This is a genomic window from Spirosoma pomorum, assembly GCF_054776615.1.
On sequence record NZ_BAAHBP010000024.1, the window covers coordinates 57672 to 115342 of the forward strand.

At 52.6% G+C, this 57671-nt stretch carries 43 protein-coding genes (2 of these 43 cut by a window edge); 21 read left to right on the top strand and 22 right to left on the bottom strand.

Annotated features, from left to right (window positions below; genetic code table 11):
* The 3 genes from ACYVAD_RS13805 to ACYVAD_RS13815 form a co-directional block, all read right to left on the bottom strand.
* Positions 1–142, bottom strand: partial view of an RluA family pseudouridine synthase gene (locus tag ACYVAD_RS13805; protein ID WP_461140086.1) — the beginning only. Its footprint begins 578 nt before the window's first position; 142 of the gene's 720 nt are visible here — the first part of the coding sequence; it begins with the start codon at positions 140–142; the stop codon falls past the left edge of the window.
* A gap of 70 nt (positions 143–212) precedes the next feature.
* Positions 213–452 carry a 50S ribosomal protein L28 gene (gene rpmB / locus ACYVAD_RS13810; RefSeq protein ID WP_176564922.1) on the bottom strand — a complete coding sequence of 80 codons (240 nt, stop codon included), beginning with the start codon at positions 450–452 and terminating at the stop codon, positions 213–215.
* 59 nt (positions 453–511) lie between these two features.
* Positions 512–697, bottom strand: coding sequence for a DUF5522 domain-containing protein (locus ACYVAD_RS13815; protein ID WP_461140087.1), 186 nt, complete (start codon positions 695–697; stop codon positions 512–514).
* 113 nt (positions 698–810) lie between these two features.
* Here ACYVAD_RS13815 and rocD point away from each other — a divergent pair, with 113 nt between their 5' ends.
* Positions 811–2058, top strand: a complete 1248-nt coding sequence (rocD, locus tag ACYVAD_RS13820; protein ID WP_461140088.1) for an ornithine--oxo-acid transaminase — start codon at positions 811–813, stop codon at positions 2056–2058.
* A 105-nt stretch (positions 2059–2163) separates the two neighbouring features.
* On the opposite strand, the gene ACYVAD_RS13825 is transcribed toward rocD, so the two are convergent.
* The 6 genes from ACYVAD_RS13825 to ACYVAD_RS13850 all read right to left on the bottom strand — a co-directional run bounded on the left by ACYVAD_RS13825 (position 2164) and on the right by ACYVAD_RS13850 (position 6891).
* Positions 2164–2652 (bottom strand): GtrA family protein, encoded by a 489-nt coding sequence (locus ACYVAD_RS13825; RefSeq protein WP_461140089.1) that lies wholly within the window; start codon positions 2650–2652, stop codon positions 2164–2166.
* A gap of 91 nt (positions 2653–2743) precedes the next feature.
* Positions 2744–3835 (bottom strand): M48 family metalloprotease, encoded by a 1092-nt coding sequence (locus ACYVAD_RS13830; RefSeq protein ID WP_461140090.1) that lies wholly within the window; start codon positions 3833–3835, stop codon positions 2744–2746.
* A 61-nt stretch (positions 3836–3896) separates the two neighbouring features.
* Complete coding sequence (locus ACYVAD_RS13835; RefSeq protein ID WP_461140091.1) at positions 3897–4871, bottom strand: WD40/YVTN/BNR-like repeat-containing protein; 975 nt, start codon at positions 4869–4871, stop codon at positions 3897–3899.
* A gap of 47 nt (positions 4872–4918) precedes the next feature.
* The gene (locus ACYVAD_RS13840) at positions 4919–5443 is read right to left on the bottom strand and encodes a hypothetical protein (protein ID WP_461140092.1); all 525 of its coding nucleotides are present in this window, start codon (positions 5441–5443) and stop codon (positions 4919–4921) included.
* Between the two features lie 14 nt (positions 5444–5457).
* Entirely contained in the window at positions 5458–5913 is a 456-nt protein-coding gene (locus ACYVAD_RS13845; protein WP_461140093.1) for a sigma-70 RNA polymerase sigma factor region 4 domain-containing protein, read from the bottom strand.
* Positions 5914–6093: 180 nt separating this feature from the next.
* Entirely contained in the window at positions 6094–6891 is a 798-nt protein-coding gene (locus ACYVAD_RS13850) for a Rossmann-like and DUF2520 domain-containing protein (protein WP_461140094.1), read from the bottom strand.
* 213 nt (positions 6892–7104) lie between these two features.
* Between ACYVAD_RS13850 and ACYVAD_RS13855 the strand changes: the two genes are divergently transcribed.
* On the top strand, positions 7105–8586 hold the full coding sequence (locus tag ACYVAD_RS13855) for a cellulose synthase family protein (RefSeq protein WP_461140095.1): 1482 nt from the start codon (positions 7105–7107) through the stop codon (positions 8584–8586).
* 57 nt (positions 8587–8643) lie between these two features.
* On the opposite strand, the gene ACYVAD_RS13860 is transcribed toward ACYVAD_RS13855, so the two are convergent.
* Positions 8644–10257, bottom strand: a complete 1614-nt coding sequence (locus tag ACYVAD_RS13860) for a carboxylesterase/lipase family protein (protein ID WP_461140096.1) — start codon at positions 10255–10257, stop codon at positions 8644–8646.
* A gap of 150 nt (positions 10258–10407) precedes the next feature.
* Between ACYVAD_RS13860 and ACYVAD_RS13865 the strand changes: the two genes are divergently transcribed.
* On the top strand, positions 10408–11139 hold the full coding sequence (locus ACYVAD_RS13865; RefSeq protein ID WP_461140097.1) for an NUDIX hydrolase: 732 nt from the start codon (positions 10408–10410) through the stop codon (positions 11137–11139).
* 4 nt (positions 11140–11143) lie between these two features.
* Here the strand turns inward: ACYVAD_RS13865 and ACYVAD_RS13870 are convergent, their stop codons facing one another.
* On the bottom strand, positions 11144–12250 hold the full coding sequence (locus ACYVAD_RS13870; RefSeq protein WP_461140098.1) for a hypothetical protein: 1107 nt from the start codon (positions 12248–12250) through the stop codon (positions 11144–11146).
* Positions 12251–12316: 66 nt separating this feature from the next.
* Positions 12317–14449 carry a S9 family peptidase gene (locus tag ACYVAD_RS13875; protein ID WP_461140099.1) on the bottom strand — a complete coding sequence of 711 codons (2133 nt, stop codon included), beginning with the start codon at positions 14447–14449 and terminating at the stop codon, positions 12317–12319.
* A gap of 104 nt (positions 14450–14553) precedes the next feature.
* On the opposite strand from ACYVAD_RS13875, the gene ACYVAD_RS13880 reads away from it, so the two are divergent.
* The 4 genes from ACYVAD_RS13880 to ACYVAD_RS13895 all read left to right on the top strand — a co-directional run bounded on the left by ACYVAD_RS13880 (position 14554) and on the right by ACYVAD_RS13895 (position 19524).
* Positions 14554–15249, top strand: coding sequence for a DUF3431 domain-containing protein (locus ACYVAD_RS13880; protein WP_461140100.1), 696 nt, complete (start codon positions 14554–14556; stop codon positions 15247–15249).
* 111 nt (positions 15250–15360) lie between these two features.
* Positions 15361–16854: a M20/M25/M40 family metallo-hydrolase gene (locus ACYVAD_RS13885; RefSeq protein ID WP_461140101.1), complete on the top strand. Its 1494-nt coding sequence runs from the start codon at positions 15361–15363 to the stop codon at positions 16852–16854.
* A 143-nt stretch (positions 16855–16997) separates the two neighbouring features.
* Positions 16998–17405, top strand: a complete 408-nt coding sequence (locus ACYVAD_RS13890; RefSeq protein ID WP_461140102.1) for an FtsL-like putative cell division protein — start codon at positions 16998–17000, stop codon at positions 17403–17405.
* On the top strand, positions 17392–19524 hold the full coding sequence (locus tag ACYVAD_RS13895; RefSeq protein ID WP_461140103.1) for a penicillin-binding protein: 2133 nt from the start codon (positions 17392–17394) through the stop codon (positions 19522–19524). The genes ACYVAD_RS13890 and ACYVAD_RS13895 overlap by 14 nt, the downstream gene beginning before the upstream one ends.
* Before the next feature lie 5 nt (positions 19525–19529).
* Here the strand turns inward: ACYVAD_RS13895 and ACYVAD_RS13900 are convergent, their stop codons facing one another.
* From ACYVAD_RS13900 to ACYVAD_RS13910, 3 genes are read right to left on the bottom strand one after another with little or no spacing between them, the layout of a single operon-like run.
* Positions 19530–20255: a DUF1223 domain-containing protein gene (locus ACYVAD_RS13900; protein ID WP_461140104.1), complete on the bottom strand. Its 726-nt coding sequence runs from the start codon at positions 20253–20255 to the stop codon at positions 19530–19532.
* Positions 20256–20266: 11 nt separating this feature from the next.
* Positions 20267–21067, bottom strand: coding sequence for a molybdopterin-dependent oxidoreductase (locus ACYVAD_RS13905; protein ID WP_461140105.1), 801 nt, complete (start codon positions 21065–21067; stop codon positions 20267–20269).
* The gene (locus tag ACYVAD_RS13910) at positions 21064–21783 is read right to left on the bottom strand and encodes a cytochrome b/b6 domain-containing protein (protein ID WP_461140106.1); all 720 of its coding nucleotides are present in this window, start codon (positions 21781–21783) and stop codon (positions 21064–21066) included. Before ACYVAD_RS13910 ends, ACYVAD_RS13905 begins: the two co-directional genes overlap by 4 nt.
* A gap of 182 nt (positions 21784–21965) precedes the next feature.
* On the opposite strand from ACYVAD_RS13910, the gene ACYVAD_RS13915 reads away from it, so the two are divergent.
* The 6 genes from ACYVAD_RS13915 (at position 21966) to ACYVAD_RS13940 (ending at position 30417) form a co-directional block, all read left to right on the top strand.
* A complete protein-coding gene (locus ACYVAD_RS13915) occupies positions 21966–22799 on the top strand; it encodes an MBL fold metallo-hydrolase (RefSeq protein ID WP_461140107.1) in 834 nt (277 codons plus the stop codon).
* Positions 22800–22862: 63 nt separating this feature from the next.
* Entirely contained in the window at positions 22863–23639 is a 777-nt protein-coding gene (locus tag ACYVAD_RS13920; protein WP_461140108.1) for a patatin-like phospholipase family protein, read from the top strand.
* A 227-nt stretch (positions 23640–23866) separates the two neighbouring features.
* On the top strand, positions 23867–26920 hold the full coding sequence (locus ACYVAD_RS13925; RefSeq protein ID WP_461140109.1) for a SusC/RagA family TonB-linked outer membrane protein: 3054 nt from the start codon (positions 23867–23869) through the stop codon (positions 26918–26920).
* Between the two features lie 18 nt (positions 26921–26938).
* Positions 26939–28327 carry a RagB/SusD family nutrient uptake outer membrane protein gene (locus ACYVAD_RS13930; RefSeq protein ID WP_461140110.1) on the top strand — a complete coding sequence of 463 codons (1389 nt, stop codon included), beginning with the start codon at positions 26939–26941 and terminating at the stop codon, positions 28325–28327.
* A gap of 168 nt (positions 28328–28495) precedes the next feature.
* The gene (locus ACYVAD_RS13935) at positions 28496–29683 is read left to right on the top strand and encodes an OmpA family protein (protein WP_461140111.1); all 1188 of its coding nucleotides are present in this window, start codon (positions 28496–28498) and stop codon (positions 29681–29683) included.
* A gap of 74 nt (positions 29684–29757) precedes the next feature.
* On the top strand, positions 29758–30417 hold the full coding sequence (locus ACYVAD_RS13940; protein WP_461140112.1) for an endonuclease III domain-containing protein: 660 nt from the start codon (positions 29758–29760) through the stop codon (positions 30415–30417).
* 110 nt (positions 30418–30527) lie between these two features.
* On the opposite strand, the gene ACYVAD_RS13945 is transcribed toward ACYVAD_RS13940, so the two are convergent.
* On the bottom strand, positions 30528–31682 hold the full coding sequence (locus ACYVAD_RS13945; protein WP_461140113.1) for a redoxin domain-containing protein: 1155 nt from the start codon (positions 31680–31682) through the stop codon (positions 30528–30530).
* A gap of 270 nt (positions 31683–31952) precedes the next feature.
* Here ACYVAD_RS13945 and ACYVAD_RS13950 point away from each other — a divergent pair, with 270 nt between their 5' ends.
* Positions 31953–32996, top strand: coding sequence for an isoaspartyl peptidase/L-asparaginase family protein (locus tag ACYVAD_RS13950; protein ID WP_461140114.1), 1044 nt, complete (start codon positions 31953–31955; stop codon positions 32994–32996).
* Between the two features lie 65 nt (positions 32997–33061).
* Complete coding sequence (locus ACYVAD_RS13955; RefSeq protein WP_461140115.1) at positions 33062–33949, top strand: cation diffusion facilitator family transporter; 888 nt, start codon at positions 33062–33064, stop codon at positions 33947–33949.
* Between the two features lie 51 nt (positions 33950–34000).
* Here ACYVAD_RS13955 and ACYVAD_RS13960 read toward each other — a convergent pair whose 3' ends face one another.
* The 3 genes from ACYVAD_RS13960 to ACYVAD_RS13970 are packed head-to-tail and all read right to left on the bottom strand — an operon-like array spanning position 34001 to position 36263.
* On the bottom strand, positions 34001–34633 hold the full coding sequence (locus ACYVAD_RS13960; protein ID WP_461140116.1) for a nitroreductase family protein: 633 nt from the start codon (positions 34631–34633) through the stop codon (positions 34001–34003).
* A gap of 32 nt (positions 34634–34665) precedes the next feature.
* A complete protein-coding gene (locus ACYVAD_RS13965) occupies positions 34666–35373 on the bottom strand; it encodes a DsbA family oxidoreductase (protein WP_461140117.1) in 708 nt (235 codons plus the stop codon).
* Between the two features lie 35 nt (positions 35374–35408).
* On the bottom strand, positions 35409–36263 hold the full coding sequence (locus ACYVAD_RS13970) for a pirin family protein (RefSeq protein WP_461140118.1): 855 nt from the start codon (positions 36261–36263) through the stop codon (positions 35409–35411).
* An 854-nt stretch (positions 36264–37117) separates the two neighbouring features.
* Here ACYVAD_RS13970 and ACYVAD_RS13975 point away from each other — a divergent pair.
* From ACYVAD_RS13975 to ACYVAD_RS14000, 6 genes are all read left to right on the top strand, one after another.
* Positions 37118–46651 (top strand): beta strand repeat-containing protein, encoded by a 9534-nt coding sequence (locus tag ACYVAD_RS13975; RefSeq protein ID WP_461140119.1) that lies wholly within the window; start codon positions 37118–37120, stop codon positions 46649–46651.
* A 38-nt stretch (positions 46652–46689) separates the two neighbouring features.
* Entirely contained in the window at positions 46690–48234 is a 1545-nt protein-coding gene (locus tag ACYVAD_RS13980; RefSeq protein ID WP_461140120.1) for a hypothetical protein, read from the top strand.
* 48 nt (positions 48235–48282) lie between these two features.
* A complete protein-coding gene (locus ACYVAD_RS13985) occupies positions 48283–52770 on the top strand; it encodes an Ig-like domain-containing protein (RefSeq protein ID WP_461140121.1) in 4488 nt (1495 codons plus the stop codon).
* Between the two features lie 30 nt (positions 52771–52800).
* Positions 52801–53721, top strand: coding sequence for a T9SS type A sorting domain-containing protein (locus ACYVAD_RS13990; RefSeq protein ID WP_461140122.1), 921 nt, complete (start codon positions 52801–52803; stop codon positions 53719–53721).
* A gap of 236 nt (positions 53722–53957) precedes the next feature.
* Positions 53958–54800 carry an acetyl-CoA carboxylase, carboxyltransferase subunit beta gene (gene accD, locus ACYVAD_RS13995; protein ID WP_461140123.1) on the top strand — a complete coding sequence of 281 codons (843 nt, stop codon included), beginning with the start codon at positions 53958–53960 and terminating at the stop codon, positions 54798–54800.
* Entirely contained in the window at positions 54800–55777 is a 978-nt protein-coding gene (locus ACYVAD_RS14000) for a radical SAM protein (RefSeq protein ID WP_461140124.1), read from the top strand. The genes accD and ACYVAD_RS14000 overlap by 1 nt, the downstream gene beginning before the upstream one ends.
* On the opposite strand, the gene ACYVAD_RS14005 is transcribed toward ACYVAD_RS14000, so the two are convergent.
* From ACYVAD_RS14005 to xylA, 3 genes are all read right to left on the bottom strand, one after another.
* Positions 55778–56893 (bottom strand): T9SS type A sorting domain-containing protein, encoded by a 1116-nt coding sequence (locus ACYVAD_RS14005; RefSeq protein WP_461140125.1) that lies wholly within the window; start codon positions 56891–56893, stop codon positions 55778–55780.
* A gap of 198 nt (positions 56894–57091) precedes the next feature.
* The gene (locus tag ACYVAD_RS14010; protein WP_461140126.1) at positions 57092–57547 is read right to left on the bottom strand and encodes a hypothetical protein; all 456 of its coding nucleotides are present in this window, start codon (positions 57545–57547) and stop codon (positions 57092–57094) included.
* 70 nt (positions 57548–57617) lie between these two features.
* Positions 57618–57671 carry the 3' end of a xylose isomerase gene (gene xylA / locus ACYVAD_RS14015; RefSeq protein WP_461140127.1) on the bottom strand. Its footprint extends 1281 nt past the window's final position, so only the last 54 of its 1335 coding nucleotides appear in the window; its start codon lies beyond the right edge, outside the window; its stop codon occupies positions 57618–57620.

Genomic DNA, 57671 nt, shown 5'->3' on the forward strand with positions numbered 1-57671 from the left:
GGCAATACTCTTTAGCCATCCGCAAAATACTCTGCGTCCGGTCGGTAGTCCGTTCGTCCAGCGAAGCCACGTAGGGCGGCTTGTTGATGAGGATGTAGTCATCGTTTTCAGCAACGATGAGGTCTGCAAAATTTAACTTCATGACGCAGAGAAAGTAGAACACAAAAAGCCTCTTCTGGGCGGAAGAGGCTCAACGATGTATGTGTTGTTGATTACAGCGACAGCGTACCGCGATCGTATGCTTTACGCAACGTTGCTTCCAGACCGTTCTTGTTGATGGTCTTGATTGCTGAGGTAGCTACTTTTAACGTAACCCATTCGCCGGTTGATTCGACGAAGAACCGCTTCTTCTGCAGGTTGGGGTAGAACTTACGTTTCGTTTTATTATTAGCGTGCGATACGTTGTTACCAACCCGCGTGCGTTTTCCTGTGATTTGACAAACTCTGGCCATTACCGTACTCGTTTTCCGTATGAGGGCGCAAAATTGGCTAATTAATTCATAATCTGCAACTACTCTTTCGTTTTTTTATAGCCAAAGGGGCAATGTCGGCACCCATTTTTACAGCAGTACCCCCGTTTCTGGTGGTAAGCCGCTGTAAATACCAAAAAGCCATCAGGTGTCATGTAGTAGTCCTCATCCGTTAGGGCTGGCGTCGATTGGGGAGACCCAGCCGGAACAGCGGTGCTTTTGGGCATGTGTCGGAGAAATCGTATTTTTGAGAAGCAGCGTCTGTGGCCGCAACGTATTGGTTGCCAAAGGTACAGGTTTTGCTGTCGATTTGTTTTGTTACTCAATTCTGGACAAGCTTATGGAAACACTAACATCAATCACGACGCCTACCCAGGCGATGGATCTGGAGTGGGAATACGGCGCTCACAACTACCACCCGATTCCGGTCGTTCTGACGCGGGGCGAAGGAGTGTTTCTCTGGGATGTTAACGGAAAACGATATTTCGACTTCCTGTCGGCGTACAGTGCCGTAAGTCAGGGACATTGCCACCCCCGAATCATCAGCGCTATGACGGAGCAGGCCCAACGGTTGACCTTGACTTCGCGGGCGTTCTACAACGATAAGACTGGCCTTTGTGAGCAGTATCTGTGCGAATACTTTGGCTACGATAAAGCACTTCTGATGAACTCTGGTGCGGAAGGTGGAGAAACTGCTCTGAAGCTAACTCGAAAATGGGCGTACTTAGTTAAAGGTATCCCGCAGAATGAAGCAAAGGTTGTGTTCGCGGCCGGCAATTTCTGGGGACGTACCCTGGCGGCTATTTCGTCGTCGACTGATCCCAGTAGTACCAATGATTTCGGGCCGTTGCTCCCCGGTTATGTTATAATTCCGTATAACGATCTGGCGGCTTTGGAAGAAACGTTCGCCAATGATCCCAATATCGCCGGGTTTATGGTTGAGCCTGTTCAAGGCGAAGCGGGCGTTGTCGTACCGGACGAGGGCTATCTCCGAGGAGTTCGTGAGTTGTGTACCCGGTACAACGTTCTGTTCATTGCCGATGAAGTACAGACCGGTATTGGACGGACGGGGAAGCGACTTGCCTGTGACTACGAAAACGTAAAACCCGATCTGCTGGTCCTGGGCAAGGCACTCTCGGGCGGTACGTTACCCGTGTCTGCCGTGTTAACGTCGGATGAAGTTATGCTCACCATTAAGCCGGGCGAACATGGAAGTACGTTCGGCGGGAATCCGTTAGCCTGCGCGGTCGCGATGGCAGCGTTGCAGGTTGTGCAGGATGAAAAACTGGCCGATAACGCTATGGTGATAGGAGAGGTTTTCCGAGCTCGGATGCGGGCAATTAGCCAGAAAACGGATTTAGTCAAACTAGTACGTGGGCGCGGTTTGCTTAATGCGATCGTTATTACCGAACGCCCCGACTTAGGTGAGCAGACAGCCTGGGAGATCTGCCTGAAATTGATGGAAAATGGCTTATTGACGAAGCCGACGCATGGGGATAAAATTCGTTTTGCTCCCCCGCTGGTCATCACCGAAGAGCAGATGCACGAAGCCTGCGACATCATCGAGAAAACGTTGCTGGCCTTTTGAGGTAAAAATCAGACAAATACGTTGGCTGAGCAGCAAGTCAACTGTGTCTGAACAGGTAAAAGCCTTTCCTCGTCCTGAAACAGGATCAAACGGGGAAAGGCTTTTTTATAAACCCATCAGGCGTTTCAGGCGCTCGTAGAATCCTGTGTTTTTGAACGTAAACGTTTTATGCAGGATGTAGTTGCTAATGAAACTCAGGCCCATACCACTCGTATGAGACAGCAATTTATTTACGTTAATAGTCTTTACGGAATAAGGAATAGTGACCTGGTAGATCCCAAAAAGCGAAACTGATAAGGCGTAAATGGCTGTCGAGCCGTAGACCGTTATTGCACCAGAGAGTATCGACACGAGGGAAAATTTGACCATTTCCCGGCGAGTTTTCGCCGAGTTCTTCGCGTTGAAGGCAAATAGCTTGGTGAGAAAAAAACCGACGAAGAAGGAGGATACGTAACCGCCGATGAGCCCTTGTTCATACGTAAGCTTAAACCACTCCTGCAGCAAAGTACTGATCAGCAGTTGTAATAATGCGCCGGTGGCAGCTACAATGAAGTACGCAACAAGGTCCTTCTGATTAAATAAGTCGTTTTTCACAATGTACCCTTCTCGAAAAGGCCGCAAGTTAGGACGAAACTTGCATTTGCAGGTCCCTTGTGATAAAGCTTCGACGAAGGGCGTTGTTGGACTACTGGCTGCTTCGTTCAGCGCTCACCGTGGAGTATGCCCCGCCGGGTAGTGGTTGACCGTTCCTAAACGTAGCTTTCAGGTTGGCTCCATCAGCGAATTGATAGACGCCTTTCCCATTAGGTACGTTCTTCTGAAACCAGCCTGCGTACTTGTCGCCGTTGCGATAAAAATAGACGCCATAGTCGGAACGAAGGTTGTCGCGAAAGTTACCTTTGTATTTCAGCTTCCCATCGGCGTAATACTCCGTCCCTTCGCCGTGTTTATCACCGTCCTCAAATTCACCGACGTATCGTTCCCGGGTTGGATAGATAAAAACACCGTTGCCATCTTCGCAGTCTCCCGATACGCAGCCAACGGTTGCCGTTACGGGGCGACTGATGGGCCGGTCTGGTACCGTTGTTCGGGTAGCAACTGAGGACGTTGCCGTCGGTATTGGTTTGGGCGAAATTGCTACGGCAGATTTGCTCGCAGAACGAGTTTTGGGATAAAGCGATTCGGCTTCCAACCAGCCTTTCCGAATGGCGTCCAGTCGGGCAGTTTTTGCTGGGTGGGTTGGGGTGGCACGCTCATCACCCAGCGCCCGTACGGCGACCAGCGACTCATCCAAAGAGGCACCTAGTTGATGAAGTACGAAGCCCGAAAACTTATCCGCTTCAATTTCCTTTTGTGGCTGGCCACCCCGCCCGTCAATGGTGTGCCCCTGTAAATGATGACCGATTTCGTGAGCCATGATGCTGATGGCGGACCAGTCGGTTTCGGTTTCTTCCTCCAGGCTTTGCATGAAAGCGCCGTCGTAAACAATGTACCGTTGGCCTTTCAACACTGTAGCGAAGCAATTCTCCGTGTTTGAGCACTCCATAATCTTGAAATTACGCATTAACCCAATCGGCTTCAGAATTCGATCTACTACCTTCTGAGCGTGCGTATTAGAGGAAGTCGTACCCGAGCAGATTACTTGTTCGTCAGTTTTATGACCCGTATAGTTACAGATAAAAGCTTCGGGGCGGGTAGGGAATGCAGGGGTTGTTTGCGCAGCCAGCGGCTCGCAGACCGTAAGGCTGATGAGAAGGAAGGAAAGAGCCGTTTTCACAGAACCAAAGCAGGTTAATCGTTCAACACGGCTCAATAACGAACGAAAGAAGGCTTGTATTTTATTTGAAGCGCTGCACCATTACTTTCCCTTGAGCGCCAACCGCAAAGCAGGTGCCTTTTACGCAGGATACGGAGTGAAAACTTTCCGTGTCGACCTGTTGCCAGGTTTGTCCCTGATCGGCTGAGAGGGCAGTGCCCGACGGCCCGACGGCCAGTAAGCGTTCGCCGGGTAATAAAGCAACTGCTTCTTTGAGGCCGGGGGGATTCGTTGGCGCGACGAGTTGCCAGGTCTGCCCGCCGTCGCGGGTAACGGCTGCGTTTGGACCAGCCAGCTTCTCCTGCTTGTAATTACCTCCAACAACCATACCGGTCTTTCCCGTAAAAAACTGCATGCCAAACAAGCCCGTCGCTTCACCCGCTGGTAAAGGCGTTGTGTGCACTGACCAACTACGTCCTCGATTGGTAGACCGAAAAATTCGCCCGGCCGTACCGCCACCGGAAGCAATCCAGACATTCTGTTTGCCCTGGGTAACGATGCTGGTGCCACTAGCCGCAAAAGCTGCTTCGCCGGGTTGCATGCGTGGAAGTGCTGCTGGGGGAACGGGTTGCCAGGAATCACCACCGTTGTCGGTTGTCAGAATAACCCATTTCCCGTCGACCGGATCACTAAAGACAATACCATGCTGAGCATCCCAGAAGGCTATTCCGTCGAAAAAAACGCCTGGCTGCTTGGTCTGATACTGCAATGTCCAGGATGCCCCCCCGTCGGTAGTTTTATAAATGCGGGCTTGGCCCTTTTCTGCGGGACCAGCGCTCATCAGATAGGCCGTGCGCGCATCAACGGCGTGAACGTCGCGGAAATCACAATCCTCCGCATCTGGTACGGTGCCCGTTTGCCAGGTAGCCCCGCCGTCAGCAGTATGGACAAACGTACCTTTTGTGCCGCCAATCCAAACGACGTCAGTGCTGGCTGCGCTGACTGACCGAAAACTAGCGTCGGTATGAACGACTTGTGGTTGCCATTGGGCAACCACAGGAGATAAAAACAAGATGTTTATAAGCCAAAAAAGAACGACGCGCATCATGGATTGACCGGCGTGGTTCGGCTGCCGGAAAGAGGACTTGTTTGTTCAGTAGCGGCTTTCAGTCGAGCGACTTCATCGGCTAAGCTACCTGCTTTAAAATAATAGTATAAACCAGCGATCAGGAAGACCTTCGATAGAACGAAGACAGCGATGAAGGCCGGCCGCCAGTATTTATGAACACGAATGTGGGTTTCGTCAACCTCAACGTTCACGTAATCTGGACGAGGCTGGCTTTCGGCAGAATCGGAGCGCTGACGTTGGTAGCTTTGCTGCTCACTGGCTCGTTTCTGAATCTCTCCTTGGGTGATTCGTTCGAGTACAGCGTTCCGAACGGATGGCGGTGGGGGAACAGCATGGCGTAAGAAGTGTTCCTCCAACTCCAGTTCTAGTTCGTTGAGCTGGATCTGCAAATCGGGATCCGTCGACAACAGTTGATCGACATCTTTTTGCTGTTCCTCTGAAACTAAGCCCAGCAAATACGATTCAAGAATGCCGTCAGTAAGATATTGATACGTCTTCAAGGTCGTTTACCGGATTAAGAGGTACGAAGAAACAAAAAATAATCGTGAATTGCTTGCATGACTGCAGAATATGGAATCTGCAGCCGTTGAGCAATAGTCTCCGGTGTAATCCCCTGACAGAAAGCTAGGTTGAAAACGTACTTGGCCTGTTTATCGTTCCCGGCCGTCGTCGTCGAAACAAACAGCTCGTTGTTCGTCGAAGTTGTCTGGCGGGCGGCTAATGCCCTGGATCGGGCCTCCCGGATAATGGAACTGGCCACCCCCTGCGATGACTCTGGATGTAATGCTTCGAGCTGCGATGAGGAGAACAGATCGATCAAAACGTGTTGTGCCTGCTCTTTTTCGGGGATGATCTGCAAAATAACTCCGTAGGCCATCGCTCCGTAACGTTCGTATAATCGAATACGGTTTGAGCCTATTTTAACTTCCAGGTTATTAGGCGAGTATGCTGTTACGTTCGTTGTACTCATCTTACATCATCAATATAAAGCTCACACACGATCATGAGCAAAAAGCAAGCCGTTTCTTTATTATTTGGCGTTAAGCAAACTTCTCTGTAAGTATACTCAATTGAGAATTCGTAAATAAGAAGTGTATAAATTGAGGGAAAGTATGATAGTGTGATCAGTGTCACAAACATACGGTAAAGTTTACGCGTGCTGTCGCTGGATGCGTTCACTAAGTAATTGATAGATAGAATAAAGGTCCGGTTGAGTGGCTAACAAGTCCAGATGGCGACGAATGGTGGTCTGGTCTCCCCGGCGAGCTGGTCCGGTCTGGACGGTCCTAGGATCGTCGCTGTTGAGGCCTTTTGCCAACGTTTCTGCCACAAGCGGGCGCAGCAATGTAAAAGGAAGTCCACTGTCTATTGTAAGATCGTGAGCAATTGCCAGCAAATGATTGGTGAAATTACAGGCAAAGACGGCTGCCATGTGTAGTCGAAGTCGTTCCTCCGAATTCAAGACGTAGACAACCTGGCTGATGTCCTGCGCCAGTTGGATCAGTAGTTGAAGTGTTTCGTCGGTTGAGGCTTCGACGCAGATGGGAACATCGCTAAAATCAACCAAAGATTGTTGTTTCGAAAACGTTTGGACCGGATACAATACTCCCGTTTGAACGGGTATATCGCTGTACACCTCAACCCAGTGCGCTAGTGAGGTCAAGGGCTGACTGCCGGAGACATGGACGAGTATGGCCTGTTCAGGCAGGACCAGTTGTGAACAAACCGTCTCAATAGCATCGTCGGATACGGTCAGGAAAAACAAACGCGATGAACTCTCCGAGAAATTCAGGTCCGAATGCGTCTGAGCGTCGTATAAGTTGCTGATGAGCTGCCGGGCGTGCTTCAACTGGCGGCTATAAACCTCATTGATATGATGGCCAGCGGTTTCCAGAGCGGGGGCCAGGTGCCAGGCCAGATTTCCGGCACCAATGAATGATATTTCCATGGTCAAGTATACGGCAATTTCAGACACATCGTCGATAGGTAACGTTTCAGAAATCGTCTCCTAACCTAAGCAACAGAAACTGTACAAGCGACAAAAGGAACAAAACAATCGGGGATTAGTTTTCTGGGAGCCTGTTGTAACGTATACTGATTCGTTCAGTGCTCTCCATCAACAGATATACCCTTTCACTAGAACCAGTCGAGTATTATTTGTATGGAAGTAGCTATCCTAGTTTGTTACGGGTTGGCCTTGTTTCTCCTGTTCGCCTACAACTGTGGGCAGTTAAGCCTGATCATCACCTATCTCAGAACCGCTCGTCGCCGGAAAGAAGCACGATCGTTTGTCCCATCAAACGTTGATGACCTGCCAGCTGTGACTATTCAACTGCCAGTTTACAATGAGCTTTACGTTGTTGAACGGCTCATTGATTCGGTCGCCAAACTGAATTATCCCCGTCATAAACTTGATATTCAGCTTCTGGATGATTCGACTGACGAAACCGTTGAGATCATTGCCCGAAAAGTCGAAGAATACAAGCAACTTGGGCTATCTATCGAACATATCCGACGGCCCGAACGAAAGGGCTTCAAGGCGGGGGCACTGGCCTACGGACTTCCGCTCGCCAAGGGCGAGTTTCTCGCTATTTTTGACGCTGACTTTGTCCCAGATCCGGACTTCCTGCTGAAGACGCTACCGCGTTTCGTTGACCCTAAAGTCGCCATCGTTCAAACGCGCTGGGAGCATCTGAACGAAGATTTTTCGCTGATGACGCAATTGCAGGCCTTTGGACTCAACGCCCATTTTACGGTGGAGCAAAGTGGGCGCTACGAAGGGGGTTATCTGGCGAATTTTAACGGAACCGGTGGGGTGTGGCGAAAGGAAGCAATTCTGGATGCCGGGGGCTGGCAAAGCGATACGCTCACGGAAGATCTAGACCTGAGTTACCGGGCACAGCTGCGCGGCTGGAAATTTGTGTACTGCGAAAACGTTGGATCGCCCGCCGAGCTGCCCGTCGCCATGAATGCCTTAAAATCGCAGCAGTACCGCTGGATGAAGGGGGCTGCTGAATGCGCCCGTAAACTGGCCTGGCGGGTGCTAGCAACACCAGGAATTTCATTCTCCATGAAAGTTCATGCGTTCTACCATTTGTTCAGCAGCGCTACGTTTATTCTGGTGCTGGTGCTGGGGGTCCTGAGCGTCCCCCTGATCTACATCCGCCAGACGCATCCGGAATGGGAGTCGGTATTTACGGTGATCAACCTGTTTCAGATCAACCTGTTAATTCTCATTACGTTCTACGGGATTCCTCTCTGGTCATTGGGCGAAAAAAACAAAGCCAAGCTGGCCTGGTATTTCCCGATGTACTCGTCGTTAATGATGGGCTTATCACTGCATAATACGATTGCCGTTGTCGAAGGCTACATTGGGCGCAAGACTCCTTTCGTCAGAACGCCTAAGTTCAACGTAAAGGCGGCTAACGACAGCTGGGCTGCCAACAAGTACGTGAGTCGTAAACTGAACTGGCTGACCCTGGTTGAAGGCACACTCGCGCTCTATTTTCTGGGAGGACTGGCACTCGCGTTTTACGTAAACGACTTCCGGATGTTCTTCCTGCACATCATGCTGATGGTGGGCTTCGGTATGGTATTTATTTACTCGCTGGTTCATGCGGGGCAAAAGGCTGTGACGGTATAAAAAAGGGCGCTCAATTGAGCGCCCTGATTCGTTTTATTGAGTTGGTATTATCGGTTGCTATTGAGCGGCTTTTTCCATGAACAGGTAGCGGGCCCGGTTTTTATCTGGCTCCACCCGCGTATTAACGTCAATGTGCATGACGGGTGGGGTGTTTCCGCCTTTCAGAGCTGGCCATTCGGGTAAACCGGGACCGTTCGGATTGCCGGTTTTAACGAAGTTGGCGAAGTACTCCTGCATCACTTTCGATACTTTGTAATCGTCGGCTGTCCATTCGTAGGTCTCGTTATACGGCAGGTTACCCATCGCGTATTCAATTTCGGCCGAGTGAACAGCTCCCCGCGCTGGAGGCATTTTAGGCGCATCGCCACCGCGTACGACACCACCCGCCAGACCCGCCGTAGCGTTGCCCATCGAGGCTTTCATCGCCGGACGAGGGCGTGAGAACAGGTATTGATAGACTGGCTTCTCGCCCGTTTTACTCTGTAGGTCGGCCCAACGCCAGGTGCTGAAAGCAATAAACCGGTCACTAGCCAGGTCAGTAGCCGATTGCAGCGCTTCGTCATCGTTCGATGCTGGGTATAATGTCAACACTTCGTCAGCCTGGTCTTTGTACAAGCGCTGTACCGCTTTTTTGTAGTTTTCAGCGGTTGGCTGCTCACGGCCGATTACAGCAAACGGGCTCATCTCTTCGGAGTTCCAGCCCACTAGCAGCGGTACGTGCGCCTGTTCGCCAGCTTTGAAGGACTCAACGGGAGACTTTGTGAAGAAGTAACCGTCAATAGCCGGTGAAAAACGAGGTGTGTTGGGTTTCGCGGTTGCTTCCAGAACCTGTTCCGCTGACATCGCCCGCAGGTCTGCCAGTGATTTAGCGCCGACCATTTCCGCAAACTTAACGCCTTGCTCTTCGGCTTCAGCCAGCTTGACAGGAGGCAACGCACCCAGCAGTGACCCGCTTTCGCCGATGGCACCAGCAATCAGATTTTTAGCCAGGGGAGACACCATCTGCGCGCTAACCGAAATCGATCCTGCTGATTCGCCAGCGATGGTTACGCGTTTAGGATCGCCACCAAACGCTGCGATGTTATTTTGCACCCACTGCAGGGCCGCCTGCTGATCGAGGAAACCGTAATTGCTCGATGATTTATGCGGAGACTCTTTTGTCAGCTCGGGGTGAGCCATGAAACCGAAAACCGAAAGTCGATAGTTGACCGTAACGGCTACCATACCCTTCTGGGCCATACTTTCGCCGTCATAGCGTCCTTCGGAACCATCGCCGGCCATCAGGCCGCCACCGTAGAAATAAACCAGGACCGGTAGTTTTTCTTTACCCGATTTGGCCGGGGTCCAGACGTTCAGGTACAGGCAGTCTTCGCTCATGCCGTCAGACCGGAATCCCATGTCACCGAAAATAGGGCGCTGCATGGCGCGGGGGCCAAACTTGTCCGCTTTCCGAACGCCCTGCCAGTTCTTGACGGGCTGCGGTTCACGCCAGCGAAAATCGTCAACGGGAGGAGCGCCGAACGGTACGCCTTTGTACATTCGGATACCGGTTTTCTCGTTGGTAACGCCCTCCAGCGTACCATTTTTTACCTTAACCTGAGGGCCGGTCTGAGCTATGGCATCCGGTAGAAAGCTAACTGCCGTCAGTAAAAGAATAACCAACTTTTTCATTGATCGTAGGAATAAAAGGTAGTTGTCAGGGAAAATATACAAGGAAAGTAGCCTCGTTATACCATTATTGTAACAATATGATACAATAGTAAATCTTTCCTGGTTAACTGACAAATTCTGTTCGTTATTTGCAACTTATTTTTTGGGAAGATGCAGAAACAGGCTGACTACAAGATAAGTGATGCGCAGGGGGAGGGTTTTCTGCCCGGGTTGGCTATGGATTTTGTTATTTTCGGATTCCACCAGAATCAGCTGAAAATTCTGCTGCTCGAATACAGAAATACAGGCCTGTTTGCCTTGCCCGCTGGGTTCGTGAAACGGGATGAAAATCTGAACGATGCCGCTCGACGAACCCTTGCTGAACGAACTGGCCTGCACGATATCTACCTAGAGCAGTTTTATACCTTCGGTGATCTGGCCCGCTACGATCCGCAGCCCATGCGAGCCATTATGCAGGCGAAGGGACTGACGCCGACCGACGATCATTGGTTGTTACGTCGTTTTGTGACGGTGGGTTATTACGCATTGATTGACTTCACCAAAGCGATTCCCATTCCGGACGCGCTGGCCGATCACTGCGAATGGTGGGAACTGACCAGTCTGCCCTCGCTGATGCAGGATCACCAGAAGATTGTGCAGAAAGCGCTTGAGACATTACGGACGAATCTGGATCGGATGCAGTGGTTAGCGTCTTTGTTGCCCGAAACCTTTACCATGGGCGAATTACAGAGCCTATATGAAACCATTCTGGGGCAGAAGCTCCACCGGTCAGGATTCCAGCGTAAAATCCTGGGCCTTGACCTGCTCGAACGGATTGAAAAAAAATACAGTGGTGGAGCGCACAAAGCGCCTTATCTGTACCGGTTTCGGTCCGGAACCTAACAGGCTACTGTTGAATTCGATATGTTTTGAGCCAGGCTTTCAGTATGGCTGGGTCAGATAACTCCTTGATATCTTTCTTCGTCGCTTTTATGTTCCGTTTGAGTGAACGAATGTCGTTGTTAAAGCTCATCTCCAGACCTATTACCGAACCGACCATCATAAACGGCTGACCCATAGCATCGGCGAGGTGATTCTGTATCCCGTACAGTTCGTTATCGAGCTCTTCTGCCTGCTGCTTCAGAATTTTGTTGTAGTACCGAAGCTGATCGTCGGCCAGGGTTTCGAGGTGCTGCTGATCGATCCGGTTAAATTCGAGTTGCAGCCGAAGTAAAGCCAGCAGGTCACTTTTCTCGTAGGCTTCCGTCACGCGTTGCATAATCTCTGTCTTCCGCTCTTTCTCGGCTTCATCGGGTTCCCGGTCGGGGTGAAACGCCTTGACCAAATCCATATACAGCGTCCGGACGGCTTTGGTGATGTTACGTTCTTCGGTCTGCTTTTTGGCTTCCCGCTCCAGTTGTTTTGCCGTTTTCGGTTTCTGCGCACGTTTTTGTTCGGTCTGCTGCTGGCGCTCGGCGTTGGCTGCCTGCCGGAAGTGCAACTGCTCATCGACGTAAGCCATGAATTTCTCTTTCGTACTGACGTCAACGTCCGGATCGAACGTAATGCCGTACATCGAGCTGACCATCTCTTTCATGACGTCCAAGATTTGTGCATCAGCTTCGTTGTCGACAACATCAAAGCTATCCGCATTGTGTTTATCGAAGAGAGGCTTCAGTTCGTCCATCCCGTGTTCGCTGATGAGATCATAAGCAAGGTTGTTAATCAGATCAGCCAGTTTTTTCTTCTCCGCTTTTGTCGCTTCGTTTCTGTCAAAAGCCCGGTCAAACAGACGGACCAGATTCGCCCGCAACTGATTCAACTCATTCATCAAGGGAACATACTCTTTGTGGACGCGCTGTTGTAAAGTGGTTGCCGCCTGCCGGAAGTCAGCCAGTTGCTGTTCCAGCTCGCTAATTTTTGCCGTCAGTCGGTTGAACTCTTTCTGCGCTTTGGAAAGGGGCGCTCTAGTCTTGTCGGGCGTTGGGATGTAAACGAGTTGCGATTGGCTCATGGAGTAAAAACATAAATTCCCCTGGTCAGGACTGTTCTAACCAGGGGAATTGTATAAAGGGGGATACTACTGCTGGATTCCAGCCAGATTCAGCATAAATGCGTATTCCAGGGCGGTTTCTTTCAGCGCCTGGAACCGGCCCGATGCGCCACCGTGACCCGCTTCCATGTTGGTATGAAGCAGCAGCTGGTTGTTATCGGTTTTCATGGTCCGAAGTTTGGCTACCCATTTGGCAGGTTCCCAGTACTGCACCTGCGAATCGTGCAGCCCCGTCGTTACGAGCAGGTTGGGATACGCTTTCTTCTCGACGTTGTCGTACGGCGAGTACGATTTCATGTAGTCGTAGTACGTCTTGTTTTTTGGATTGCCCCACTCTTCGAACTCTCCCGTCGTCAGCGGGATACTTTCGTCCAGCATGGTCGTCACCACGTCAACGAATGGTACGGCGGCTACTACGCCCCGGTACAACTGCGGAGCCTGATTAATGACCGCGCCCATCAGTAAGCCACCCGCACTGCCGCCCATGGCGAACAGCTTGTCGGAGCTGGTGTACTTGTTCTTGATCAGGTATTCCGATACGTCGACGAAATCATTGAACGTATTTTTCTTCTTCAGCATCTTGCCGTCTTCGTACCACCGACGGCCCATTTCCTGACCACCCCGAATGTGGGCAATGGCGAAAATGAAGCCCCGATCGAGCAAGCTCAGGCGGGTTGAGCTGAAGCCCGGATCGGTTGATGAACCGTAAGAACCATAGGCATACTGAAGTAGGGGCGCTGAGCCGTCTTTCTTGGTGCCTTTGCGGTACACAATCGACACGGGAATCTGAATGCCATCGCGTGACGTAGCATACACCCGCTCCGATACGTAATTGTCCTTATTGAAGCCACCCAGAACGTCCTGCTGTTTTTTCAGCGTCTTGACCTTGGTGTCCATATTAAAATCATAGGTCGAGCCGGGTGTCGTCAGCGATGAGTACGAATACCGCAGCACGTTCGTGTTGAAATCCGGGTTGTAGCCAATGCCCGCTACGTAAGCCGGTTCGCCGAAGTCGATGTAATAATCGTCCTTCGCCGGTGTGCCCGTTTTCTTCTGATTAATAACCCGAATGTTAGTCAGACCAGCTTTGCGTTCGCCCAGTACCAGGTAGTTAGCAAAAACGTCCAGGTTAGCCAGATATACGTCGGCCCGGTTTGGAATCACTTCTTTCCAGGCTTTTTTGTCGGCGTTTTTGCCCTCAGCTACTTCCATCAGGCGGAAGTTTTCGGCTTCCCAGTTCGAGCGGACGTAGAACTTGTCTTTGTAGTGTACTACGTCATACTCATGGCCTTTCTGACGGGGCAGGAAGGTTTTAAAGGCGTCGGTTGGCTTGCTGGCTTCCAGTAGCTGATACTCCGTTGCTACGCCGTTCTGATCCGAAACAATAGTGATGTATTTCTTCGACTTCGTCCGGCCCAGCCCCATGTAGAACTGGTTGTCTTTTTCTTCGTAGACCAGTACGTCATTCTTGGGGTCCGTGCCCAGCACGTGCCGGTACACCTGGTAACCGAGCAGGGTTTTTACGTCTTTTTTAACGTAAAAAAGTGTCTTATTATCAGCCGCCCAGGCGAAGCTACCCGCTTCGGTATTCGGAATGGCTTCTGGATAAATCTGCCCGGTTTTCAGGTTTTTGACCTGTAGGGTATATAAGCGACGGCTAACGGTGTCCTGCGCGAAAACGGCCAGTTCTTCGTTGTCCGACACCTCATAACCACCGAGCTGAAAATAGTTATGGCCTTTAGCCATTGCGTTGCCATCGAAAATAATCTCTTCGGCAGCCTCCAATGAACCCTTTTTGCGGCAGTAAATCGGGTATTCGCCCCCCGTTACGTATTTTACGTAGTAGTAATAGTTGCCCTCCTTATAAGGAACCGATGCATCCTGCTGTTTGATCCGGCCTTTCATCTCCTCGAACAGCTTCTCCTGCAGGTTTTTAACCGGAGCCATTACCTGATCGAGGTAGGCGTTTTCGTCGGTTAAGTACTTGATAACCTCGGGATTTTCGCGTTCGTTGAGGTAATAATAATTGTCCGTCCGGGTATCGCCGTTTGTCGTTAGTTCTTTGGGTTTAACGGTAGCCTTCGGTGGCGATAACGTTTGTGCTTGGGTCATGCCGTAGAGCGTGAGCGTGGTGATGAGGAGTAAACAACGTTTTTTCATAGTTCGTTTAGTGGCAGGTAATACGTAAATGTACGTAGTCGGGAGTTGGTTCGTATCGCTGTCTTTGTAAAAGGTAGCATCTTTGCCGATCAACAGGTAGACCCATGCCCGAAGTAGAAATCGTAGTTGCCCGTTATACCGAAGAGCTGAGTTGGTTACGTAAACGACCAGCCGCGTTGCAGGTGACGGTCTATGACAAAAGTCATGATCAATCTGGGGGCGAAACGGCACTGCCCCTGCCAAACGTTGGGCGGGAGGCCCACACGTACCTGCACCATATCGTCAGTCGCTACGATAGCCTGGCAGACTGGACGGTATTTTGTCAGGGAAAGCCCTTCGACCATGCCTTTGACTTTAAGAAAAGTATGCAGGCCCTGGTCGCCGATCCTGCTGCGTTTATGGATGGAAAGTCGTTCCGCTGGCTGGGTCATCTGATCGACACGGACGATAATCGGGGAGAGCGGCTGTTTAAACCCTGGAGTAAGAACGAAGACGGCCGTGGTCTCGACCTGCTGGGTTTTCACCGGGCTTTGTTCGACACGGACGGACCGGAACTATACACGTTCGTGCTGGGGGCACAGTTTATTGCGCACCGTGATTTGATTCGGCAGCGGCCGTTAGCCTTTTACGAACGAGCGTTGAACATATCGATTATGTTTCCTGACGCGGCTCACTGCTACGAGCGAAGCTGGGACAGAATACTGGGCGTAACTGGTATCGATCCGGACTGGCTGGCTGGCCGTCAGACGGTTTATTTGAAGCTAATGAGACACCAATCGGACGCTTCGCTCGGCCAGTGAGCAGCAGGAACAATAAAAAATTTTGTCTGATTAAAACGTTTTCCTAATTCCTGGCGTCTTATCTACCGACTCCCCGGTTGTATATTTAGCGGAGTGTAAGCCATTCTCTCTATGCATCGAAAGCTTTACGTATCTTCTTTTCAAATCGTTTTGTTGGGCGCGGTCGCCATCGGTTGTCTGACCGCTTTTCTACCGGCCAAAAGCTCGCTCGAAAAAACTTTCGCCCGGATCAACGAAGAAGTGAGCCAGCACAGTCGGGCTTACGAAACACTGGCCGACGCATCAACCACCATTGGTCATCGCCTGACGGGCAGCGCCAACGGGAGCAAGGCCGAAGCCTACGCCTATCAATTACTGGCCTCCTACGGCTTCAAAGACATTCGCTACGAACCGTTCGAAGTAGAAGCCTGGACGCGCGATACCGTTACGTTATCGGTCGTGCCCAAACGTAGCGACGACTTCCGGGAGGTGCCGGTTGTAGCGCTGGCGCATTCGCCCGTAGACGCACACGTTGCGGGGGAAATCGTTGACGTGGGTAATGGGCTGGAAGGTGATTTTGCCGCGGCAAAAGATAAGATAAAAGGTAAAGTAGCTTTGGTGAATATCGGATTGGCGGCTCCGACGCGGGGTGCCCGGAATCTGCACCGCTCCGAAAAAACAGCGCTGGCTATCCAGTACGGTGCGTCAGGGGTAATTATGGTCAATCTCGTTCCTGGTAACGTATTGCTGACGGGGACGGCTTCGGTAACGGGAAAGCTGATTCCGATTCCGTCGGTATGTATTTCGCTTGAGAGCGGACAGGCTCTCCGGGCGTGGATGCAGGAAACGCCTTCCCCGCTTCAGGCGACGATCGACATGACCAACAAAAGTCGAAAAATACGTGCCCGTAACGTAATCGCTACGTTGAAAGGCTCGAAGCTATCCGACGAGAAAATCGTGGTAGGTGGGCATCTGGATTCCTGGGACCTGGCTACCGGGGCGATTGATAACGGGATTGGTTCGTTTGCGGTAATGGACATTGCCCGGACGTTCAAGGCGCTGAAATTAAAGCCTAAACGGACGGTGGAATTTGTTCTGTTCATGGGCGAGGAGCAGGGGCTGCTAGGCTCACGGGCTATGGTTGATGGGCTTAAAAAAGCCGGTAAGCTCGACAACGTACGGTATATGCTCAACCTGGACATGACAAATGATCCGACGGGGCTGAACGCGTTTGGTCGGGAGGACATGGTATCATTTCTGAGTGGTATTGGTGAAACGATGAAGCAGGTCGAGCCTACTTTTGCCAACCAGATGCAGAATCAGGCCGGTCTTCATTCCGACCATCAGCCGTTCATGCTGGAGGGAATTCCGGTGGTGGGACTAAATGGGCACCTGGAGCGCTCGGTGCTGGATTGCTACCACGCCAACTGCGACCGGATGAGCCTGGTTAATGCCGATCAGATGAAAAATACGGTTCGCTACGCCACGATGCTGTTGTACGCGCTGGCCGATGCCGATCAGCTACCAGTCAAACGCCAGACTGACACACAAACCCGTGATTACCTGACGGCCCAGGGACTACGTACCCCGTTGCAATTAGCCAACGAGTGGCGCTGGAAAGAATAAGCAGGTAAACAGTCAATACGAAGAGAGCCGGTTGTTTTGCGAAAAATGACCGGCTCCCTTCGTATACGGCTCGGTTGAATGCTGGATGTTTTCGTTACTTTGTACATACTGAATTGACTGACTAACCCATCGCTTTCGGCACCATGGCCCAAAACACTTTTCGGCAACCGGAACGGGTTGTCAAACAGCAGCAGCAACGACGTCGGCTTCGGCTGGCGTACGGACTGAATCGCCTGATCGGGCTCGATCGGCTTTTTGGTGAGGATACGACCTGGCCCATCCGTAACATTGATCGGATTCTGTGGATTACGTTCCTGATTATTGTCTACATCGGTATGAACCACAATGCCGAGCGGCTTGTCCGACGGATTCAGCGAGCTAACCGGCAGGCGGACGAACTTCGCTCGGAAGCTACGGTGTTAAAAGCTGATTTCATGAAAAGTGGTAAGCAATCTGAACTCAGCAAGCGCGTTGAAGCGCTGGGCCTGGTGATGACCGATAGCCAACGACCTCCTCACAAAATTATCGTTAAGATCGATGAGCAACATTAAGGAAGATATCATTCAGCGATCCAAGCATATTTTTTATCTGGTTATCGTGCTGGCTTTTGCCGTTGTTGGACGGCTTGTCTACCTACAGTATTTCGATGAATTCAAGGGAAAGCACTGGCGCGAGCGGGTTGTTGAAGCGACCATCAAACGAGATACCATCCGGGCCATGCGGGGAAATATCTACGCGGCCGACGGCAGCCTGCTGGCTACTTCGCTGCCAACCTACGTAGTTGGGCTCGACCCGACTATGGCTAAGCCCGACTATTTCAACCGAAAAGTGGATTCGCTGGGTTTGTTGCTGTCGCGCATTTATGGGGACCGTTCGGCTCGTGACTATACCGATCTGGTACGGGACGCCCGCGAACGGAAGCGTCGTTACGTACTACTGAACCGTCGGCGGATAACCTTTCAGGAGCGGCAGGTCATGCTGAAATGGCCGTTTTTTCGGTCGTCGGCCAAAGTAGCGGCCCGGGGCGGTGTGCTGCGTCCGTACTACGAACGATACCATCCGTTTGACCAGATGGCTGAACGGACTATCGGCAATCTGGATGCCAAAACGGGGCGCGGTTTGATTGGTCTGGAAGCTAGTTTTCAGTCGGAGCTGGCAGGCAAAAACGCGGTTGGGCTGGTCGAGGTACTGTCCGGTGGTGTACGTAAACCCGTAAGCGATGGCCCCGATATGAAACCGGAACCTGGTATGGATTTGTACACGACCATTGATGTCAACTACCAGGATATGGCCGAAACCGCGTTACGGAAAACGCTGGAAAAATACAGTGCCGCCAAGGGGTGCGTGATCGTGATGGAAGTGGCAACCGGCGAAGTCCGGGCGCTGGCCAACCTGACCCGCCAGACCCGTCGGGATGGTAGCGCGCGTTACGTCGAGAATTTCAATCATGCCTTGTCGGGCCGTACTGATCCGGGCTCTACCTTCAAGCTGGCCACGATGATGGCGCTGATGGAAGAAAAGGCCGTTGCGCTCGACCAGACGACCGTAAGTACCGGATCGGGTATCGTGAAATACAAAAGTGCCTACATCCGGGATGCACACCGCGGGGGCATGGGCACGCTAACGGCCCGGCAGGTTTTCGAGAAATCGTCGAACATTGGTACGCACCTGCTCATGCAACGCTACTTCTACAGTCGCCCGGACCTCTACTGTAAATACCTCCGGCAGTTCCACCTGACGCAGCCAACCGGGATTCGCATGAAAGGAGAAGCGGTGCCCGTAGTACGTAATCCTGACATGAAAGGCTGGAGCAAAACTTCGCTGACATTTATGTCGTACGGGTATGAAATGCAGATTACGCCCCTGCAAATGCTGTCCTTCTACAATGCGGTTGCTAACAACGGACGCTGGGTGCGTCCTATGCTGGTGCGACAAATCAAACTGGCCGACGAGGTCGTTGAGGATAACCAGCCGTATGTCGCGCCCGAACGTATCTGCTCACCCGAAACCGCGAAAAAAGCGCAGGAGTTACTTCGAGGTGTTGTTCAACGGGGGACTGCCCGGCATATTAACAGCATGCACTATGCTATTGCGGGTAAGACCGGCACGGCACAGAAGATTGTGAACGGTAAATACCAGGTCGGAAAATACTATACGTCGTTCATTGGCTATTTTCCTGCCAATAAGCCCCGGTACAGCGTACTGGCCGTGGTCGATAGCCCACAGGGAGACAACGCTGATTTGTTGTATGCAGGAACGGTTGCCGCTCCCGTTTTTCGCGAAGTGGCCGATCGAATCGTGGCGTACGATATTCAGATGCACGAACCGACGCGGGCCGGACAGCGGCACGGTCAACCCGATCCAAAGCTGATGGCCGGTTATGCCAACGATCTGCACATCATCAGCAATCAGTTGAACATGAACGAAGTGCCTTCAACCGAAGGCTGGGTTGAAGCGACCTCAAAAGGACAATGGCGGTCGCGGGAAACCAAGCCAAACCGAGTGCCGGATGTACGGGGCTTAAGCTTGCGTGATGCGCTGTTTGTTTTGGAGAACAAAGGCTACCGCGTACTGATCGAAGGCAAAGGTCGGGTAAAAGAGCAATCCATGTCGCCCGGTCAGTCCATCGCTGATGTTGACTCCAAGACGATAACCCTACGGCTGGGTTAAGCGCATCAGAGTTGTTTTGCACCGACAATTTGCAGATTGTCGGTGCGCTGTACGTAAAGCAGCAGAGCCGTTTGTTCGCTGGTGAGACCAGCGGGTAAATTTAGAGTCAGGCTTCCCGACGTACCAGTTGGCGTGACTGACGTAAACTGCCGGACGACGTTGACGTTTCGGAGTGTACGGCCACCGTTTTCGCCGGTTCGAACGGTTGTCTGTGCTTCCCGCTGAACCAGGGCGGCATTAACCTGATACGGACCCGTTTCTGATAGGGTATACGTAACGGTTACCTGACCGGGCGCATAGACTGCTTTCCCGGTGATCTCGACCGACGGGCTAGCTGGTTGCTGTTGTATGAGCTGCAGAATCCGCCCTTTCTGGCCACCAATCACATCCTGCCTACCGTTGATAATCAGTTGGGGCGTATAGGTCTGCGTTTTTAGACGCCGGTCATAGGCACGTTGCCGGTCCGTGAAGGCTTTATCGCTGAACGGGTCCTGCCAACCCAGGCGATTCCAGTAGTCAACGTGGAACGAGAGCCCGTAGACTTTCCTGCCAGCGTAGCTGTCCTGCTGGGTAAGTTCGCGTAGAATCTGATCAGCGGGTGGACAGCTGGAACATCCCTGCGACGTAAATAGCTCCAGCACCACCACAGGCTGGGGAGCTGGTCTGGTTGACGCCGTCATCGATAACAGAGCCGCCAGACCAATAAGCAGGCTGACAATACTCTTCTTCATATAAAGATCAATTAGAGACCTACGTAATAATCGTAACCCCGCTCAAACCAGAAATCGCGTGGACGTTCGTCGGAGAAAAAGATCCGGCCAATCCGCTTCAGGTTTTTGACGCCGTATTTAACCGGAATAATCAACCGTAATGGCGCGCCATGCTGCGAGTTGATAGGCTGTCCGTTCAACTCGTAGGCTAGTAGCGTCTGCGGGTGCATGGCACTTTCGATGTCAATACCAACGTAATACCCCTTGTCCGGCGTTTCCATACCGATGTAGCTGTACAGATCGTCTGTGTTGTCCGGGTTGGGTACGTTTCCACTGCGGGTTCCCAGTTTGTATTTCTCCAGAAAATCAGACAGCCGAACGCCACCCCAGTGCTGAATCTGGCTCCATCCCTCAATACATTTGAAATCGTACGCGATCTCCTGCTTAGGCAACGCCTTGATGTCGTCCATAGTCAGGTAAAGCGGCTCCTGACCAGAGCGGTCTATCTGGAGTTTCCAATCCTCCGGAATGGCACTTCTTAAGCCGTCGTAGCCGTTCACGCGAGCCATTTTAACGGCTTTGGTTGGGGCGTACGTACGGACGAGGTGGTTCGTGCTGAAATACGTCCGGGATACCGTTTCATTGGCGTCAAGAACGTAACGTAAGGGCTTTTTTACCCCCCTTAGTTTAGGACTGTTGGTAATCCATTCATAAATACCAACGGGCACGGCGGCTGCTAGAGTGAACCAGCCAAATGATTTAAGCACTCGCCGACGAATTGTCGACTCGGGCAGATCTTCCTGCGGTAAGTTTGGTTCGGTTGGTTGGCTCATGAGGCAATGGGTTGGGTAGGCGTATCCGCGGGTTTTTCTTCGATGAGTGGTCGGTCAGGGTCGTTTGGTTTAACGGCTTCAAAACCGGTTACCATCGACTGAAAATTCTGCCAGCCCGCCCGAATAACCTGCCAGATGTGAATCACGAAAAAGAGAACAAAACCAATGGTTAAGACGAAATGCTCAAGCCGGGCCGCTTCGTAGCCACCCAGCAGTGCGGTCAACCAGCTGAACTGGGCTGGCTTATAAATCGCGTAACCCGTTACGGCTGATCCGATACCCATGAGCATAACGGTAAAATAAGCGATCTTCTGCGCGCCGTTGTACTTAACGAAGGGGGGCTGGGTTTTACGAAGGCCGAAGTCATAAAGTGTTACCTGAATAGCCTCCCGGAAAGAATGCCGGTTAGGTATTAAGTGACGCCATTCACCCGAAATGAACGTATAAAGAATATACAGGATTCCGTTGGCAATGAAAACCCACATAAACACCCAGTGCCAGGCCATACCGTCGGCTAGCCGGAACGGTACGTTCAAGGCTTTATAAAAACCATCCGGAAAAAACGAAAACAGTACGTAATCACCGATCTGAATTTTATACGGGTCATAAGCCCAGTAAATGAGCAGGCCGCTCCAGATCATGACGAACAACACTGGAAAGTTAATCCAGTGAAACCATCGGATGGCCAGGGGGTGCTTGTGTACGATACGTTTCATGCAGTAGAAAAGATGAACGGTTCTGTCATCCCGGCCGAAGACGGGGCCCGTCACTTCTTTTGATCGAAATGACGGAGCCGTTCTGTTTAGGTTTTTAAAAGGCCCTAAAGGCTCAATACAATAAGAACAAAAACAGGGCCTTGGCGGTCTAACTTTAGCGGATATTTACAAAAATTTATTGCATGTTACAATCGCTCGATACCGGATTATTCAAGCTTGACGGGGGCGCCATGTTTGGCGTGGTTCCCAAGCCACTCTGGAATAAACTCAATCCCGCCGATGACCGAAACCGATGTGCCTGGGCCATGCGTTGCCTACTGTACGAATCGGACGGACGGCTGTTGCTGGTCGACACGGGTATTGGTGGTAAACAGGATGCTAAGTTTTTCAGCCATTATGATCTGCATGGCTCTGGATCCTTGCACGGTTCTATCCGGGCGGCTGGCTATGATTTGACCGACGTAACCGACGTACTGCTGACCCACATGCATTTTGACCACGTAGGCGGAGCCGTTCAGCGAACTGACGATCAATTAAGACCTACGTTTTCGAACGCAACGTACTGGGTGCACTCCGCTCATTGGCAATGGGCCATTGAGCCTAATCCGCGCGAAAAAGCTTCCTTCTTGTCAGAAAACATTCTGCCTCTGCGGGAAAGCGGCCAACTCAGCTTTCTGGATGAGGACCCCTTCCCGTTTGAAACCGTCGAACTAATCTACGTAGATGGACACACGGAAAAAATGACCCTGACCGTATTTCGCATTGGCGGTCGGACCGTCGCCTACGTTGCCGATCTGATTCCGTCGTCGGCGCATGTGCCGCTGCCGTACGTAATGAGTTACGATGTTCGTCCATTACTGAGTATGGACGAGAAAGCACAGTTGCTCCAGCGGGCCGCCGACGACGATTGGATTCTGGTGTTTGAACACGACCCAGTGGTGGAAGCGGCTACGGTAATGCACACAGATAAAGGGGTTAGACTACGCGACATAGGTGCACTGGCAACGTTTCTGTAGGGAAGCGACGTAGCTAAACTAAAGCACAAAACGAGTCGTTAATCTTACGAGAACAGCAGGATTATGGCAACAATTGGAATCGCGTTATCGGGTGGAGGAGCACGGGGAATCGCCCATCTGGGTGTGATGAAAGCCCTGCAGGAAATGGGCGTTCAGTTCAACCAGATTTCGGGGACTAGTGCGGGAGCCATCGCGGGAGCGCTCGTTGCCAATGGGTATTCTCCCGACGAAAGCCTGAAGATAATTGAAACGTCGTCATTCATGCGGCACCTGCGCCCGGCCTGGAACCGGATGGGATTGTTACGCATTGACACGGCCATTGATCTGTACAAAAAATTTATCCCACACGATAGTTTCGAGGGACTACAGATTCCGCTCCATGTTGTCGCGGTTGATTTGACCGACGGCATACCAGTGGTCTTCGAGCAGGGTGAGCTGATTCGACCTGTACTAGCGTCCTGTTGTTTGCCCGGTATTTTCGAGCCCATGCTGATCAACAAGCGGCAATACGTCGACGGGGGAGTATTAAATAACTTGCCGTCTGATGTCATCGAAAATAAGGTGGATATCATGATTGGTTCCCACTGTAACCCCTTCGGTCTGGCTCGCCCCATTCGATCCATGCGGGGGGTAATCGAGCGTAGCTTAATCCTGGCGGTTCAGAGCAAGACCCGCGAGAAATTCCGGCAGTGTCAGATTCTGATCGAGCCAACCGAACTGATTGGTTACAGCCCAACCGACATCAGTAAGTCGCGCGAGCTATTTCGGATTGGCTACCAGCACACCCGGCAAATGGCAACCCAAATTGAGCAGTCTCTGTCGCTTGCCGCTTCAGCCTGAAGCCCCACTGTTTAGTGGGCATTTACTTGCCAGTAGACGTACGAAAAAAAAGTCCTAAAAAGGGGCTAACACCTGTTTAATTGAACAGGTGATTTTGGTGCGTCTGGTCAGCAAATCAATGGCTTTGGACTACAGAATAACGAAATAAATTATTATTCTGTGGCTATGTTGCTCGAACAAACTTTAGCTCTTACTTTGGCTGCTTCACAGACGTAAAATACTTATCTATGAGATGTTTTTTACTGTTTATAGTCGTGATTGCGTGCGCTATAACAAATAATGTCCTAGCCCAGGAACGACGGGTAACCGGGAAGGTCACGGCGGCCGAAGACGGTAATGTGCTACCTGGTGTATCGGTTGTAGCAAAGGGAACGACCCGCGGAACGCAGACTGACGCTGAGGGTAATTATTCACTGGTACTGCCCGATAATATCGGAACGTTAGTTTTCAGTTTCGTAGGTGTGGAGACGCAGGAAGTCAACGTTGGCAATCGGACAACAGTGAACGTAGTGATGAGCAATGATACTCGCTCATTGGATGAGGTTGTCGTAACCGGTTACGGTGCTCAGTCAAAGCGTAACCTGACCGGTAACATAGCCAAAGTGTCAGCGCGGGAGATCGAGAATATTCCGGTGCCGAGCGTCGAGCAGGCATTCCAGGGTAAACTGGCGGGGGTACAGGTAACCTCGCTGAACGGAAAGGTCGGTCAGGGTATCCAGATTCGGGTGCGGGGCGCATCGTCGCTGACCGCCAGCAGCCAGCCACTCTACGTAATTGATGGTATCCCGCTTACGTCGTCCGATCAGTCAACGTCAACAGGTGCCCCTACCAACCCAATTGCTGACATAAATCCAAATGACATTGAGTCGCTGGAGGTACTGAAAGATGCATCGGCAGCGGCTATCTATGGGGCTCGCGCTTCCAACGGGGTTGTGCTGATCACGACCAAGAAAGGTAGAGTCGGGAAGACCGTTTTCGAGGCATCTGCCCAGGCTGGCTCTAGCTCTCCGACGCATCTGCGGCAATGGTTAAATACACAGCAATACGTCGAGCTATTTAACGAAGCCCTGGCGAATACGATCAGTTTGGGGGAGCTACCATCAGGAGTTACGTTAAACAATACATTCAACCGGTTTGCTGCTGGTAATTCGGCTGGTTGGCAAGGAGCAAATCCTCTGTACAACACCGACTGGCAGCGGGAAGCGTTTCAGCGGGCACCATCGCAACAATACGATATAAGTGCACGGGGTGGTGATGCTAAAACGCGCTTTTTCGTCTCGGGGCAGTACTTCGATCAGAACGGTATTCTGATCAAAAACCGGTTTCGTCGATTAGGAGCACGCGCCAACCTGGAGCACAGCGCTACCGATAAGCTGACAATAGGTGTTAATTTCAACCTGACGCATTCGATTAACGACCGGGTGGCGGACGATAATACCTTCTCGACCCCCATCCAGATCGTAGCGCTGCCTCCATTAACGCCGGTAATCGATCCCCGTACAAATCAGTTGAGTGGTGACTACACCCTGTATTACAACCCGCTGCTGAACCGTGACTTTGGCTCTATTCAAGCGCGGATATATCGGGTGATTGGCAATGCCTTTGCAGATTACAAGATTCTACCGGGCTTATCATTTAGAACTGAGTTTGGTACGGATCTGCTGGCGCAGCAGGAAGAAGAGTACTTCGGACGGGAGACTGTCCGAAATACGGGAGCACCAAACGGAATAGGAACCAACTCGTTCCGGCAGGTTACGAATTATACGACAAACAACTACTTTACGTTCGGTCAAACATTAGCGGAGAAACACGCTGTCGATGGTACGCTGGGCATGTCTTATCAGGAGTCACGAACGAACACGGGAGCGGTAGTAGGTCAGCAATTTCCGAGTAACGCTTACAAACAAATTACGTCTGCTGGGCGAATTACTGGTGGCGACGGAATAGAGACGCGCTTTAGCTTCCTATCGTATTTTGCCCGGGCAAACTACCGCTTTGATGATCGGTATCTTGTCGGTCTGTCCGCTCGGGTTGATGGTTCATCCCGGTTTGGAGTTAGTAACAAATACGGCGTATTCCCTGCTGTCTCGGCTGGCTGGATTATCACGAAGGAGCCGTTCCTGCAGAATATAAAAGTATTGAGCTTATTAAAACTACGAGCCAGCTACGGCCTGACAGGTAACGCGGAGATTGGGAACTTCAACTCCCAGGCTCTTTACTCGGCTGTTACCTATGCCGGGGTACCTGGTCAGGTTTCCGTTCAATTGGCCAATCCGAACCTAACCTGGGAGAAAACATTACAGACGGACATCGGGCTGGAATACGGATTCTTAAACGATCGGATTACGGGGGAGATTGATTTCTACCAAAAGAACACGAGCGGTTTGCTACTGAACGTAAACGTCCCCGGTTCAACTGGATACCGGACACAACTTCGGAACGTTGGCAACATGCAGAACAAAGGGATTGAGTTTGTCTTCAACTCGCAAAACCTGGTGGGTGATTTCCGGTGGACTACCTCATTGAACGTTGCCTACAACAAAAACATCGTCACGAATCTAAGTGGAACAACGGTTATCGGTAATTTTCTTAACCGGGCGCAGGAAGGGCAACCAATTGGCGTGTTTGTCGGGCCAGAATATGCGGGCGTTGATTCGCAAAATGGTGATGCATTGTACTATACAAACCGGGACTTAGGTAACGGCAACCGCGAACGCTCGACAACAAATGACTACAATGCGGCTACGTTCGTTCCATTAGGCAGCCCAGTCCCAACGTTTACGGGTGGGGTTACCAACACGTTTGGCTACAAAGGAATTGACCTAAGTTTCCTATTTCAGGGCCAATTTGGCAACTATATCTATAACGGAGCCGGCCAATACCAGTCCGCTAATGCCAGCAATGGATTTGATAACCAAACGGTTGATCAGATGAGACGTTGGCAGAAACCTGGTGACGTTACCAACGTGCCTCAGGCTCGTTTGCTTTTAGGTAATGGAACAAGGGAGTCGTCACGGTATTTGCAGCGGGGCGATTACGTACGCCTACGGACAGTCACGCTCGGTTACAGTGTGCCCAAATCAATTATCAATCGTGTTGGTCTGAATCGAGTACGCGTATACGTAACAGGCCAGAATTTGCTGACGTTTACGAAATACACCGGCTGGGATCCTGAAGTTAATGCCGACGCCTTTCAAGGCAACCCCGTGAATCTGGGAGTTGACTTCTACTCTGCACCACAACCACGCACGATCGTTGGGGGACTGCAAATTGGATTCTAACCGACAACTTAAGACGTGATGAAAACAAAGTATTCTATTATCCTCCTGTCGACAATGTCGGTATCCTTATGGCTGACCTCGTGCGACAATAAATTAAATATTGAGCCCGCTACGACAGTTAGGACGGAGCAGGCATTGTTGACTGCCGCCGATCTACAGTTAACGCTGGTTGGTGCTTATGATGCGTTAAGCAGCATATATCTCTACGGTGGTGATTTGCAACGCGACGGAGAACTGCTGGGAACGTCGCCTAATAATGGTGATGTAATCTGGGGAGGAACCTTTACGGAGCCCCTACAGATATACACGAAGACCATCGTAACCAATAATAATCAGGTTGCCTTGACCTGGTCGGAAGCGTACCGGGTAATTAATATCTGTAACACGGTATTAGCCAACCTGAATCTGGCAACTTCCAGCAGCCGTGCCCGGATCGAAGCTGAAGCTAAATTCATTAGGGGATCAATGTATTTTGAACTGGTACGCTTCTTCGCGAGGCCCTGGGGCGATGGCGACGCCAATGTTAATTTGGGCGTACCAATTGTAACCACGCCAACCGTGCAGATCGATGGTACCAGCAACATAGGCCGAAATACGGTCGTCGCTGTGTATAATCAGATAATTCAGGATCTCGGCCAGGCTGAGACCAATCTGCCGGACGACGGAACTAACGGCTTCTTTGCAACCAAAAGTGCTGCGTCAGCGCAACTGTCTCGGGTGTACCTGCAAAAAGCAGATTATGCAAACGCAGCCAGTGCGGCCAACCGAGTCATTGGTCGCCAAAAATTTGGCTTGGTGACGGCTAATAGCGTGTTTGATCTGCGGACTTTTCTGAACGGTGTCAACACGCCCGAAACAATCTTCGCGATTCAGATCACCGATCAGGATGGAACCAACGATTTAAACACGTTTTACGGTTCATCAGAAGTAGGAGGGCGTGGCGACATCGAGATTTCAGAAAACTTTTTCTCCCAGGTAGAAACCGACGATGCTCGGGGAAGTGAGGACTATTTCTACCTGGACGGACAAGGCTTAATCCGGACGTATAAATATGTCAATCAATACGGTAACATTCAGCTTTTCCGACTGGCTGAAATGTACCTAACCCGGGCCGAAGCTAACTTCCGGGCTGGAACAAGCGTCGGTGCTACGCCGTTAGCGGATATTAACTTGATCCGGTCGCGGGCTGGGTTAGGCGCCATAACCCAGGCACAACTGACAATAGCGGAGATTCTGCGCGAACGCCGGATTGAGTTAGCATTTGAAGGCACGCTGATTCATGATATTAAGCGAACGCGCAACCGGGTTGGGTCGCTGAACTGGAACGATTCACGGCTGATTTATCCAATACCGCTGCGGGAGATCACAACGAATCCCGCTCTGGTGCAGAACCAGGGGTACCAGTAGAAAGAATGTGAACGTAATAAACAGCAGAGGCAACCTACATAGGTTGCCTCTGCTGTTTTGGGCTGGAAAGTAGTGCTTCTGGACTAATGAAAGCGGGTCGATTAAACCCAAAACTACAAGTCGTTGTCAAACGTTTAGTAAGTAATAACCCCTTGTTAAACAACGACGATGAACCGGTTTCTCTTTTTTCTTATACTGCTTTTTGCTGCTCCTGGCTTGTACGCTCAGGTGCAGTATGCCACACCAAATCCGCGGGTTGAGGATGTCAACGACCCCGACGTTACCATTCAGCGAGTCGAACTTACAAAGGAGTATACGGTTGTTTACATGCAATTTCTACGATGGGAAAGAGGTAATATTGGATTCCAGCCAAGTACAAAATTGTATGTGAACCAAGGCGAACGTTCGTATAAGCTGATTCGAGCAGAGAATATACCTGCTGAAACACGTCGGTACGTAGCCCCTGGCGAACAGGTGGACTTTGTCGCCTATTTCGAACGTATTGATCCTGGCTATACAGTATTTGACTTGTTCGAATGTAAAGATTCGAGAGCATATACCTGCTTCAACTTCTGGGGTGTTCACATTATTAATCCGGCTAAGAAGCCCTACGCCCAGCGCGCTCCACAAACCGCACAGACGCAGCCTAGAAATCAACCCAGAGCCCAACCTCGTACGATGCCAGCAAAGCCAGCACCTGCCCCCAAGCCAGAGGTTGCTCCGGCACCTGCGTCTATTGCGATCAAGGGCGTAACGCGTGATGCTAAAACTAAAGACCCAGTACAGGCTACGCTGATGTATCGGCTTATTTCGGGGGCGGAGGTGACTGGTGATGAACCCGCCGACTCGATACGAAGCGAAATTCCGTCGGGTAACTATTCCATTCCAATTGAAACGCGGGGCGTTTACGTTGTCACGGCGTCAGCAAAGGGCTACTTCAGTCAAAGTGATACGCTGGCGACAAATCGGGTGAACGTAACGCGCGATTTTGACCTGGTTCCGATTGAAGCCGGTGCCCGGATCACGCTGAAAAACATTTATTTCAACGTATCGAAATTCGATCTGAAACCAGAATCGTATCCTGAGCTGAACCGGCTGGTGGGCATCATGCAGGATAATCCCACCATGCGTATTAAGCTGGAAGGACATACCGACATTGTTGGTGATTTCGATGCCAATGTCGAGCTGTCGCGTAACCGGGTAGACGAAGTGAAGCGATATCTTGTGTCAAAAGGAATCGACAGTGATCGGGTTGAAACGGTTGGCTATGGACCTTCGCGACCCATCAATACGAACCGATCTGTGAAGGAGAGACCCGAAAATCGCCGGGTTGAACTGGTGATTGTGCAGGCCTGATAAAACAGTTTGATTGATTTGGCAGTCATGTTGACGCAGCTGAATGATTTTCGTCTGCGTCAACACTCTCCGTTATGAAAGCTGATTTTGACCTTAATCTCGTTCTGCGTGAAATTGAAAAAGCCATTCAGCCCTATCCCAAAGCGGCTATGTTCGAGCTGGCCGAGCGGGGATACGATACGCTTTTCGAACAGTTAATTTCCTGCATCATTTCGATCAGGACGCTGGACGAAACGACCATTCCCGTTTCGCTACGGCTTTTTGAGAAAGCACGAACCCCCGAACAGTTACTGGCGCTGGATATTCCGGCGTTAACCGAGCTGCTATACGGAACGACCTATCCGGATCAGAAAGCATACACCATGCACGGTATCGCCGACCGAATTATTAATGAATTTGGTGGTACGCTACCCGCTGATTTTGCGACGCTGATTTCGTTGAAAGGTGTTGGACCCAAATGTGCCAATCTGGCGCTGGGCGTCGCCACGGGGCAGGCCGCTATTAGCGTCGACGTGCACGTGCATCGGGTTGTGAACCGCTGGGGATACGTGCAAACGAAACAACCCGAGCAGACGCTGAAGAAACTGGAGGTGATAGTGCCCCGTGAGCAGTGGGTTGATATTAATCGCTTACTGATGCCGTTTGGAAAACACATTTGCACCGGCACGTTACCCCATTGTTCAACCTGCGTTGTGCTGCCCTGGTGTGAGCAGATAGGGGTGGAGCGGCACTGATAAAGAGATGGGAAGAAAAGAGGCAAGACGTAGGAGAAAAGACCAAGTCGCGCTAGTCTCTTCTCTTACGTCTTGCCTCTCTTGTCTTTATGCTTACGTCTATCCTTTTCTTATTTCGCCGGGAGCAGCTCCGCTAACTTTTTGCCGAGTTCTTCGCCACGGATGTTTTTCGCCAGGATCTTACCGTCGGGCCCGATCAGGAAATTCTGCGGAATGGCGCGAATACCGTACATTTTAGCTACTTCGTTATCCCAGAATTTTAGGTCAGATACGTGCGTCCAGGTCAGATTATCTTTGTGAATAGCCTTGATCCACGCGTCTTTAGCGTTAGGCCGGTCCAGCGATACGCCTAATACGGTAAACTGACGGTCTTTGAAGTCGTTGAAATTCTTAACGACGTTTGGATTTTCGGCCCGGCAGGGACCACACCAGCTCGCCCAGAAATCAACCAGTACGTATTTGCCTTTGAAATCGTGCAGCGCCACGTTCTTACCCAGCGTATCAGCCTGCGTAAAATCGGGGGCAACGGCGCCAATCGAAGTTTGCTTAACGGCTGTCAGCATCTTAGCGTACGACTGTCCCATCTGCGTGTTTTTAATATCCGCTGATAGGCTAGAAAACAGGGGTTCTACTTCGTTGTACTCCGGAAAGGAGCCACCATAGGAACGTAACGCATCCAGACTCACCAGACTCTTCGGATTAGCCTGGATGAACTGTTTAAAGAAGACTTTCTGATCCGCCTGAATGGCTTCGTACCGCTTGTCGATGCTGGCTTCAAACTCTTTCGACTGACGCTGTTCAGGCGTTGCTGACCGGTATTCTTTCATCAAAGCCGCCATTTGGTCGGTGGCCGGCTTCAGCAGCGTTTTTAGCTTGTGGTTGTCGGTATTCAGGGTCGTTCCGCTGGCAACGGCGTTGTTCAGCGAATCGGGGCTAATAACAGCAATGGTGCCTGGCTCCAGGTAGATACCCGTGGCCGGAGTGGGCCGGCTCCGGCTAAAACCCGTTCCCAGTTTATCAACAAGCAGAGTGGCCTGGTGGGGTTCGTCGACAGTACCCTTGAATTCAAACGTACCCGTGTTACTGACCAGAGCCGAGTCCATCTGCGTGGCTCCTTTAGCCATATAGCGTAAATAAGCTTTGGCAGGAGCTTTCGTCGTGCCAAGTTTCCCTTGCAGCGTAAAGGGCCCGCTCTGAGCAAAGCCATGCTGAGCAACGGCCAGAGCTGATACGAGTACTAAAGCGGTGATGCACTTCTTTTTCATGGAAATAAGCTAATTAACGGTGTTAAGGAAGCGTTATGGAGCCGATCAAACTCCAGAAAACAAGCAAAGAATATTTCGTGAGTCAGTTCCGTGAATAAACTTGACAGTTTAAAGCTACGACTTCACCGGTGTTTTTATGCGTAAACCCCTCAATTTATAGTTATTTTGCAAAAACAGACACTTCCGTTTACGTTACCAACGCACATCAAATCCGCGTTGTAAATTGTCTAACTGAGTGTACGAATAGTCGACGCTAACCACCTTTTAACTATGTCATCAAGACGGTCTTTTCTTCGCTGGAGTGCTTTAGCCGTACCTTTCACCAGCCTTACCGAAACCTTCGCCCGTACGACAGCCCGTGCTGTGGCAGCCAATAAACCCCTCGTTATTTCGACCTGGGACAGCGGTACTATTGCTAATGGTGCGGCCTGGCCCGTACTGAAGAAAGGAGGACGCGCACTGGATGCGGTTGAACAGGCCGGTATTGCTATCGAGAACGATATCAGTTGTTGCGTTGGTCTGGGTGGAAACCCGGATCGGGACGGCTATGTTACGTTGGATTCCTGCATCATGGACGACAAATACAATTGTGGATCTGTCGTCTTTCTGGAGCACATTAAGCACCCTGTTTCGGTGGCGCGCAAGCTGATGGAAACAACCCCCCATGTTATGTTGGCCGGGGAAGGAGCGCTCCAGTTCGCGCTGGCTAACGGCTTTAAGCAGGAGCCCGAAAAACTTTCGACCGATGCTGAAAAGACCTACAAAGAGTGGTTGAAAAAATCGGAATACAAGCCGATCATCAATATTGAGAATCAGAAGCCGTCGGGCAAAAAAGGTGGTCCGTTCGCGCCTTCCTACTTTGACGATGGGACGCCGAACCACGATACCATGGGAACGATTGCACTGGACGGCGCGGGTAACCTGTCAGGGATGTGTACCACCAGTGGAATGGCGTTTAAATTACGCGGTCGGGTTGGCGATTCGCCAATTATTGGGGCTGGCCTTTACGTCGATAATGAAGTTGGCGCTGCTACCTGCTCAGGGCAGGGCGAAGAAGTTATCCGGACTTGCGGAACTCACCTCGTCGTTGAAGGCATGCGCTCGGGTTTGTCGCCGAAGGAAGCCTGCAAGCGTGCCGTTGAGCGGATCATCAAAATCAACCCGGAGAAGGCCAAAACGTTTCAGGTAGGTTTTATCGCTGTTAACAAACAGGGCGAGGTTGGCGCCTATTCGGTACAGAAAGGATTTAGCTACACAATTACTCAGAGTGACGAAGCCCCCAAAATTGTACCGTCAGAAAGTCATTTTGCCTAAAGTTGGTCAATTATTCAGAATTGGTTTTTGTTTGTTGACAAAACAGGTCCTGATGACAGAACTGCATGGAAGTAAAGCCCCTGGAACCACATAAAGCGAAACGAGGAGAGAAAACAACCCTTGTCGGTATACTGGTCAACGCCGGTTTGGTGCTGGCGAAAGGATTAGCTGGCTGGTTTGGTAACTCCTACGCGCTGCTGGCTGATGCCATGGAGTCAGCAACAGACATCCTGACGTCACTATTCGTGTGGATTGGACTGCGTACGGCTGCCAAAGCGCCTGACCAGGACCATCCCTATGGTCACGGTAAGGCTGAACCATTGGCCGCGATTGTGGTCTCGATGGCGCTGGTTGGCGCAGCTATTCTGATTGCTGTACAAAGTATTCAGCACATTCAGGAGCCTCACGAAACACCAGCTCCCTTTACGTTGATCGTGTTGGCGGCTGTCGTTGTTGTTAAGGAAATTTTGTTTCGCCGGGTAGCTAAAGTAGGCGATGAAGTCGACAGTAACGCCGTTAAGGCCGACGCCTGGCACCACCGCAGCGATGCCGTTACATCCCTGACGGCCTTTGTTGGGATCAGCATTGCCCTGATTGGTGGCCCTGGTTATGAAAGTGCTGACGACTGGGCTGCGCTGCTAGCATCAGGCTTTATTGTTTACAATGCCTATGCCATTTTCCGCCCATCGTTTGGCGAAATCATGGATGAAGTACCCGCTGGTGACTGGCAGCAGGAACTGGAAGCTTTGGCGATGAGCGTACCGCAAGTGCAGGGGATCGACAAATTCAGAGTGCGAAAAACCGGCTTCGAATTTTTCGTCGATCTGCACGTATTGGTTCCCGGGCAGTTGACAGTTACAGAGGGCCATGCCATTGCTCACGCTGTCAAAGACGCAATTCTGAAAGCGAAACCTGCTGTTTATGATGTTCTGATACATATTGAACCGGCTTAAACGTAATAAGCCAGCACGTTGACGTGCTGGCTTATTGCTAATCGCCAGAGACTAGGCCATTTCTAGGAAGAAATCTTCGGCGGGCCGTCTTACTTTAGGAGCCTTGGCCAGGAAGTCATTCTCAGCATCCCGATACCCTAACGCCAGTACAGATACGCTTTGTAAGCCTTTGGCTTTCAGATCCAGCAGTTCATCCAACGCCTGGGCGTTGAAACCTTCCATTGGGGTAGCGTCTACTTCTTCTACCGCAGCTGCGATCAGGGCAGATCCCAGACCGATGTAGGCTTGACGGGCAGCCCAGTTGTACCGCTGTTCAACGGGCATGTTGAGTATATTGCCTTTGATCGAGTCGGCAAAGGGCGTCAGCGACTCAACGGCGGTTTTACGCGTGTCGGCAATCAGCTGAATGTATTTATCGATGTGTTCAGCTTCCACGGATGACCAGGCCGCAAAAATCAATACGTGCGACCCTTCTACAATCTGTGGTTGTGGGCAGGCCAGTTGATGAATTTTACCTTTCAGCTCGTGGCTATCCGTAACAATCACGTTATAGGGCTGTAGCCCCACGGAAGAAGCCGACAGGCGAATGGCTTCCAGGATTGTGTTTATTTTTTCTTCGGGTACGGTTTTGCCATTCATACGTTTGGCCGCATACCGCCAGTTCATGGCATCAAGTAATTCCATAGTTGGATTTGGTAAAAATTGGTTGATATAGATTATGTAGTTGGTAATTCGCAGGAGCCGTCCGGAGCACAGGCAGGTCCTTCACTGTCCAGGACGGTTTTTTGGGGGAGTTCTGACCAGGCTGTTTGCAGTGCACCCAGAAAGGTTTCCGGTTGCTGCGCACCAGATACGGCGTATTTGTGATTCAGCACGAAAAAGGGAACGCCCCGAACGCCAATCTGACGAGCTTCGTACAAGTCCTGATCAACGGCCTGTCCGTACTGATCACTGGATAGCATTGCCGTAATTTCATCGGCTTCCAGACCAATATCGGTCCCCAGTTCCAGAAGGGTAGTGTGGTCGGCCGTATTACGTCCTTCAGTAAAGTAAGCTTTGAACAGACGTTCTTCGGCGGCATCACCCAGACCGTGTTGTTTGGCTAGTTGAATAAGCCGATGGGCATCCCAGGAGTTTGCGACTACCGCTTTGTCAAAGCGATATGTCAAACCCACTTCCCGAGCCATTGCTGTTACGCGATCGTTCATTTGTTCGGCTTGTTCCAGGCTCCAGCCTTTTACGTTGGCCAGATACTGGTTGATCGACGTTTCCGGATCCGTCTGCATATCCGGATTGAGTTGAAAACTTTTCCAGATGATCCGGATATCGTCCCGGTTCGGAAATTGGTTAAGTGCCTGCTCAAACTTCCGCTTGCCAATGTAGCAGAAAGGGCACATGACGTCACTCCAGATTTCTACATCCATGATGGATAAATAATTGATTATCAGGTTAGGTAGTATTAGTGCGACCAGCTTCCGAATTTGCCTTTTCGGTAATCGTCGTAGGCCTGCGTGATCTCAGCCTGGGTATTCATCACAAAAGGACCCTGTGCGACCACGGGTTCATTCAATGGTTCGGCGTGGCCTAGTAACAGAATACTTTCCTGGTCGGCCTGGATGGTTAAGTCTCCTCCAGCCTGATCGAACTGAGCGAGATGAAGTGCTTTTACCAATGTTCCATTCACGTCAAGAGCCCCACGGATAACGTAAAAAAAGAGAGAATGCCCTTCCGGAATAGTAACAGTCAGCTGGCCTCCGGGCTGGAAGGAAATGGTGCGTAAGGCTACTCCCGTATCGGAAGTGAACGCTGCTGCTTGCCCATCCCAATCGCCCGAGATCAGATTGACCGTCACCCGATCTCCATCCAGCTTTATACGGGGAATGTCAGCCCGCTGAAGCCCTTTATAGAAAGGGTTGGTCATTTTAGACCGGGCTGGCAAATTGAGCCACAATTGTAGGATTTCCAGCTGACCGCCTTCTTCTATGAACTGATCGGATGAAACCTCGGCGTGAATCAGGCCGCTACCGGCTGTCATCCACTGAACCCCACCCGCTTCGATAACGCTTTCATGGCCGCTGCTGTCTTTGTGAGCAATGTCACCGTCAATAATAAACGTAACGGTTTCCATACCGCGGTGTGGATGCGGTCCAAAAGGAAGGCCGTTGTTATGCGGTGGGTAGTGTTGCGGACCGTGATGATTTAGGAACAAGAAAGGATCAACGTACTCAACTGAGCGGGTCGGTAATGCCCGATACGTAATCAAATCAGCAATAGGTGAATAATCAGCTGCACTAATTTTCTTGATAATGGGCATCGGGATAGCTAATTTCTTGCTCTTAGTTACTTTTTATAACAGTGTTAACTAGAAGACATAGTGTAAAGTTCCAGCTGTCTCACGGATTGTCATTTTATATGAAGAAAGATGAAAATGTTCACTAAGAAGATGCCGCTTGGCAAAGGAGTACAACTGTGTTTATACCGTATATATATAGGATATATATAGGCGCAATCAACTGATAATTGACTGCACCTACAGGGGAAATTAAAAATCCATCCGTTTTGTCCGCCTTCCTGAAAAATCGATAAAGTTCATGTCGCTGAGATGACCTCGAAAGTAGGCACTAGCAGGCAGAGAATGGCTCACTTTTTGTTACAAAAGAAGCCTTAGCAGGGCAAAGATAGAAATCGCTACACGACTTAATAAATCCCCTCATGCTTCTGGGTAATGTGTATCGCAACGCTAGAAAAAACGCTCATTGGCATAGTTTCTGCAAACAGCAGAGGGGAATACCTAGCGTAGATACCAACTCTTAGGTCGCAAGATCGCCTGAAGTCATATCTCTGTTGTAATCAAAATGAAATCCAAGGTATAGTTAGAGTACTTGAAATGGCCTTATATGGAAATAAGGACAGGATTCGTATGTTCTAGCTATCACAAGTAAACATTATTAACCAATTAGTGCACTTAGCGAGTTAGTGCCGGAGTAAGCCTGCCCGGGACGCATCGGAAATTTCTCGTTGAAAGGTAATTCTTGAGCCATTCACTTTTAGATCCAATTTATGGAATCAACCGTTTACTGTACGTCTAAATTTATTCTGTCACGATCCTCATGGAGAGAGCTCTCTCCCCTGAGGAATTTGTTATTGGTAATGGGACTGACTGCCGGTATGAACCGATGGAAGCCGGTAGCCACCATTATCGGTTCGCTGCTGGTGCTTCTGTTATCGTTGACACAGGGACAGGCGCAGACAACTGCCTGTAACTACCGAACGCTCACGACTAACAACTTCGCAGCTACCATTGTATCGTCAGGTGGAGTTGGGTTGGTTCCTGGAACCGTAACGAACCCGGGTAACCTGATCGATAACCCTAGCGTAAACAACTCCGCAACTGTTAGTACGTTTGTTGGCGTACTTGGTGGTGGTGGACAGATTACTGTTGGAGCAGGCGAGACATTACCTGCCAGTACTACGGTTGGTTTTGTTCTAAGTAACTCAGGAAGTGCGATCAGTGCAAGTTTACTGAATGCAATAACGGTAACTACTTATCTGAATGGTACCCAGCAGGAGCAGAGTGGAGGAAGTAATCTACTATCGTTAAATCTGCTTACGCCCATTCTTGGTACACAACCAGCCGTTGCACTGACAACAACAAAACCATTTAACCGGGTGCAGATTACCGTTAGTAGTTTGCTGAGCGTTGCTAACACCACGCAGATTCTTTATCCGTTTACACTCTTTCCAACGTTAACGGCTACCGCTACGGCAGTGAATGCTACAGGCGCCACTTCAGCAGATGGTGCTGTAAACCTGACCGTGTCGGGCGGACGTTCTCCTTATAGGTATGCATGGAGTAACGGCAGCACAGCGCAAAATATAACGGGTGTTAATCCAGGTACTTACACAGTTACCGTAACCGACGCAAATGGTTGTACAACAACGGCTTCGGCTACAGTGGATATTGCAGTTGCTCCCTGTCCAACAGCGGGGCAAAATGGCTTTACTGCGTTTACGTTTGGTACACCAGTAATAACCGGTACTACTACAAACCCAATAGCACGCTATACTAATGTAGCTACGCTCAATGGTCTGCAGGTTGATATTATAGGCCAAGTGATTGGTGGTACATACGCAGGAGTAGAGTTTACAAACGTAGGAAATGATGCTCAGTTCTTATTAACGGGTAATTCTGGGACAGCTACGGCTCCAAACAGCGCTACTGCAACTGTTCGTTGGTCATTTGTTAGAACCGGAACGAATACTCCTGTTCCGGTGCAGGCTTCGTTAACGATAGGAGATCTCGATTTAATTGCCATTAGTAACACTAATGCCAGAACAGAGGCTTTTGATATATCGAAAACAAATCTATTCTCCTATGCGACAGAGCAAGGTGGGACAGTAACAGTAACGAATGAATCAAATGCCAACTTTGTTCGCTTCCAAGGAACACAAAATCAGAGCACAGGAAATTCTTCCAACTTTGCCGCAACAATCAATTTTGTTGGTATAGCGTCATTTGATATTATCTATCGTATCTCCAATCTGCGAACATCGAATTTAGAAGCTGGTTTTACATTCGATGGATCTGGTGATATAGCCTTTACAAATAAAGTTTGCGTAGCTGTTCTGGATACGGATGGTGATAGTATCCCGAACGCAAACGACATTGATGATGATAATGACGGTATTACAGATGATACAGAAGGTGGTCCTCTGGTCGATACAGATGGGGATTCAATTCCAGATATATATGATCTGGATTCCGACGGCGATGGTATTCCAGATAATATTGAAGCGCAAACCACTGCTGGCTATATTGCCCCAGGTGCGATAACCGCTGTTAATGCACAGGGCTTACCGCTGGCGTACACGTCGACAAACGGCTTAACGCCTATCAATACTGACGGTACTGATCAACCCGATTATAAAGATACAGACAGTGATAATGATACTCGACCAGATCGTACTGAAGCAGGACTCGCGGTAGCTGGAACAGATGCTGACAGAGATGGCTTGGATAGTAGCGTAGATACCAATAATGCCGCCTTCGGTCCGATTAACGCCAACGTCACTAATGTATTGAGTAGTTACCCCAATAATGGTACGCAGGTTAACTTCCGGGTAGCACAAGGGACCATCGCCTTTGGTAACTGCGCTAACGCAACAGAAGTCGGAGTATTTGTAGCGGGGACAGCCTCAACCGGTACGCTAACCGTACCAATCACTGTTAGTCAGCCTGGTGCTGTTGTCGTTACGGTTACGGGAAATGGCTTTACATCAGTGCCAACATCCATCACCCTGACTGTTGTAACCAGTCAAACAGCGATTTCCATCCCTATAGCCTATGATGGAACCGGTGGTGCTGGTACCCGCACACTAACCGTTAGCGCATCAGATGCCACGGGAGCCTGTTCACCAACCGTAAGCGTGAGTGCTGCACCAAGTGTCAGTATTGATAGCCCACGTAACGTACAAACGAACTTAACGCCAACCGTATCTGGTACGGCTACTCCAGGAGGTACAGTAGTTATTACCGGCGCCAACAGCGCTACACTCTGTTCCACGACAGCCACAGCGGGTGGTAGTTATTCTTGCGTGATTAGTGCTACGGCAGGTATCAACTCACTAACAGCTATCGTTATTACGCCACTAGGGGTGAGTCCAACGCCAGCGACAACTAGTTTCACGGCGGTGGCGTCCCCAACAGTAGCCATTCAAACACCTCGGAACGCTGAGACCAGTCTGACCCCAACGGTGTCGGGCACGGCTACACCGGGTAGTGTGGTTACCTTATCAAGCCCGACTAACGCTACCTTATGCAGTACGACCGCTACGGCTTCGGGTTCATACTCGTGCGTCGTAACCGTAACGGCAGGAGTCAACTCAATCACAGCCATTTCCCGAAATGCGGGCGGAGCGAGTGTGGCCGATGTAACGACATTCACGGCCTTGGCTCCACCGACGGTGAGCATCGTATCTCCTCGTAATGTGGTGACGAGTTTGACCCCAACCGTGTCGGGCACGGCCACGGTGGGTAGCCTGGTGACCCTGACGGGGGCTAACAACGCAGTCCTGTGCTCAACCACGGCCACAGCTTCGGGCTCGTATTCGTGTGTGGTGACGGTGAGCTCGGGGGTGACTTCGATCACGGCTGTGTCCCAGAACGCGGGCGGGGTGAGCGTGGCCGACCTCACAACGTTCACGGCGGTGGGGGCTCCAGCGGTAGCCGTCCAGTCGCCAAGCAATACACAGACCTCAACAAGTCCGATTGTATCGGGTACGGCAACGCCGGGCAGCGTGGTGACTATCAATGGTCCAGGCAGTACGATTTTGTGTTCAACAACAGCCACGGCGGGCGGCAGTTTCTCGTGTGTGGTAACGGTGAGCCCAGGCGTAACTTCGGTGACAGCGGTGGCCAGCAACCAGGGCGGCACCAGCACCCCTAGCGTGACCAGCTTCACGGCTTTAGCTCCACCCACGGTGAGCATCGTGTCTCCTCGTAACGTGGTGACGAGTTTGACGCCAACCGTATCGGGCACAGCTACACCAGGTAGTGTGGTAACCTTATCAAGTCCGACCAACGCTACGTTATGTAGCGCAACCGCCACGGCGGCTGGCACCTACTCGTGCGTCGTAACCGTAACGGCAGGTGTCAATTCAATCACAGCTATTTCCCGAAATGCGGGTGGTGCGAGCGTAGCCGACGTAACGACATTCACAGCACTGGCTCCACCGACGGTGAGCATCGTGTCTCCTCGTAATGTAGTGACGAGTTTGACCCCAACCGTGTCGGGCACGGCTACGGCGGGCAGTCTGGTGACCCTGACGGGGGCTAACAACACGGTCCTGTGCTCAACCACAGCGACAGCTTCGGGCTCGTATTCGTGTGTGGTGACGGTGAGCTCGGGTGTCAACTCAATCACGGCTGTGTCCCAGAACGCGGGTGGCACTAGTGTCGCCGACGTCACAGCGTTCACGGCAGTGGGGGCTTCCACGGTGAGTATCGTATCACCCCGCAACATAATAACGAATTTGACCCCGACCGTATCGGGTACGGCTACCCCGGGCAGCGTAGTGACGCTGTCGAACGCTACCAGTGCTACCTTATGTAGCACGACAGCGACAGCTTCGGGTTCCTACTCGTGCATAGTAACCGTAACGGCGGGTGTTAACTCGATTACGGCTGTGTCCCAGAACGCGGGTGGGGTGAGTGTGTCGGACGTCACAACGTTCACAGCGGTAGCCGCTCCAACGGTAGCCATCCAGTCGCCAAGTAATACGCAGACCTCAACAAGTCCGGTTGTGTCGGGCACGACAACGCCAGGCAGCGTGGTCACTATCAGTGGTCCTGGTAACGCCACCCTGTGTTCGACAACAGCCACAGCGGGCGGCAGCTTCTCATGTGTGGTTACGGTGAGCCCAGGCGTAACTTCGGTGACAGCGGTGGCCAGCAACCAGGGCGGCACCAGCACCCCTAGTGTGACCAGCTTCACGGCTTTAGCTCTACCCACGGTGAGCATCATTTCGCCACGTAACGTCGTGACTAGTCTGAGCCCGACGGTGTCAGGAACAGCTACCCCAAATGCGACGGTAGTATTGACAGGCGCTAATAACACAACCTTGTGTTCAACGACAGCAACCGCGTCTGGTTCTTACTCGTGTGTGATCAATGCATTTGCGGGTGTTAACTCGGTGACAGCAGTAGCGACTAATGCAGGCGGGACTAGTGTGGCAGACGTAATCAGCTTTACAGCCCTGGGACAACCAACGATTGCCATTCAGTCGCCTAGTAATATAGAAACGACTCTGACGCCAACCGTATCCGGCACGGCTACCCCAGGTAGCGTAGTGACTATCACTGGGCCGAGGGGTACACCTTTATGCTCGACCACTGCTACAGTAAGTGGTAGTTTCAGTTGCACAGTAACAGTATCGGCGGGTCTTAACTCAGTAACCGCGGTAGCCACCAACTCGGGTGGTACCAGCGCACCAAGTGTAACGAGCTTTACTGCGGTGGCTCAGCCCACGGTAGCGATCAACAGCCCGCGCAACGTAGTGACGACCTTGACGCCGACGGTGTCGGGCACGGCCACGCCGGGCAGTATAGTAACCCTAACGGGGGCCAACAGTACGACTTTGTGTAGTACGACGGCGACGGCATCAGGCTCGTACTCCTGCGTGATCAACGCGAGTGTGGGCGTGAACTCGGTGACGGCGGTAGCCACCAACGCGGGTGGGGTGAGCGTAGCGGACGTAACGAGCTTCACGGCTGCGGGGGCACCGAGTCTGACGGTGACCGAGCCGGTGGGGGTGTCGACGACGACCTCGCCGACGGTGTCGGGCACGGCCACCCCGGGCAGCGTGGTGACCATCAGTGGTCCCAACGGAACAACTCTTTGTACGACCACGGCCTCGACCAGTGGCACGTTCTCGTGCGGTCTGAGCGGTCTGGCGGTGGGTCCGGTGAGCGTGACGGTGACGGCGACGGGTCCGGGGGGCACGGCCAGCCAGGGGGTTAGCTTCACTACGGTGGCTCAGCCCACGGTAGCGATCAACAGCCCGCGCAACGTAGTGACGACCTTGACGCCGACGGTGTCGGGCACGGCCACCCCGGGCAGCGTGGTGGTGCTGACGGGGGCCAACAATACAACCTTGTGTAGTACGACGGCGACGGCATCAGGCTCGTATTCCTGCGTGATCAACGCGAGTGTGGGCGTGAACTCGGTGACGGCGGTAGCCACCAATGCAGGTGGGGTGAGCGTAGCGGACGTAACGAGCTTCACGGCTGCGGGGGCACCGAGTCTGACGGTGACCGAGCCGGTGGGGGTGTCGACGACGACCTCGCCGACGGTGTCGGGCACGGCCACCCCGGGTAGTGTGGTGACCATCAGTGGTCCGGGTAACACGACGCTGTGCACGACCACGGCCTCGACCAGCGGCACGTTCTCGTGCGGTCTGAGTGGTCTGGCGGTGGGTCCGGTGAGCGTGACGGTGACGGCGACGGGTCCGGGGGGCATGGCTAGCCAGGGGGTCAGCTTCACGGCGGTGGCTCAGCCCACGGTGGTGATCAACAGCCCGCGCAACGTAGTGACGACCTTGACGCCGACAGTGTCGGGCACGGCCACGCCGGGCAGCGTGGTGATCCTGACGGGGGCCAACAATACGACTTTATGTTCGACGACGGCCACGGCATCAGGCTCGTACTCCTGCGTGATCAACGCGGGGGTGGGCGTGAACTCGGTGACAGCAATAGCGACCAATGCAGGCGGGACTAGTGTAGCAGACGTAATCAGCTTTACAGCCCTGGGGCAACCAACGATTGCCATTCAGTCGCCTGGTAATATAGAAACGACTCTGACGCCAACCGTATCGGGCACGGCTACCCCAGGTAGCGTAGTGACCATCACTGGGCCGAGGGGTACCCCTTTGTGCTCGACCACTGCTACAGTAAGCGGTAGTTTCAGTTGCACCGTAACAGTATCAGCGGGCGTGAACTCGGTGACGGCGGTGGCCAGCAACTCGGGTGGCATCAGCGCACCAAGTGTAACGAGCTTCACGGCGGTGGCTCAACCCACGGTGGTGATCAACAGCCCGCGCAACGTAGTGACGACCTTGACGCCGACGGTGTCGGGCACGGCCACGCCGGGTAGCGTGGTGGTGCTAACAGGAGCTAACAATACAACCTTGTGTTCGGCCACAGCGACGGCATCAGGCTCGTACTCCTGCGTGATCAACGCGGGGGTGGGCGTGAACTCGGTGACGGCGGTGGCTACCAACGCGGGTGGGGTGAGTGTAGCAGACGTGACGAGCTTCACGGCCGCGGGGGCACCGGGTCTGACGGTGACCGAGCCGGTGGGGGTGTCAACGACGACCTCGCCGACGGTGTCGGGCACGGCCACCCCGGGCAGTGTGGTGACCATCAGCGGGCCAGGTAACACGACGCTGTGCACGACCACGGCCTCGATTAGTGGCAGCTTCTCGTGCGGTCTGAGTGGTCTGGCGGTGGGTCCGATGAGCGTGACGGTGACGGCGACGGGTCCGGGGGGCATGGCTAGCCAGGGGGTCAGCTTCACGGCGGTGGCTCAGCCCACGGTGGTGATCAACAGCCCGCGCAACGTGGTGACGACCTTGACGCCGACGGTGTCGGGCACGGCCACGCCGGGTAGCGTGGTGGTGCTGACGGGGGCCAACAACACAACACTTTGCTCGACCACGGCCACGGCATCAGGCTCGTACTCCTGCGTGATCAACGCGGGGGTGGGCGTGAACTCGGTGACAGCAATAGCGACCAACGCGGGTGGATCGAGTGTGGCGGACGTAACGAGCTTCACGGCCGCGGGGGCGCCGAGTCTGACGGTGACCGAGCCGGTGGGAGTGTCGACGACGACCTCGCCGACGGTGTCGGGCACGGCCACCCCGGGCAGTGTGGTGACCATCAGTGGTCCCAACGGAACCACCTTGTGCACGACCACGGCCTCGACCAGTGGCAGCTTCTCGTGCGGTCTGAGTGGTCTGGCGGTGGGTCCGGTGAGCGTGACGGTGACGGCGACGGGTCCGGGTGGTTCGAGCAGCCAGGGGGTCAGCTTCACGGCGGTGGCTCAGCCGACGGTGGTGATCAACAGCCCGCGCAACGTAGTGACGACCTTGACGCCGACGGTGTCAGGCACGGCCACGCCGGGTAGCGTGGTGGTGCTGACGGGGGCTACCAATACAACACTTTGCTCGACCACAGCGACGGCGAGTGGCAGCTACAGCTGCGTGATCAACGCGGGAGTGGGCGTGAACTCGGTGACGGCGGTGGCCACCAACGCGGGTGGGTCGAGTGTGGCGGACGTGACTTCATTCACGGCCGCAGGGGCACCAAGTCTGACGGTGACCGAGCCGGTGGGGGTGTCAACGACGACCTCGCCGACGGTGTCGGGCACGGCCACCCCGGGCAGTGTGGTGACCATCAGTGGTCCCAACGGAACCACCTTGTGCACGACCACGGCCTCGACCAGTGGCAGCTTCTCGTGCGGTCTGAGTGGTCTGGCAGTGGGTCCGGTGAGCGTGACGGTGACGGCGACGGGTCCGGGTGGTTCGAGCAGCCAGGGGGTCAGCTTCACGGCGGTGGCCCAGCCCACGGTGGTGATCAACAGCCCGCGCAACGTAGTGACGACCTTGACGCCGACGGTGTCAGGCACGGCCACGCCGGGTAGCGTGGTGGTGCTGACGGGGGCTACCAATACAACACTTTGCTCGACCACAGCGACGGCGAGTGGCAGCTACAGCTGCGTGATCAACGCGGGAGTGGGCGTGAACTCGGTGACGGCGGTGGCCACCAATGCAGGTGGATCGAGTGTGGCGGACGTGACTTCATTCACGGCCGCGGGGCAACCAACGATTGCCATTCAGTCGCCTAGTAATATAGAAACGACTCTGACGCCAACCGTATCGGGCACGGCTACCCCAGGTAGCGTAGTGACCATCACTGGGCCAACGGGTACCCCTTTGTGCTCGACCACTGCCACAGTAAGTGGTAGTTTCAGTTGCACCGTAACAGTATCAGCGGGGGTGAACTCAGTGACGGCGGTGGCCAGCAACTCGGGTGGCATCAGCGCACCAAGTGTAACGAGCTTCACGGCGGTGGCTCAACCCACGGTGGCGATCAACAGCCCGCGCAACGTAGTGACGACTCTGACGCCGACGGTGTCGGGCACGGCCACGCCGGGCAGCGTGGTGATCCTGACGGGGGCCAACAATACAACACTTTGCTCGACCACAGCGACGGCGAGTGGCAGCTATAGCTGCGTGATCAACGCGGGGGTGGGCGTGAACTCGGTGACGGCGGTGGCCACCAACGCGGGTGGGGTGAGCGTAGCGGACGTGACTTCATTCACGGCCGCGGGGGCACCAAGTCTGACGGTGACCGAGCCGGTGGGGGTATCGACGACGACCTCGCCGACGGTGTCGGGCACGGCCACCCCGGGTAGCGTGGTGACCATCAGTGGTCCCAACGGAACTACGCTGTGCACGACCACGGCCTCGACCAGTGGCAGCTTCTCGTGCGGTCTGAGTGGTCTACCGGTGGGTCCGGTGAGCGTGACGGTGACGGCGACGGGTCCGGGTGGTTCGAGCAGCCAGGGGGTCAGCTTTACGGCGGTGGCCCAGCCCACGGTGGTGATCAACAGCCCGCGCAACGTAGTGACGACCTTGACGCCAACGGTGTCGGGCACGGCCACGCCGGGCAGTGTGGTGGTGCTGACGGGCCCCAACAATACGACTTTATGTTCGATGACGGCCACGGCATCAGGCTCGTACTCCTGCGTGATCAACGCGGGGGTGGGCGTGAACTCGGTGACGGCGGTGGCCACCAACGCGGGTGGATCGAGTGTGGCGGACGTGACTTCATTCACGGCCTCAGGGGTACCAAGTCTGACGGTGACGGGCCCTATCGGAACCACTGTGACCACAACACCAACGGTGTCAGGTACAGCTACGCCAGGTAGTACGATTGAAATCAGGGATAGCAAAAACGTTCTGCTTTGCACGACGACGGCTCAGCCGAATGGAAACTTTGCTTGCACGCTCACAAGTCCTTTACCCGTTGGGCCAAACACGCTCACGGTAACGGCTTCGGGACCGGGTGGTAGTGTGAGTCAGTCCATAAGCTTTACAACGGATGATTGTCAGGCTCAGGCTCCAACCCTCAAAAAGTCCTAAATAGTTGACGATCCTGGCTTCCCTGATGAAGTATCTTCATGGAAGCCAGGGCGTTACTAAACTATAACATCGACGAAGCTATGCGGTCTTTTTATATAGATAAATCCTGTCGAACTAGCTCCAGAATACTGCGGTACGCAATCTGGCTAGGGGTCTTTATTACCTCGGCCTTTGGTACAGTATTTGCACAAGTTGGGTGTACGTACCGGGCTGGCACAATCAGTTTTGTAGCCTCAGGCGGTAACATGGGGGCAGCTTATACCACACAGTACATTCTGGCTGATGGTAACGATAAGATTCTTGCCACCAGCCCTACAACCAGCTTCAGCAACGTGGCAGCAGGTAATTACAAATTATACGCACTGAACTATGATACATCGAAGGGGATAACAGGTAATACTGTTAACTCAACGATTGCCAATATCACGGGTTCATGTTTTGACGTATCAGCTGCCTTCCCAATCAATGTTTGTCCACAGGATGGCTCGGGCTGTGATTACACTGTAGGAACAGTGAGTTTTGTGGCCTCTGGGGGAAATCTGGCAGCTGACTACGCAACGACCTACGCACTAACTAATGCGGACGGTATTGTTACGAATGTATCCAGTACGGCCTCCTTTACCGTGACAACACCAGGTACCTACCTGGCCCACGGGTTGAACTACAAAAACGATGGTACGCTGACGGGCTTATCCGTTGGTCAATCATTGAGCGCCGTTACGGCCAGTTGCGTTGATGTCGGTACGCCAGCTATCATCCAGGTGTGCGGTCCGCAGTACGTAACGCTTTTGCCTAAAGTTTATCTGCAAGGCGCTTTGTTCGGGGTTAACTCACCCGAAGTACTGATGCGAGACGACCTCCGTCGGCTAAACTACCTGCCCACTACTAGCCCTTATCCAGCGCTTGGTCTGACGGGCCTTACCTCAACGTCGGCGGTCAGTCCAACTGTGTTTGCTAGGACAGGGCAGGATGCGATCGTGGACTGGGTATTTGTCGAATTGAGAAGTGCATCCAATAACCAGCAGGTAGTCGACAGTCGGCCAGCATTAGTACAACGGGATGGGGATATCGTAGCCGAAGATGGTTTATCGCCCCTGCGTTTCAACCTAGTGAGTTCAGGCAGCTTCTACGTAGCCGTGAAGCATAGAAACCACCTGGGCGTAATGACCAGCACGGCCATTCCAACGAGTACTACGGGAACTGTGGTTGACTTCAGGACCCCGCTGACACCGACGTATGTGCTGGCAGCTAACAACCTAAGTAATCAGTCACAAGTAGTCGTTGATCAGGGCGTAGCCTTGTGGGCGGGCAATTCACTGGTGGACAAAAATGTCATCTTCCAGGGGACAAATAACGATGTCAATGCCATTTCGCAGCAGGTCATCAACGCGCCAAGCAATTCGTTCGTGACTCCTTTCTTTAAACTACGGGGCTACTACCTAGGGGATATCAATATGAACGGCGAGACAATTTTACAGGGTACGGGTAATGACGTGGATTACATCTTCCAGAACGTGATTAAAAACCATCCTGGCAATATTCTAAAACAAAATTTCTTCATCATCAAGGAGCAACTGCCCTAAGCAGTACCATACCCACCGCTTGTTGATACCAGGTAAAACACACATTGTATGAAGCGTATTTCTACGATTTCGCTATTGTTGGGGTTATTGCTGTTTGCTAGTCTAGGCTGGGCTCAGCAATCACCTTTTTCTGTAAAATTCAAGGTTATATATGATGCTGCCACACAGACTTACACGACATATGTTGTTCCCAACTATAGCGTACCGAATGCCAACAACAATCTGACGACAGAAAAAGGAGCCACTGCCCAGTTTACTCTGGTTGTTCCTAAAGATTTTGTGATTTCGAGCATCACTGATATCAACGGTACCTGGGATAAAAACAATCTCAAACTGGGGCCTGGACAACCACAGCAGAACTGGAGTGGATTTCCAGCTTTGGACCCAACCCTGAACTACTATGTAATTGGGAAGGCGCCGAGCGAGACGGATTATGGTGTGTTCGCTGTTAACCAGCAGGTACCGCTGTTCTCTTTTAAAGGTAATGGTTGCTTTGGGCCCATTTATCCTTTGCCAGCCAATGATCCTTTCATCAACGCGGCTGATCAGTATCTGTCGCTGAACGTTGGAAATAGCTTCTATTCTCGCTCCGGCCAGCCCGCTGGTGGCAATCAGGTTCCTCTAGAACAGTATCAAACGCTTTTAGGGCCACCGGCCGATTGTCGGCCTCCTGTAGCGCTGGTTGCTAACCCGGATAATACGACGATTACAGCGGGGGCTACCAGTACGATAGCGGTACTGAGCAATGATACTAATACTGGCAGTCCAGCCAGTTCGGCCAACGTAACAGTAAGCGTTTTGACTCCCCCCGCCAATGGCACAGCGGTCGTCAATGCCGACGGTACGATTAGCTTCACCCCGGCAGTTGGTTTTGTGGGACAATCCTGTTTTCAATATCAAATCTGCGATCGTACCAGCACAACGGTCTGCGCCACGGCGCAGGTATGTGTGACGGTCAACCCGCAAACGGCGGTGACGGCTAGCCCCGATGCGGCTACTATCACCACCGGCACAGTAAGCACGGTGGCGGTGCTGAGCAACGACACCAACACGGGCCGCCCAGCTAGTCTGAGTAACGTAACGGTGAGTGTGAGCCAGCAGTCGCCTAACGGCACGGCGGTGGTGAACACCGATGGCACGATCAGCTTCACCCCGGCAGTTGGTTTTGTGGGCACGGCCTGCTACACCTACCGGATTTGCGACATCGCCAGCAGCACGGTCTGTGCTACGGCGCAGGTATGTGTGACAGTCAACCCGCAAACAGCGGTAACGGCCACTCCCGACGCGGCCACTATCACCACGGGTGCGGTGAGCACGGTAGCGGTGCTGAGCAATGATACCAACACGGGTCGCCCGGCGAGTTTGAGTAACGTAACGGTGAGCGTGAGTCAGCAGTCGCCCAACGGCACGGCAGTGGTGAACGCCGACGGTACGATCAGCTTTACGCCCGCGGTGGGCTTTGTGGGTACGGCCTGCTATACCTACCGCATCTGTGATGTTGTGAGTAGCACGGTCTGCGCCACGGCCCAGGTATGTGTGACAGTCAACCCGCAAACGGCGGTGACGGCCACTCCCGATGCGGCCACTATCACCACGGGTACGGTGAGCACGGTGGCGGTGCTGGGCAACGACACCAACACGGGCCGCCCAGCTAGTCAGAGTAACGTAACAGTGAGCCTCGCCCAGCAGTCGCCTAACGGCGCGGCTGTTGTGAACGGTGATGGTACGATCAGCTTCACGCCCGCGGTGGGTTTCGTGGGTACGGCCTGCTACACCTACCGGATTTGCGACATCGCCAGCAGCACAGTCTGCGCTACGGCGCAGGTATGTGTGACGGTCAATCCGCAGACGGCGGTGACGGCCACTCCCGACGCGGCCACCATCACCATAGGTACGGTGAGCACGGTAGCGGTGCTGAGCAACGACACTAACACGGGCCGCCCGGCCAGTCTGAGTAACGTAACGGTGAGCGTGAGCCAGCAGTCGCCTAACGGGACGGCGGTGGTGAACGCCGACGGTACGATTAGTTTTACTCCCGCGGTGGGTTTTGTGGGCACGGCCTGCTACACCTACCGCATCTGCGATGTTGTGAGCAGCACGGTCTGCGCCACGGCCCAGGTATGTGTGACAGTCAACCCGCAAACGGCGGTGACGGCCACTCCCGACGCGGCCACCATCACCGCGGGTACGGTGAGCACGGTAGCGGTGCTGAGCAACGATACCAATACGGGCCGTCCGGCCAGTCTGAGCAACGTAACGGTGAGTGTGAGCCAGCAGTCGCCCAACGGCACGGCGGTGGTGAACGCCGACGGTACGATCAGTTTCACGCCCGCGGTGGGTTTTGTGGGCACGGCCTGCTACACGTATCGGATTTGCGATGTTGTGAGCAGCACGGTCTGCGCTACGGCGCAGGTATGTGTGACGGTCAATCCGCAGACGGCGGTGACGGCCACCCCTGACGCGGCCACCATCACCATAGGTACGGTGAGCACGGTGGCGGTGCTGGGTAACGACACCAACACGGGTGGCCCGGCCAGTGTGACCAACGTAACGGTGAGCATCGCTACGCCCCCTGCTAATGGTACGGCGGTGGTGAACGCCGACGGTACGATCAGCTTCACGCCCGCGGTGGGTTTCGTGGGCACGGCCTGCTACACGTATCGGATTTGCGACATCACCAGCAGCACGGTCTGCGCCACGGCGCAGGTATGTGTGACGGTCAATCCGCAGACGGCGGTGACGGCCACTCCCGACGCGGCCACCATCACCACGGGTACGGTGAGCACAGTAGCGGTGCTGAGCAACGATACCAACACGGGTGGCCCAGCTAGTCTGAGCAACGTAACGGTGAGCGTGAGCCAGCAGTCGCCCAACGGCACGGCGGTGGTGAACGCCGACGGCACCATCAGCTTTACGCCCGCGGTGGGTTTTGTGGGCACGGCCTGCTACACGTATCGGATTTGTGATGTTGTGAGCAGCACGGTCTGCTCGACGGCCCAGGTATGCGTGACAGTCAATCCGCAGACGGCGGTGACGGCCACTCCTGACGCGGCCACCATCACCACCGGTACGGTGAGCACAGTAGCGGTGCTGAGCAACGATACCAACACGGGTGGCCCAGCTAGTCTGAGCAACGTAACGGTGAGCGTGAGCCAGCAGTCGCCTAACGGGACGGCGGTGGTGAACGCCGACGGTACGATCAGCTTCACGCCCGCGGTGGGTTTTGTGGGCACGGCCTGCTACACCTACCGGATTTGCGACATCGCCAGCACAACAGTCTGCGCCACGGCTCAAGTGTGCGTGACAGTCAACCCCCAAACAGCGGTGACGGCGAATCCTGATAGTGGTACAACCACCGCCGGATCACCCATAACGATCAATATTTTCGCAAATGACACCAATACGGGTGCACCGGTCAGCGCGTCGAACGTAACGGTTAATTTATTAACACCACCGGCAAACGGTACGGCAACGCTGACAGCAGACGGGCGAATTTTGTATCGCTCAGTGGCTGGTTTCTCTGGAGTCGATTGCTTTACATATCAAATCTGCGACGTGCGGAGTACCAGTGCCTGTTCATCGGCTCAGGTTTGTGTAACGGTAGCCGCTGCTCCGGTGCCAGTAACGGTCACTGCGAATCCAGATAGTGGCACGACGACTTCGGGTACGGAGGTTATCACCCGTATTCTGGCAAATGATACGAACACGGGTCGCCCGGCCAGTTCGACAAACGTAGTTGTTAGCCTACCAACCCCTCCTGCTAATGGTACAGCCGTAGTGAATGCCGATGGTACGATCAGCTTTACACCAGCGTCCAGTTTCACAGGTGTCACCTGCTATACGTATCAGATTTGTGACATTACCAGTACTAACATCTGTACGCCTGCGCAAGTGTGTATAACTGTACTGCCCAAACCACCAGGAAACGCCGATATCCGGGTCACCAAAACGCTGGTGGGCAACAAGGTTCGCGCAGTTAATGATGTGGTAACGTTCACCATCGTAGTGAAAAACCTGGGCGCTGATCGGGCGACGAATGTAGTTGTTAAAGACAGCCTGGGTAGTGGTCTTCAGTTTGTTTCGGGATCAAGTACAGTCGGTACGTTTGCTTCTTCACTGTTGACGATTCCGGCACTGGCAGCAGGCGACAGTGCTATCCTGACCGTTACCGCACGACTATTGGCCGAGGGAATCGCCTTCAACTATGCCCGGACGGTATCGCTGGATCAGGTAGATCCCAATAGCACTAATAACAGCGATCAGAGCTGCGTATCGGTTCCGGTCAATGTGTGTACTGGAGAAGCCGTTGTGGCGACTATCCCTGCGCTGTACACGAACGTGACCTGGTATAAGGATGGCGTGCAGGTGGGTAGTGGTAACGCGATCACGTTGGTTGCTGCAGGTACGTATACCTTCAGCGCGTCGAATTCGACCTGCCCGGCGGGTGGATGTTGCCCACTGGTGGTTGTTGAACAGAACTGCTGCCCGGCCAACGTATGTGTACCATTCGTTATCACGAAAACGAGACGGAGATAGCCAATCAGTCAGACTTAATCCATTTCGATTATGAGAACATTACTCGCCACGATCCTGATTGCCGGACTGAGCCTGAGCCAGGCTCTAGCCCAGTCGGCTTCTAATTTCTCCGTCAAGTACATGGTTACGTATGACGCCAATAAGAAGCTGTATACCGCCTGGGTTATTCCAGAGTATAACACGCCGAACTCAAACAATGGTGATACGGAAGAAAAAGGGCTGACGGCGCAATTCACCCTGAAGGTACCGACCAACTTTCTGGTCTCAAATATCAAGGATGTACGGGGCAACTGGGAAAAAAGCCCGATCAAGATTGGTCGCCAAAAGGAGTTTGTTGCGCCAGGCATGAGCCCCTTTTACGAATACTACGTGATCGGAAAGTCGCCGAGCGAAACAAATTACGGTGAGTTCAAGGAAGGCGAGCCAGTAGCATTGTTTACTTTCACGGGCCAGAATGGTAATCCTGGCGACGTAACGGTACTGGAAAACAACGATGCATTTATCAAAATTGCGGATGATCGCATGTCCCTGAACGTAGCCAGTAGTTTTTACTCCCGCTCCGGTCAGACTGCCAATATGAACGCCCGGCCACTGGATCAATTTGCCCGGCCAACGACAATGAATACCGTGTTGACGGACATGGCGAAAAAGCTGGCGGCTTTGGCGCAGTTGAACGGCACATCAGAGAAACCCGAAGAAATGTCGGTCATTGCGTACCCCAATCCGGTAGCGGAAACGCTTAACGTGAAGTACTTTTCGCAGCAGGACGACGCGATTCGCCTGGAAATTGTCGATATGAAAGGCAACATTAACCAGACATCGACGCAGGAGCTGAAACGGGGCGTTAATACGTTTCGGCTCAACATGGACAAGGCGACCGGCGGGACATATATGTTGCGAACCGTTGTTGGGAACAAGATAATTAACCGGAAAATTGTCAAAGATTCGTAACCAATTTCACCATTTATAAACCCCGGCCCATTCGGTATTGTCGAATGGGCCTTTTTATTTGGCCCCTGAAATCGACGGAAACGCCTTATTTTCCTAAGGAACAGCCTTATCGTGATGGGTTAACCGACGTGAAAGTAAAGGCTTTTGATTCGGTCACCTGATTTCTTTGTAACTTTACAACCCGTTTACCTGGCTACAGGATTTAAACGGTAACAAGCCAACTGCAACGAGAGAATATGTCCTGGTTCGTCCGAAAAGATAAGGGTATTCAGACGCCGACCGAAATGAAGCGGGAAGCCCCCGACGGTCTTTGGTATCAGTGCCCGAATTGTAAAAAAATCATGCACACGCGGGAACACAAGCTAAATGCTTTTACCTGCGTTCACTGCAACTACCACGAGAAGGTAGGCTCGGAAGCCTATTTTTCGATTCTCTTCGACGACAACGAATTCACGGAACTGGACGCTGATATGATCTCGGGCGATCCGCTGAAGTTTGTCGATACGAAAGCCTACCCGAGCCGGATCAAGACAACGATTGACAAGACGGGTCTGAAAGACGCGGTTCGGACGGCGTATGGCCCGGTGCACGGTCAGACGGTCACCATGGCCGTGATGGATTTTAACTTCATCGGCGGGTCGATGGGGTCGGTAGTAGGGGAGAAGATTGCCCGCGCTATCGATCACGCTATCGCCAATAAAACGTCGTTCCTGATGGTTTCCCGTTCGGGTGGAGCCCGGATGATGGAAGCTGGTTTTTCGCTCATGCAGATGGCAAAGACCTCCGCTAAACTAGCGCTGTTGTCGGAAGCCAAACTGCCGTACGTATCCCTACTGACCGATCCGACTACGGGTGGCGTTACCGCTTCGTACGCGATGCTGGGCGACTTTAACATTGCCGAACCCGGCGCGTTGATCGGCTTTGCTGGTCCCCGCGTTATTCGGGAAACGATCGGTAAAGACTTGCCGAAAGGTTTCCAGAGCGCTGAATTTGTGCTGGAACATGGCTTCCTGGATTTCATCGTTGACCGCAAAGATCTCAAGGATAAACTAGCTACCCTGTTCCGGATGCTTCACTAATGCGGCTCGTCTCCCACCCTGTTCTCTGCAACTACTACGTAACATACCGCTGTAACGCCAGTTGTAGTTTCTGCGACATTTGGGAGCGTCCGTCCCCCTACGTTACCCTCGAAAACGCCCGTCAGAACCTGCGTGATCTGAAAAAGCTGGGCGTTCGGGTGGTTGATTTTACGGGTGGTGAACCGTTGCTGCATCGGCAATTACCCGAGCTACTCCAGGAAGCGAAGCAACTGGGACTAATTACGACGGTTACTACCAATGCCCTGCTCTACCCTAAACAGGCTGAGCAGCTGCGTGGATTGGTGGATATGCTGCATTTCTCGCTGGATTCGCCCATTGCTGAAGAGCACGACCAGTCGCGGGGTGTCAAATGTTTTGATAAAGTAATGGAGTCCATCCGGATTGCTCGCCAGTTAGGGGAGCGTCCGGATGTTTTGTTTACGGTCTTTGAGCATAACGTCCACCAGATTCGGCAGATGCACGAGGAAATCTGCCTGCCGAACGACCTGGTGCTCATTCTGAATCCGGTTTTTGAGTACAACGCCGTTGAAACCGGCGACCGGTTTTCGGAGGATGCGCTGCAAAAAATGAGTTGGTGGAGTCGGCAGAAGAATGTATATCTGAACGACGCATTCATTCAGCTCCGGCGCGATGGCGGAAACCACGTAACGGACCCCGTGTGCCGGGCGGGTAGTACGACCATCGTCATTTCGCCCGAAAACAAGCTCGTTCTCCCCTGCTACCATTTAGGGCTGAAAGAATACCCTATCGACAACGATCTGCACACGCTGTACCGCTCGGAGGAGGTGCAGAAACTTGTTGCGCTGGAAGGCCGTTTGCCTGCTTGTGAAGGCTGCGCCATTAACTGCTACATGCAGCCCTCATTTGCCGTTGAGATGAGCAAGTACTGGTGGAAAGCCCTGCCCAGTACGCTCAAATACAACTGGATGAAAGGCACCTGGAAGCAACTCCTCTAATTAGCGCTTAACTATTTTTTGTGTCAACGTGCGCTGCCCCACAGTCGCTCGGAGTAGGTATGTTCCTGCCGACAGATCGCCCATGCTGATCACCTGTTCATGCTGCCGGGATGCTTTCCCAAAATCAAGCTGATGGATCGTCCGACCACTGACGTTAATTAGTTGGATTGTAGCCTGGAGGGAGCGGGTGCTCTGAATGACCACTTGTAATCGATCGTCTACTGGATTGGGAAAGACGCTCAGCGATACGTCTTCGTCGTGGAACTCGGGCAGGGCGGTGACCAGGCTATTGCCAATGACGGCTGGTTCGTAGGCAGGCAAGGGCGTCGGTGTACCAGGGCGATCAACAACCAGCAAGATAATTTCTCCCAGCGTTCGACTAATCAGAATCCCTTGCCGGTACTCGTCCACGAACAGCGCAACGCTGTAGGCCCCCTGCCGCGTCGGTGCATCCCAGATCAACGAACCCGTAACAGGATTGAGCTTAAAAGTCCCCTGGCGGGTTAAATCATTCGGGAACTTGTAGGAACTGATGGTGGGAATTACGCTCGAGCAGGTATTTTGGTTAGGCTGAGCAATTGGCAGGGCTAGGCTGTAGGTCAAACTGTCACCGTCCGCGTCACTAGCGCGCAACTGAATTGTAGCGCGCTGGTTGACAGTCAGCGTATCGCGGCTAAATTCGGGTGATGGTGTTACGTTGACTAGGTTGCCAATGGAAACGATCGTTGATACTGAAAACAAAAGCTGATCGGCAGAAGGAATATTTTCGATAGGCGTTCGTCTAAGCGCGCTGCTCGAAAGCGTGTAGGTTCCGGGACCGGCGTACGTGTGGGTGATCTGATACGAGTTGATACTGATCGTTCGGTTAGACAGGTACTGGCGGCCGGTGCGAGTGACCATGGCGGACGTACCATCGCCGAAACAAATTTCCTGCACGTCACTGACGTCAGCAGCTGGCCTACCAGTTACTTCATCCATAAATAGAATGAGCGTCACCTGCTGCGCCAGGGCGTTGGCCGAAGTAGTTTGAGTACGGATGTAGCCTCCGCGCAAATGCGTAGCATAGGAGGGTTGCAGACCTACTAGCAGCAGACCTAGCCAAAGAAAAGGTTTCATGGTGTTTACGTTAAGGGGAATCCGGAATACACTACAATAACTACGGATGAAAATCTATCCGTATGTTGACTCATGAAGATTTATTAAGCGGTATGTATCTCACAGACAGCTTACTGCGTTTCGGTTTGACGCATAAAAAAAGCCTGCGATTTCGAACGGCAGGCTGACTACGATAAAGAAAAAGAGTTCTCGATTCGGCTAAGGAAGATCTGGGCAGGAGTCGGTTCGTCGGGTGTCGATGATGCTGAGAATGTACCATTTCTGCTCCATTTTTACTAGCGTAAACGTGTTAACACCGCAGTGACTTTTCTTGCCGTTATAATAAAAGACATACGGGGTCCAGGCGGTGGACAATAAGGGTTCCGTTTTGATGTCGTACGACGCCAGTCGTTCGTCTAAAGCGCCTGGTTTCTGTCGACCCACTGACGTAACGAATTTCGCGATGGGGTCTTCCTGGACCATCACTGTTTTCTTCATGCTAACGCTGGTCAGCGAAGAAGTGGGCAAAAAGACTGACTGCACCGTCGACGAGTCCGCTTTGCGCATTCCCGTAAACAGTTTATCAATGACCGCCCGGACAGCAGCCTCATCGGTTGACTGAGACAAGGCGGGAAACGAAAGTGACAGCAGGAGAAAAAGGAATAGGTGTTTCATGATGGGAATATCACTTAAGAAAGAAAACAGCCCAATCGGTTGACTGGGCTGTTTTCAATTGAAGAGAAAACTAGATGTACTGATTGATGATCATCTCGTACAGTTCCTGCTTGCCGCTGAGCTG

Excerpts from the sequence above, each read along its gene's own strand:
- rpmB (WP_176564922.1), bottom strand. The coding sequence starts at position 452 with ATGGCCAGAGTTTGTCAAATCACAGGAAAACGCACGCGGGTTGGTAAC.
- ACYVAD_RS13850 (WP_461140094.1), bottom strand. The coding sequence starts at position 6,891 with ATGGAAATATCATTCATTGGTGCCGGAAATCTGGCCTGGCACCTGGCC.
- ACYVAD_RS13920 (WP_461140108.1), top strand. The coding sequence starts at position 22,863 with ATGGCAACAATTGGAATCGCGTTATCGGGTGGAGGAGCACGGGGAATC.
- ACYVAD_RS13990 (WP_461140122.1), top strand. The coding sequence starts at position 52,801 with ATGAGAACATTACTCGCCACGATCCTGATTGCCGGACTGAGCCTGAGC.
- ACYVAD_RS13965 (WP_461140117.1), bottom strand. The coding sequence starts at position 35,373 with ATGGATGTAGAAATCTGGAGTGACGTCATGTGCCCTTTCTGCTACATT.
- ACYVAD_RS13860 (WP_461140096.1), bottom strand. The coding sequence starts at position 10,257 with ATGAAAAAGTTGGTTATTCTTTTACTGACGGCAGTTAGCTTTCTACCG.
- ACYVAD_RS13915 (WP_461140107.1), top strand. The coding sequence starts at position 21,966 with ATGTTACAATCGCTCGATACCGGATTATTCAAGCTTGACGGGGGCGCC.
- ACYVAD_RS13845 (WP_461140093.1), bottom strand. The coding sequence starts at position 5,913 with ATGAGTACAACGAACGTAACAGCATACTCGCCTAATAACCTGGAAGTT.
- ACYVAD_RS13895 (WP_461140103.1), top strand. The coding sequence starts at position 17,392 with ATGAGCAACATTAAGGAAGATATCATTCAGCGATCCAAGCATATTTTT.
- ACYVAD_RS13975 (WP_461140119.1), top strand. The coding sequence starts at position 37,118 with ATGAACCGATGGAAGCCGGTAGCCACCATTATCGGTTCGCTGCTGGTG.
- ACYVAD_RS13880 (WP_461140100.1), top strand. The coding sequence starts at position 14,554 with ATGCCCGAAGTAGAAATCGTAGTTGCCCGTTATACCGAAGAGCTGAGT.
- ACYVAD_RS13970 (WP_461140118.1), bottom strand. The coding sequence starts at position 36,263 with ATGCCCATTATCAAGAAAATTAGTGCAGCTGATTATTCACCTATTGCT.
- ACYVAD_RS13955 (WP_461140115.1), top strand. The coding sequence starts at position 33,062 with ATGGAAGTAAAGCCCCTGGAACCACATAAAGCGAAACGAGGAGAGAAA.
- ACYVAD_RS13945 (WP_461140113.1), bottom strand. The coding sequence starts at position 31,682 with ATGAAAAAGAAGTGCATCACCGCTTTAGTACTCGTATCAGCTCTGGCC.
- ACYVAD_RS13875 (WP_461140099.1), bottom strand. The coding sequence starts at position 14,449 with ATGAAAAAACGTTGTTTACTCCTCATCACCACGCTCACGCTCTACGGC.
- ACYVAD_RS13890 (WP_461140102.1), top strand. The coding sequence starts at position 16,998 with ATGGCCCAAAACACTTTTCGGCAACCGGAACGGGTTGTCAAACAGCAG.
- ACYVAD_RS14005 (WP_461140125.1), bottom strand. The coding sequence starts at position 56,893 with ATGAAACCTTTTCTTTGGCTAGGTCTGCTGCTAGTAGGTCTGCAACCC.
- ACYVAD_RS14000 (WP_461140124.1), top strand. The coding sequence starts at position 54,800 with ATGCGGCTCGTCTCCCACCCTGTTCTCTGCAACTACTACGTAACATAC.
- ACYVAD_RS13950 (WP_461140114.1), top strand. The coding sequence starts at position 31,953 with ATGTCATCAAGACGGTCTTTTCTTCGCTGGAGTGCTTTAGCCGTACCT.
- ACYVAD_RS13885 (WP_461140101.1), top strand. The coding sequence starts at position 15,361 with ATGCATCGAAAGCTTTACGTATCTTCTTTTCAAATCGTTTTGTTGGGC.
- ACYVAD_RS13940 (WP_461140112.1), top strand. The coding sequence starts at position 29,758 with ATGAAAGCTGATTTTGACCTTAATCTCGTTCTGCGTGAAATTGAAAAA.
- ACYVAD_RS13930 (WP_461140110.1), top strand. The coding sequence starts at position 26,939 with ATGAAAACAAAGTATTCTATTATCCTCCTGTCGACAATGTCGGTATCC.
- rocD (WP_461140088.1), top strand. The coding sequence starts at position 811 with ATGGAAACACTAACATCAATCACGACGCCTACCCAGGCGATGGATCTG.
- ACYVAD_RS13870 (WP_461140098.1), bottom strand. The coding sequence starts at position 12,250 with ATGAGCCAATCGCAACTCGTTTACATCCCAACGCCCGACAAGACTAGA.
- ACYVAD_RS13900 (WP_461140104.1), bottom strand. The coding sequence starts at position 20,255 with ATGAAGAAGAGTATTGTCAGCCTGCTTATTGGTCTGGCGGCTCTGTTA.
- ACYVAD_RS13865 (WP_461140097.1), top strand. The coding sequence starts at position 10,408 with ATGCAGAAACAGGCTGACTACAAGATAAGTGATGCGCAGGGGGAGGGT.
- ACYVAD_RS13960 (WP_461140116.1), bottom strand. The coding sequence starts at position 34,633 with ATGGAATTACTTGATGCCATGAACTGGCGGTATGCGGCCAAACGTATG.
- ACYVAD_RS14010 (WP_461140126.1), bottom strand. The coding sequence starts at position 57,547 with ATGAAACACCTATTCCTTTTTCTCCTGCTGTCACTTTCGTTTCCCGCC.
- ACYVAD_RS13925 (WP_461140109.1), top strand. The coding sequence starts at position 23,867 with ATGAGATGTTTTTTACTGTTTATAGTCGTGATTGCGTGCGCTATAACA.
- ACYVAD_RS13935 (WP_461140111.1), top strand. The coding sequence starts at position 28,496 with ATGAACCGGTTTCTCTTTTTTCTTATACTGCTTTTTGCTGCTCCTGGC.
- ACYVAD_RS13910 (WP_461140106.1), bottom strand. The coding sequence starts at position 21,783 with ATGAAACGTATCGTACACAAGCACCCCCTGGCCATCCGATGGTTTCAC.
- ACYVAD_RS13855 (WP_461140095.1), top strand. The coding sequence starts at position 7,105 with ATGGAAGTAGCTATCCTAGTTTGTTACGGGTTGGCCTTGTTTCTCCTG.
- ACYVAD_RS13815 (WP_461140087.1), bottom strand. The coding sequence starts at position 697 with ATGCCCAAAAGCACCGCTGTTCCGGCTGGGTCTCCCCAATCGACGCCA.
- ACYVAD_RS13985 (WP_461140121.1), top strand. The coding sequence starts at position 48,283 with ATGAAGCGTATTTCTACGATTTCGCTATTGTTGGGGTTATTGCTGTTT.
- ACYVAD_RS13980 (WP_461140120.1), top strand. The coding sequence starts at position 46,690 with ATGGAAGCCAGGGCGTTACTAAACTATAACATCGACGAAGCTATGCGG.
- ACYVAD_RS13905 (WP_461140105.1), bottom strand. The coding sequence starts at position 21,067 with ATGAGCCAACCAACCGAACCAAACTTACCGCAGGAAGATCTGCCCGAG.
- accD (WP_461140123.1), top strand. The coding sequence starts at position 53,958 with ATGTCCTGGTTCGTCCGAAAAGATAAGGGTATTCAGACGCCGACCGAA.